Consider the following 41,778-nt stretch of genomic DNA (forward strand, 5'->3'; position numbering starts at 1 on the left):
TTTTTATTGTATTTAGTTATATTATCTAATATTTTAATTCTACTAGGGAGCCTAGTAAGTGCTCCCCCTGTACCCACTATATATCTTACTTCTGTTAAATCTTTTCCTTCTGCAATTTTGATTTTTCCAGTTGTTCCATAAATATTTCTTATTTTTCCTGAGTGTCTTAACATAGCTTTAATAACAGCTTCTTTTGTCAATCTCTCGACAAATAATATTTCTTCTTTTGATTTTGGTATTGGCGGATAATTATCTATTACTTTATCAATATCTATAGATAATTCATTTTGTAAGTTTTCTTTGCCTATAACTTCTACTATATTTTTCATATTTACATATACACCTAAATCCCCCTCAACACTTCTTTTAGCTACAGGTTCAGGATTAACTAATATTTTATTAATATAGTCACTTCCATCTGTAACAGAATGTACATCAGTAGTTGCTCCACCTACATCTAGAGTTAATAAATCTCCAATATTTTTATATAAGAGTTTAGAAGCTTCCATTACAGCCCCTGGAGTTGGAGTAATATTTTCATTAACCATTTCTTTAATATACTTCATTCCTGGTGCTGTAGTTATATGATCTTCAAACACACCTTGAATGATTTTTCTTGTAGGTTCTATATTCAATAAATCTATTTTAGGGTATACATTTTCTGTTATATAAAGCTTATAATTTGTATCTTCAAATATTAATCTTACTTCCTCTTGATTTTCAACATTACCAGCATATATAACTGGTATACCTAAATTCATAGAAGCTATCATTTCGGCATTATAAATAGCTGTATCTCTTTCTCCGTAATCAACTCCACCAGCTATTAAAATTATATTGGGATTTATTTCTTTTATTTTCTTTAAATCAGTTCTTTTAATTCTACCTGATGTTACTTGACGAATAACAGCTCCAGCTCCTAGAGCAGCTTCTTTAGCTGCTTTTACTGTCATATCATATACTAATCCATGAACAGTCATTTTTAATCCACCAGCTGCACTAGAAGTTGCAAACATATCATTATATTTTATATCATCTACAGATAATTTATTAGCTAAATCTTTAATAGCACCTGATAAGCCATTTCTTACATCGCCACCTTCAAACACTGTTGTTGGAGCCTGACCTTGACCTAAAAATACAGGATTATCAGTATCAATATCATGAAAAGCGTTTACCACAGTGGTAGTACTTCCTATTTCAGCTACCAACACATCTATTTTTAGAGAAACTTTTTTATTCTTCATTATTTATTATTCATTTCTCTTCTTTTTTCAACTAAGAAAGTGGCTACATGTATACCTTTACTATTTCTTCCAAATCCAGCATCTATTCCTTGTTCAACGGCTATTTCAGGTGTTACTTGTGTTCCTCCACAAGCAATCATTACTTTATCTCTTATACCTTTTTCTACACAATAATCGTGTAATTTCTTCATATTTTTATAATGAATATCATCATGGCTTATTATTGTAGATGCAAGTATTGCATCTGCATTTAGCTCTATTGCTGCATCTACTAATTTCTCTACAGGTACAGAAGTTCCCAAGTAATGGCATTCTATACCATATTTTTCAATACCACCATGTTTTATATCTATTATTTCCCTTAAACCAACTGAATGTTCATCTTCTCCAACTGTTGCTGAAACTATTTTCATAGGTTTTTCTTCTATATCTGCTCTTATTTCTTCATCAGTTAGTACTTTAGGCTCTTCTGGTATTACTAAATCATTTAAATCTATATCAAATGGAACTCTTCCCTTTACTTCTATCCTAGTACCTTCAGATTCATGCATAACTTCTCTACTTATAACCTCAACTTCTTGTAAATTCATTTTTTTGACAAATTCCAATGCTGCAAACTCAGCTGTTCTTTTGTCGGTAGGAAGCATCATTGTTATCATTACAATTCCATCTGCACACCATTCCATTTCAGGCTTGATTTTAGTTCCACTTCTGTATTCCTCTGATTCTTTTAGTCTATTTTCCACATTATCAAAATCATCCAGTTCATCGATGTATATTATTTTGTCTGGATTTTCAAATGTACATCCATCTATTAATATTGATGGATTATCTATAGCTTTTTCATCGTATTGAGCTACATTATTGTATCCAAAGTGAGCAGTTACAGGTGCTAAATAATCTTTATCTCTTTCATAAACAGTACCTTCTCCAACTCCTCCTTTTATTTTTCTAGATATTCCATCACCATTTCTTTCTGGATAATTTCCTGAGTCAACGAAGAATCCTTGTTCTACAGATTCAAAATATCCTCCAACTTCAAATATTTCTTCCATATATAATACAGCTCTTTCTTTAAGCTCTCTTGCTTTGTATCTTAATTCGCCAACATCTTTAAGTTCTATCATATCCATAAGACCATCCATACCAACTAAAGCTTGCTTTGCTGTATCACATGCTTCTATGTTGTATATATGCCAAGGTACATTTCTACCTTCGTCAGGTGTTATAGTTGATTGTATGTCAGCTCTAGTTAAAACTGATGTTAATAAATTTAATACATGAGTGACTGTAGCTTCTCTAGTTGATGATTCCATATATTTAGTATTCATTTGAGCTCTCATCTTATAATCACTAAATAACTCCCTAAGTGCAACAGCGTAAGGTAAGTCTATTCTTAAACATGGTGCTGGAGGTGCTGTTGGTGGAACTGTTGATAAACATATATTACTTTTATCTATTCCTATTTTTTCTGAGAATATAGAATTTAAAGCGTGTTGAACCATAAGTTCAGGCATTACCTTCCATGCTTCTCTAGCAGTAGCATTAGCATTATGTGCTCCATCTATTTGAGCTATATTGGCAAAAGCCATTATTTGTTTAGCTTCACAAGCATCTACAAAAGATCTTACCATGTTTATATTTCTATATAGAACATTATATTGTGGGTCTTGATGTGCTCCATTGACCCCTTCTTCAGCAAACATTACTGCTACTTCAGGACCCGCAACACCGCTTACATATGAATGGTAATTAATCGGTCTACCAACTTCTTCTTCTATAAAGTCAAGAGCTTTTCTTTGAGCTCTTACTTGTTTTCTTGTTATTGGAACACCACCTATACCTTGAGGAGTGCCTTCTATAAGTCCATCAAAATGCGATTGTCCAGCTGTTCTAATGACCATTAAGTGGTCAGCACCATGATGAGCTGCCATCCTCATTCTTCTTATATCATCTTCAAATCTTCCAGAAGCTATTTCAGTAGTAATAACTGGGCTTGGTTGAGGGTCTATATTATTGAAATATTTAGATGATGGTAACCCTATACTCTTCTTTAAAGGTTTTGTACAGTCTTTATATTCAAAAGGTCCCATTTCAAGATTTTCCAAGTGTTCTCTCCAAACCCAACCTCTTCTTTTTGGTTTATATTTATCCAAATCTTTTAATATATAGTCTATATCTAATTTTTTATTTTCCTTTAACATGATTCTACCCCTTCTCTAAATAAACATGTAACTTCATCCCAATATTCACCATTAACTAATAATAAACCAGCTTCTCTAACTGATATATTTTTAGATTTAGCAAACTTATAAACTACATGCCCTGCCCCCTTACCTATAAGACCTCTTTCCATAACACCTTCTAAAATAGGTTTTACCTCAAGAGAAGAAAATCCCATTCTTAACAAAACAGACCTTTCTATTGATGGTGTTGTGTTCTTTTTACCAAGGTCTATCATTGGTTCTACTATCTGGGTAGCTAAACTCCAAAATCTTTCTTTTAACTCATCATCACTCAATTTCTGAAGATGTTTTCTTCTAACCTCAAAATCATCCTCTCTTTTTTTCATGAACATTCCCCCATTCATATCAATTTAAGTGAATTTTCCAACTATTTATTTCATGTTAAATTAAAAAACAGTAACTATTATAAATTATTTAACGTATCAATAACAAAATCTCTTGAACTTTTTACTTCTTCCATTAAAAATTCTATATCTTGATTACTTATACTATCAACATCATGAATATCGTTGTGAGAGATACAATTTTTTATAAATGATTTTCTTATTTTATTCATATCAATATCAACACATTTTAATAATTCTGGTCTTTCTGGTAATATTAAGTTTACTCCTGCAATTTCTTCTTCTGGATTCCCAAATTTTATATCTATTCCATTTTCTCTTGCAAAAGTAAGTTGTGGACATATGTGTTTACCTGCACCTGTATACTCTGTCTCTTGTACTACTATAACTTTATCTTCATCTAATTCTTGTGCTAAAGAAAATGCTGCTGCTAAAGATGTATTACCAGCAGGACCTCTCTCTATACCTTCCAACTGTGCTAATAATTCAGTTGTATAGAAAACTTCTCCTTGTTTTACTAACACATATCTGTCCATATATCTAAGTGGCCTAGCTGCAGATCTAGGTACATCTGACCTATCAGGCCATGTACAGAATGGTATACCAAAACCTGTATGTCCTGTTGTGAATGATTTTTTATTAAATTGATTATCACTAGCCATGTGTAATCCTTTCAAATCAACACTTGCTCCTACTACTTTAGTATTAAGAGAACCAGCTTTTATTAGACCCCTTGCAGTTCCAGTAAGATTACCTCCACCTGCATTTGTACAAACAACTATATCTGGGTCTTTTTTATATTTTTCTCTAAATTGAATAGCTAACTCATACCCTAAAGTTTCTACACCTGCAATGCCAAATGGTGAATATAATGATGCATTAAAATAGCCTGTTTCTTCTAATAAAACTAAGAATGTATAAAATAATTCTGGTCCAACAGTTAATTGAACAACTTCTGCTCCATAAGCTTCACATTTTCTTGCTTTCTCTATAATTTCAGGTTGACCTACACCATTAGAATCATAGCATTCTTGGACTATTATACATTTTAACCCCTGCATTGCTGCTTGAGATGCTACAGCTGCCCCATAGTTACCACTAGTGGCTGCTATTACACCTTTATATCCCATTTTTTTGGCATGATATACTGCAGTAGCTGCTCTTCTCGCTTTAAAGCTACCAGATGCATTCATTGCTTCATCTTTTACAAATATTCTAGCACCTTTACCTTCTGGAGCGCATTTTCTAGCTAGCTTAGTCAAATTTTTAAGTTCTATTATAGGAGTATTTCCAACAGCATATTGTGATTGAATTGCTTCAATATCTTGTAATGTATATCCTGTTTCACCCATCATTTTTTCATAATCAAATCCTATTCCTTCTTGTTCAAAAGATGAGTAATCCAGTCCAATTGCATTTTTCATTATTTCATTATTTCTTCCCATGACAGCTTGATAGCTCATATCTTTCATTGATGCTGCATTATTCATTACATACACCTCCAAATAATATTTCTTTCGCCTGTATTCCTATTTGGAGTAACTCTGGTATACATTTACCATAATCATGAGTATAGTATGGATTTACTTTAAGTAAATTACCTTTTACAAGTCTACCTGTAATTGTTTTAACTTCTACTAAATCGCCTATAAAAGCATCTTTTTGTATAAATCCTTTAACCCACATTTCTAAGGATACTTTCTTAGTATCCTCTGGAACTTGTGGAGCTCTTTCTTCTGGAGTTAACACTATATTGTGTATAATAACCCAATCATTAATTTTAGCATCCATTTTTTCATCCCCTTATTAACTAACTGTTATTTTATTAATTTGCTTTTGATTCTTCTTCTAATTCAACTTCTATCTGATTTCTTATATCTCCCATTATTGCTCTAGGTACTGGTATATCCAACATAGTTTTAAGACCTGGTCTAGCATTTATTATTAATGGAATAGAGTTTACTATCATTGCGTAAGTACCTACCCCTCCAGGTATTTCAGGATTTATTTGTAAATCAATGTTTGGTATCCCTTTTATTGATACATAGTCTCCTGTTTTAATGCCTTCTGCTTCAGGTATTATCTGTTGTGGATGCTCCATTTCAATTAAAATGTCTCCATTTACATATCCATATCCACATTGTCTACAACCAGCAACATTTCCAGCTAATGCCTCACCGTACTTAGATTTTCTATCTACTGTAGTCATTATTGGTTCTTTTGTTTGTTCTATCTTATCTAGTTTCCATCCTAATCCATCAGCTATCATATTTATTGATTCTACAAATCCTACATGACCTGCTATAGTATTATTTTCTACACCTTTTATGAACTCTTCTTTTGTTACTCCAACACCTTGTTCTACCATAACAGATTTTCCAAATGGTGATAAATCATTTACCCTCTTAGCTTTTATACTATTAACTTCTTCACAAGTCCCTGAAAGTGCTAATACTAGTAAATCTAATACAAACCCTGGATTTATTCCTGTTCCAAGAATACTTACTCCATTCTCTTTTGCAACTTCATCCATTTGCTTAGCCAAATCTGCATCATCAGCTTGTGGATATGCCATTTGTTCTGCTGTTGATATAACATTTATTTTTCTATTTAATAAGAACATTATTTTATCAAAAGCCTTTTTGGTAAATGAATCAGTTGCTAATAAAACAACATCTGCACTTTTTTCTTTAAAAACTTCTTCATAATTTCCATTGATAATAACTTCTTCTCTTTCTCCTCTTTCAATTCCTAGGACATCATACATACTTTTACCTGAAGTACTTCTACTGCAAACAGATACTATTTCTATACCTTCTTTTTTTAAAATCATATTAGCCATTCCTATCCCCATAGCTCCAAATCCCCATATACCAACTCTTACTTTTCTCATATATACACCCTCCTAAAAATTTATATATTCTTAATTATTAGTTAAAGCATAAATCGTGCCAACTTCAAAACGAAGTCAAATATTTATGAGAACGTTGAAACTATAATTATCTTGTTATATATTTTCATAAATAAAAAATAATATTTTTTCTGAGAAATAAAAAAAGAGCAAAAAATTTTGCTCTTTCATAATAATTTTGCTCCTTTATTTTGCTCCTTTATAATATTTTGATATTATATTTTTTCATTTTATACTGTAAATTTTGCCTGTTCATACCTAAAATTGATGCAGCCTTAGTTATATTATATGAGGTCTTTTCTAATGATTCATATATATACTTCTCTTCTATCTCACCAATAATATTATTAAGTGTCTTATTCTCTAAATCATTTAAAGAATAATTGTTAACCTCTTTATTCTCTTTTAGATTGTAATAGTCATTTAGATTAATCATGCTTGTTTCTATTTGTATCTCGTCTTCCATCATACTCATAGTACAATAAATTATGTTTTCCAATTCTCTTATGTTACCTTGCCAGTCATAATTTTTTAAAATTCTGATAGCTTCATCTGAAATACCTACTACTTTTTTATTTAACTTTTTATTATACTTTGAAATAAATTTTTTGCATAATACAGATATATCCTCTTTTCTATCTCTAAGAGGAGGAATTTTTATATGTATTATGTTAAGCCTATAATATAAATCTTTTCTAATTTTATTCTCATTTAAAATAACTCTTGGACTTTCATTTGTTGTTGCAATAATTCTTACATCAACAGGTATGTCTTTGGTCCCTCCAACTCTTCTTACATAACCTTCTTGCAAAACCCTTAGTAATTTAGCCTGTAACATAATAGGCATGGAATTTATTTCATCTAATAATAATGTTCCTTTGTTAGCTTGTTCAAATAAACCTGGCCTGTCTATTGCACCTGTAAATCCTCCCTTAGCAGTTCCAAATAGTATTCCTTCGAATAATGATTCTGGTAAAGCTGCACAATTTTGTGCTATAAACGGATAATTTTTTCTATTACTTCCATAGTGAATGGACTGGCTAAATAACTCTTTGCCTGTCCCAGTTTCACCATATATAAATACTGAGGCATCAGACTTACAAGCTTTCTTAGATTTTGCTATTGCCTCTTTAATCAAATCACTTTCACCTAAAATATCATCAAATTCATAGCCATTTTTTTGTTTATTATTAACTTTATTAACTAAATTTTTTTTAGAGCTTCTATTTAATAAATTTTCTATAGTTGTCATATTCTTTGATATTTCAAGTGCCCCTACAAATTCTCCTTTAATATCAATTGGTATCGTAGTATTTATTGCTGTTATTTCTTTTCCATTTTTATCTAGATATTTTTGAATATTGTCTTTAATAATTTCCCTTTTTTCCAAAACTTCTACTAGTGTACTTCTATTTATTTTCATTTTGCTGACTATATCAAAAAATGAATTAGTTAAAATATCATGTCTATTCATTTTTTCCATTTTTTGTACAGAATCATTGTAGATTATAGTTTTCCCTTCTTTATTAACAAAATGTACCCCTTCATCAATATTTTCCAATATTTCATTCATTACTTTAAAAAATATTTCTTGGTTCAACTATATCACCCCAGTACCTAAATATATAACAACCCAAAAATAAGTAAAATATTTCTATATATTTATCTTATCACATATTTATGATATTTTTTATGTCCATTATATTTTTAATTAACGCTGGATGAACTATATAGTAGAGTATGAATAGCAAAAAGAAGCTATCACAGAATAAATTTAATTTACTCATGCGATAACTCCCTTCTGCAAACTAATATTTAATTTTTATGATATTTATTTCTAAAAAGCAGTCTCATGTCCAACATAACAGGCTATGCCATTATCTAAAAATATGTCCTGTAATTCTTCAAGATGTTCTTCATCAACATCTCCTTTATCAGAATACTCATATTCTTTACCTAATTGAATCCACTTTGATTCTCCTAGTCTATGAAATGGTAATAGGTTAATTTCTACTAAATTATTTTTATGCATAAAAGATATAATATCATTTATATTTTCCATACTATCATTAAACCCTGAAATAACTGGTACTCTAAGTACTAATCTTCCACCCCAGTCAGAGTTTACAAGATTTGATATGTTTTCTAATATTAAATCATTATACACACCTGTTTGTTCTTTGTGTTTTTCTCTATCCATATGCTTTATATCAATAAACGCAAAGTCTATATCCTTAAATATATTATTAAAAATTTCATTTGAAACACATGCACTCGTTTCAATAGCAGTGTGCACATTTGTTTCATGACATTTTAATAGCACTTCATGTAAAAATTCATGTTGAAGTAGTGGCTCTCCTCCACTAAATGTTACTCCTCCATTACTTCTCCAGTTATTAGAATCACGCTTAATCACCTTTACAAGTTCATCTACAGTATAGGGTTTTGCACATAATTTAAACGCATTATAATAACATGAGTTGACACATTCAAAACTCTCACAATTCTTACATATATCCCAATCTATGACTGGCTTATTGTCAAGGTCAAAACTCAATGCACCATTTTTACATTTACCATGACATACAGTACATCCATTTTCATATTGACAAGACAACTCACTAAACATCATATGTGGTCTAACAGTCCAACTTTCAGGATTTGCACACCACTTACAACTAAGTGGACATCCATTTAAAAATACAGTTGTTCTACAACCTGGCCCATCATGAACTGAAAAGCTTTGTATATCAAAAATCATTCCTTCTAATTGGCTTTGACTATTCATTAAACACATGCCCTTCGCAAGTAATTGAGTTTAATGTTGAGTATACCCAATCTTCATTTTCTAACCCAACACATTTACCTATACCTTCATCATTAGCGTCAACAAAATTTTTACAATTTTTACATTTTGGCATTACTTTTATTTCTGAACATGCTTCATCATCTAGATTAATCATTTGTTTTGATAATCTACAAATCCCTTTAGTGGCATCTACTGCGCAAAAATTCATACAATCACTATGTTTTCTCATATTTTACACCCCTTCATACTCTGTTCTAGCAATTACTTCATCTTGTATTGGTTTACCTAACTCACACCAATATTGAGTAAATCCAGCAACACGTACCATTAGTTGACGATAATTGTCAGGATTTTTTTGTGCATCTTTCAAAGTTTCTGAGTCCACAACATTGTATTGAATATGGAATCCACCTTTTCTTAAATAACTTCTTGTTAAATCTAACAGTTTTTTTGTTCCTTGTTGTCCTTTAATAGTTGTTGGGTGAAGTTTTAAATTCATTTGAGAATTTTGAACTACTGCTTGGTCCCAAATAGTTGCAGATTCAAATAATGCATACACACCATTTTTATCTGTTCCTGCATATGCAGAAACTGAACCATCTGAATATGTTGTTCCACTTAATCTACCATCTGGAGTAGCTAAAGTGGCAGCTCCTTGTGGCCCATGTGTAGATACAGAAATTTGACAAGGATACATTTTTTTAGCATATAAAGATTGTGCTTCTTCACACACTTTTGCTAACCATATTTCATAATTTTTAAGAATTGTATCTGCATACAAATCATTGTTTCCATATTTAGGTGCATCAAGACAGGCCTTATAAATAGCATCATATTTGCCAGTCTTATCTACTTTTACTTGGTCTGCCATAGAATAATTACCAACTTCTAATGCGTCTTTAAATCCAAAATTATTTAATACAGCATCCTTCATTTCTTCAACTGTAAAAGTTTTGTCATCATATACAAGTTTTTTAAGTGCAGCAAATGAATTAACCATAGTAACAGTTCCGCAAGTTTCTACATTTAATGTTGCATTATAACGATAGCCCATATTTCCTATATGTTGACCTTTATCTAAACAGTCTGGTTTTAATAGGGAATTTATTATAGAAGTATCAAACTTTCTCCATATATCTAACTCAATATTATTTGCTCTCTCAAGAACATTTATCGCTTGTTTATAATAATCTTTAAATACTTCTACAACTTCTTCATAAGTATCTAGTGGCTTATTATGAGGTTCAAATACTTGTATATTCATACGATGGTCTTTACCATTCATAAGAACAAGCTCTAAGATTTTGGGATTAGCAATAAAGTGAACTCCAGAACCAGCAGATTGTCCTGCTCCACCTGCAATAGAATATGTCTTTCCATTTAAAGTCAGTTGTTTCCAGCATCCTGGAGATGTTTCAAGACATCCACCTAATGCAAATGCTCTAGCTTCTTCAACAGTCATTCCTTCATCGGCAAATTGCTTCATCATAAATGTTGTCCCATTTGAATTGTTTACCCATGCTGGATAACCAGAACCAAGTTTTGTACATTCAACAGCTTTCATTAAAAAATCTTCTGGAAGTTTTTCATCATATAACATAGTCAAGCTAGGTTGAGGAGTTCTACATCTCATACTTGCCTCTAATAATAATTCTTCTAATTCATTAGCTCCTGTAGAACCATCTTCTCTTAACCCACCTATAGATAAGGTATTAAATGTATTTCCTGATAATACTCCTCCATTTACACCTGCTGAAGCAAAACAGTCAATACAAGTGATTTTTATTCTGTAAAGTTCTAATAATTCAATAACTTCTTCTCTTGTAATTAGTCCTTTTTCCATATCCTGTTCATACCAAGGATATAAAATTTGACCAAAGCGACCTATAGACATACCAGATATCGCATCTTCGTTCACTGATGCTATATGGATTGTATAAGTCAATTGAAGAGCTTCTCTAAATGTACGAGGTTGTTTATGTGCAATATGTTCTAATATCTCTACTAAATCTGAATATTCTTTTTTTGCTTCTAAATCTGTTTCTATACTCTCTAAGTATTTTGCATGTTTTGCATAGTTTAAAATCCAAGCTTGTAACCCTTCAATAACTTGAATAACAGCTTCATAAAAATATAGACGATCCATTCCGATAAGACCATCTCCAGATGCATTTCCTGCGACTGCTTTTTTACATTCTTTTGCCATTTCTATAATTCCATCTAATCCATAATTTAAAGGATAAAAATAGTTTATAACTTCTCTACCTTGAGGAAGTGTATATCCTGAATCAAACATGCATATAAGTGTACTCATTAAATTTTCTTTTAAATCATAATCTGGCATCATCTTTTCATAGTGAAATCCTAAATCTTCAACTGATTTTCCAACCCATTCTTTTGCCATTTTTACAAGAACAGGAACTTCTTCTTTTCTCATTCCAAATTTACCAGCTATTGAAACAACATTTCCAAAACTTTCAGTTACATTTCCTCCACCAGAACCAAATTTTGTAAGCTCATCTGCTGTATTGCTAGCTAACTTCTTTGCTTCTTCTTTCATTTGTTCTCCCTGAGCAACAAAGAAACTTTCACTTACCCAAGGCATTGGGAAAGAGCCTCTATAATTGCGTGTTTTTTGCATTACTATCTTCTCACCAGGTATTATATTTGGTGTCATATGAGAAAAAGCAGCTTTAAGAGCTTTAGCTCTTCTAACTACTGCTATATCACCATCTGATTTTCTATATTCTCTATTGTACCAATATGGAAATTCCATATCAGCTGTAGACAATGTATTGTAATATACATTCAATAAATCATCTGCTCTTTTACTTGCTTTTTTTTCACTAAGTTCATCTAAATTTTCTTGATTTTGAAAATTTGCTTTAATATTTTTTGCTTCTAAAATACTTCTTATTTTATCTTCTTTACTTTGACTCATTTCTTCCCCTCCTTAAACTTTCTACACTTAGTATAAAACTTTTTAAGAATGAAAAAAAAGAGTCTATTACCCACTTTCTAAAATAATCTTTCTACAAAAAAATAAAACTTAAAACAATTTAGACCATAAATTTACCTTATATCTAAATATCTAAAAAACCTCCTGATTTATTAGAATATAAAGATTATCCATGGTCTTGTTTTAAGCTTTAATAGACAACATATTTAATTTTATAAAAATACTTACTCAATATATTTTTAAACCTAGTTTATATTACTGGTTTATCTTAAGATTTGGAACTGCATTCAGACTCATATCATGTGTTTTATTGTTTATGAAATTATAATATCCTGCACAACCTATCATAGCAGCATTATCTGTACATAAAATTAAAGGAGGATATTTAACTATAATTCCACTTTCTTTTGCAAGTTCTGTTATTTTAGCTCTAAGACCAGAGTTAGAAGCAACTCCACCAGAAAGAGTTATAACATCATAACCTTTATCTTTTGTTGCTTTTAATGCTTTAGTAGCTAAAACTTCAACTACAGCTTCTTGAAAAGATGCAGCAACATCTTCAACTACTATTTCTTCGTTTTTCATCCTTTTTCCATTTAGATAATTTAATACAGAAGATTTTAGACCACTAAAACTAAAGTCATAGCTATCCTCTTCTAAATAAGCTCTTGGAAATTCTATAGCATGCTTATTTCCCTTCTTAGCTAAATTATCAATAATAGGACCTCCTGGATAACCCAAATTCATAGCTCTTGAAATCTTATCGAAGGCTTCTCCAGACGCATCATCTCTCGTCTTTCCTAAAATTTCATATTTACCATAATCTTTAACTTCTACTAAATGAGTATGACCTCCCGATACTATTAATGTTATAAAAGGAGGTTTTAAATCTTTATGTTCTATATAGTTTGCACTTAGATGTCCCTCAATATGATTTACTCCTACAAGAGGAATATCCAATGTATATGCAAGTGCTTTAGCATAAGATAATCCAACTAATAAAGCCCCTACTAGCCCTGGACCATATGTAACTGCAATGTGGTCTATATCATTAAATCCTATATTTGCCTTGTCTAAAGCTTCTTGAACAACTATATCAATATTTTCCACATGTTTTCTTGAAGCCACCTCTGGTACTACACCGCCAAACTTTTTATGTGTTTCTATTTGAGTAGAGATTATGTTTGAAAGTACTTCTCTACCATTTTTTAAAACTGATGCAGCTGTCTCATCACAGCTACTCTCTATAGCTAATGTTATTATATCACCCATAAACTCTACACCTCTTTTAATTGGTTCCACATTATAATTGCATCTTCTTTATTATCACTGTAGTATTCTTTTCTGATTCCACCCATTTTAAATCCATATTTTCTATATAGATTTTGTGCTATTTTATTTGATGCTCTAACTTCTAATGTCATAGACGCAATATTATTATCTTTACATAAATCAACTAATCTTTTGATTAACTTATCTCCTATTTTTTTGCCTCTATAGTCACTATGAACAGCTACATTATTTATATGCCCTTCATCAATTATAAGCCAAATTCCAACATATCCAACTACTTTTCCATCTAGTTTTGCTACTATATACTTTGCAACTTCATTAGATAACTCTTTTCTAAAAGATTCTTTTGACCAATAATCTTCAAAACAATTTTTTTCTACTTCAAACACTTCATCTATATCTTTAATAGTCATTTCTTCTATTTTTACATCATTTACTATTTGTTTTGTATTATCTTTCATTATTTATCCTCTTCATTTTTTCGTCATATTGTACTTCAGCCTGAGATTTTCTGATATACATAGGGTTTATTGTATAACAAGTATGTACATCTATATTTTTACTATATTTATTTAATGCTACAGAACATAAGCTTCCTGCTTTAGATACATTATGAGCTGGTGAAGGTATCTTTATATTTTTTATGTTTTCTAGCTCATCCTTATATTTATAAACAGCTTCTCCAACTATTATAAATTCTTCATCACTTGATTTAATTTCTTTTAGTAAAGTCTCAAATTCTACAACATCAACACTATCTAACTCTATTAACTCTCCATCTTCAAACTTATATTTAGCTGAATAAACCTGATTTTTTTGTGCATCTAATATAGAGCATATTTTTCTTTCGCATAAATTCATATTACCAGCTAAAGATTCTAAAGAATTTACTGCTATTATTGGTAGATTATTTACATGGGCTATAGCTTTTACTGTAGCCATACCTATTCTAAGACCTGTAAATGAACCAGGCCCTATACATATAGCTAACAAATCCATCTCTTTTATGTTTAAATCACTCATATCCAACATATTTTCTATCATTGGCATAAGCTTTTGTGAATGAGTTTTTTTGTTATTTACTGTAAACTCACAGATTAAATTATCATCTTCAACAACTGCTACACTTGCTGCCATAGAAGATGTATCTATACCTAATATCTTCATTATTTAATCAGCTCCTCAACTATACCTTTATAATAATCTCCTTTTGGAGTTAATATCATTTCTCTTCCTTCATCTTTGTATCTTAATTCTATGTTTAAATATTCTTTTGGAAGTATATCTTCTATTAAATTACCCCATTCAATTATACAGATTCCATTTGAATTTATATATTCATCATATCCAATATCATACATTTCATCACTACTACCAATTCTATAAACATCAAAATGATACAAAGGTATTTTTCCTTCATATTCGTTTATTATAGTAAAAGTTGGACTTGTTATATAATCATTTATTCCTAATGAGTCTGCTAAACTTTGTGTCATTGTGGTCTTTCCAGCTCCTAAATCCCCCACTAAACAAATTACACTACCTTCTTTTAATAATTTACCTAATTTATGTCCTATTTCTCTAGTTTTACTTTCATTTTCTAAATATATTTTTGCCATTAATTCATCTCCATCTTGATATAATCGTCGTGTGAATTTATATCACTGCTTAATTAATTATAGTATAAGCCCCAACTATTATAAAGTACTTCTATTTATCTTTTTTGTTTATCTTTCAATATTGATGATTCTATCAAAACTTATATATAATCATCAATAGCAATCTTTACATATTCTTTTGCCTTACAATTTTGTTTTAGGGCTTCTTTGCATATTTCCTCTGATTGCTCTTTTACGTACTTGAGAGATTTATAATTTTCTTTTACTGCTTCAATGCACATTTTTTCTGTTTGATTTTTTATATACATAAGCATCTTTCCATTTTGTCTTACAATCTCTGTACATATCTCTTCTGTATAGTTATCTATGTAATTTAGTACATCTTTAATATTGTACTTTTTATCCAAATATCTTATAGCTCTTATACATGTTTCTTCTGTCTTATTATTAACAAATTGTAGGCTCCTTCCATCTTGTTTAACTGCTTCTAAACATATTTTTTCTGTTTGCTGGTTTACATATTGTAATGCCATACCATTTTGACTTACAGCTTTTATACACATTTTTTCTGTTTGGTTTTGTACATATTGAAGTGCTTTATAGTTTCGTTTTATTGCTTCTATACATAATTCTTCACTTTGTTCTCTAACATATGCAAGACACCTGCCATCTTTTTTAATTGCTTCTAAACATATTTTTCTTGTTTGAACCTCTAAAGCTTTTAATATACTTACAACATCTATATTAGAAGAACATCTTATTGCTTTTATAATAAGTTCTTCTGTTTGATTTCTTACATACTTAAGTGCATTGCAATCCTTTTTTATTGCTTCAAGACATATATACTCAGTTTGTTCTTTTACATATTCAAGTGCTCTATAATTGTACCTTATAGCTTCTAAACATAATTCTTCTGTTTGCTCTTTTACATACTTCAAAGCTTTATAATTCTGCCTTACCGCTAAAATACACATACCATCTGTTTGGTTATTTATATTTTCTAATTCATGATAATCATACTTTACTCTTTCCATATTTTCAATATATTCATTTGTAATATGCTTTAAAGAATCTCCTAATATTTCACTATCAATGCCTATATGAATATTTTCCCAATCACTATTAAAATAATACCCTTTATCGTTTAAAAATACTTTTTTCATTTTTTTGCATACCTTCATAAATCTACTCTCCTATCATTATTAAATTAGCTATTATTAAGAATTACAGTTCAAAACATTATTTATTCTTAATAATAACTTTATTTTTTGTTTATTATGAATTCGCTCTGCATATTGTAGATACCTTTTTAGTATTTTAATAGTTAATCGTTTTAATTCTTCCTTTATTTTAAAAATTAAATCTGTCTAAATATTTCTTATTTTAAATACATTTTTTGATAAATTAATAAAGCCATAATGTATTTAATACATCAATCACAACATGAGACTGAAGTTATAAATAAATTATGGCTTTCCAATATATTTAATTTTAAAATTTTATATTTTCTTGTCTGATTATTTTTTTATTACATTTCCCATTTTTTTATAAAGTGGTAATGTTACTAAAGATATTATCACAGCTTTTAGTACATTAAATGGAGCTATCATCCAAATTACAAAAGTAAATAGGTCGTGAATTTTAGGATTTAGAGCTGAACCTAAGCCTATTATAGCATCTAGTCCCATCATTTGACCATAAAGTGGTAACATTACAAAATAATTCACTAATGAACCAATTATAGTCATTGCTATTGTTCCTAATACAAAACCAATTAATACACCTTTTAAATCTTTACTTCTCTTATATGAATAACAAAGTATCATTACATAAGAACCACCAATTAATATATTTGCAAACTCTCCTATTGTTCCAGTTGTTGTTGCTGTAATCGCTTGTAGTACATTTTTTACTACAACTATTCCAAATCCAACTAATGGTCCTAAAGACATTCCTCCAAATATTGCTGGAATATCTGATAAGTCGATTTTTAAGAAATCTGGAAATATACCTGGTATTGGTGCTTGAATAAACATTAGTAAATAAGATATTGCTGATAAAATTGACATTACTACTAAAGTTCTTGTTGAAATCATATTACCTCTTTTTGCTGTACTTTGCATAATTATTATCCTCCTAATAAATATATTTATATTTTTTAGGAAAAACAAAAAACTCGAAGACCCTATCTTCGAGTTTTTATGGATATAGTTTAAATAAACTAAAATAAACTTATTTATATTCCATAAATATCTTCTCTCATCCAGACTTTACTGTCGGCTTTGGAATTTCACCAAATCAACCACCTAAGTAGTTCGCGGGCTATACCGCCGGTAGGGAATCTCACCCTGCCCCGAAGATCTTCTTTGATTTTTTAATTTTCCTTACACTCTTATATTAGTTAATTTTTTAATAATTGTCAAGTTATTTTTTTTCGTACACTACTTTACCATTTATTATCGTGTAAAGCACCTTACTTTGAATCTCTAGTGGAGAATTATCCCAAATTACTATATCTGCATCTTTCCCAACTTCTATAGAACCTACTCTATCTTCAATCCCTAGAGTCTTAGCTGGATTTATTGTAATGGATTCTATTGCTTTTTCTTCTTTCATACCATGCTTAACTGCTATACCTGCACATATTGGAAGATATTGAACTGGTATTACTGGATGGTCTGTCATTATACACACATCAAGCCCTGCATTTGAAAGTATTCCAGCTGTATTAAACGTTAAATTTCTAAGTTCAAATTTAGACCTTTCTGATAAGGATGGTCCTACTATTACAGGAAATCTTTCTTCCAATAGCTCATCTACTATAAGATGACCTTCTGTACAATGGTCTAATGTAAGCTTTAAATTAAACTCTTTTGCAATCCTTATAGCTGTGAACATATCATCAGCTCTATGGGCATGTGCTTTAAAAGGAATTTCTCCTCTTAAAACAGGTATCAAACTTTCCATTTTTATATCATATTCAGGTTTTTCACAGTCTTCATCATCATGACTTTCATACAGGTCGACTTCCTCTAAATATTCTTCTGCTTTTTTAAGATTTTCTCTAAGTAATGAAGCTATTGCCATTCTAGTTTGTGGAGATTTATCATCTTGACCATAACAACTTTTTGGATTTTCTCCAAAGGCTATTTTAGATGCTACTGGATTTTTTATTACCATTTTATCAATTCTTTTTCCATATGTCTTTATAGCTATACATTGACCTCCCATAACATTTGCACTTCCAGGAGTTGTACATACAGAAGTTATACCACCTTCAAAAGCTTCTTTAAATGTTCTGTCCATTGGATTAATTCCATCTATAGGATTTAATTGTGGTGTTATTGGGTCAGTTTCTTCATTTCCATCTGCTCCTTCAAATCCTATACCATCTTCCCATAATCCTAAATGAGTATGGGCATCTATAAACCCTGGAAACACAAATTTACCACTTGCATCTATCACCTCTACATCTAAAGGTGCTATTAAATCTTTTCCTATTTCTATTATTTTTCCTTGGTCTATAAGTATATCTCCCTGAATTATTCCATTTGTTATGGTATTTATGTTACCATTTTTTACAAAAACCATTCATTTTCCTCCTGATTTTCAATACTATACTAATTATTTTAAATATTATTTTTTTACAATCTCATTTCATAATTTCTTAAATTTTTTATTATGCTACTTACATTTATAATTGTTACATGTAAGTAGCATAACTAAACATAAATTAGCCTATTTTTTCATTGACAATGCTACTCTTTTTTTATTTAAGTCAATTCCAATTACTTTTACATCTACTATATCACCTACTGTAACAATACTCATAGGGTCTTTTACAAAGCTATTACTCATTTCTGATTTATGAACTAATCCATCATTTTTTATTCCAATATCTACAAATGCTCCAAAATCTACAACATTTCTTATGGTACCTTTTAAAGACATTCCTTCTTGTATATCTTCAATTTTTAGGACATCAGTTCTAAGTATAGGCTTTATACCTTCTTCTCTTGGGTCTCTTCCTGGTTTTTTGATTTCAGCTATTATATCTCTTAAAGTAACTTGACCTACTTCCAATTTTTCACTTAATTCTCTCAAACCAATTTCCTTAACTTTTTCATCTATTTCTTCTATATTTTTATTTTTTATATCATCCAAAGAATATCCTATTATTTCAATCATTTTTTTGCATATATCATAACTTTCAGGATGTACACCTGTATTATCTAGAGGATTTTTTCCATCTAAAATTCTCATAAATCCAGCACATTGAGTAAATGCTTGAGGTCCAAGTCTTTTTACTTTTTTCAATTGGACTCTTGATGTAAAGTCTCCATTTTCTTCTCTATATGCTATTATATTTTTTGCGATAACCTTACTTATTCCTGCAATATGCTCTAAGAGAGAATATGATGCAGTATTTAAATCTACTCCAACACTATTTACAGAATCCTCAACAACTCCATTTAATACTTCTTCTAATCTCTTCTTGTTTAAGTCATGTTGATATTGACCTACACCTATACTCTTAGGGTCTATTTTTACAAGTTCTGCTAATGGGTCTTGTAGTCTTCTCGCTATAGATATAGCTCCTCTTATTGATACATTTATATCTGGATGTTCTTCATTTGCAAGTTCAGATGCTGAATAAACTGATGCACCAGCCTCACTGACTATAACATATTGAACTTCTCTATCTATCTCCTTTATCATTTCTGATACAAATGTTTCTGATTCTCTTGATGCTGTCCCATTTCCTATTGAAATTATATCTATATTATATTTCTCAATTAATTCTTTTAAAGTCTTCTTTGCCCCTTCTACATTATTTTGAGGGTCTGTTGGATATACTGTTGTATAGTCCAATAATTTACCATTTTTATCTACAACTGCTATTTTGCAACCAGTTCTAAATGCAGGGTCAAATCCCATAACTACTTTATCTTTAACTGGTGGTTGAAGTAATAAACTTTTAACATTTTTTCCAAATACACTTATAGCTCTTTCTTGAGCTATTTCTGTCAGATGATTTCTTATTTCTCTTTCTATAGATGGGAAAATTAATCTTTTATACGAATCTTCTATTGAATTTACAATTTCATCTTTATTCTTAAAGTTTTTATCCTTTACATATTCATTTACTATATAATTTAAAACTTTATCATTATTTATTTCTAATTTAACTTTTAAAAAATTCTCTTTTTCTCCTCTATTTATTGCTAAAACTCTATGTGGAGCCATACTTTTTACTGCTTCACTATAATCATAATACATATCATAAACTGATTTCTCATCAGTAGAACTTTTACTAACTATCATTCCTTCTCTTAAAGCAAGCTCTCTTATGTATTTTCTAATCTTAGCATCATCTGAAACTGTTTCTGCAATTATATCTCTTGCGCCTTTTAGGGCATCCTCAACAGAAATTACTTCTTTTTCTTCATTTATATAACTCTTTGCCTCTAAATCTATATTATCTAGATTCCTCTCTAGTATTGATACTGCTAGATTTTCTAGCCCTTTTTCTTTTGCTATTGTTGCTCTAGTCCTTTTCTTTTGTTTATATGGCGCATATATATCTTCTACTTCTTGTAGTGTTTTTGCTTTTTCTATATTTTGTGTTATCTCATCTGTTAATTTTCCTTGTTCATCTATTAACCTAACTACATCATCTTTTCTACTTTGAAGGTTTCTTAGATACATCAATTTTTCATAGAATTCTCTTAATGTGACATCACTCATCTCACCAGTCATTTCTTTTCTGTATCTAGCTATAAAGGGTATTGTATTTCCTTCATCAATAAGCTTTAGTGTATTATTTATTTGTTCGTCTCTGAGATTAAATTCATTTTTTAAGATTTGATTTATATCCAATTTTTTTCACTCCTAATGTTAGTTTTTTCATAAGTATAACAAACAGAACGAAGGCTGAGGGTTGTAGTCCTCAGCCTAAGTGCTGTAAAGTGCATAGTAAGCACTAACCTTCTTATATATCTATCTTAATTACTGTGCATTATTTATTAAACTGTCTTATTCATTTTTAAGTATTCATTGATAAACAAGTCTATATTTCCATTCATCACACTATCTACATTTCCAAACTCAGCATTTGTCCTATGGTCTTTGACTAACTTATATGGTTGGAAAACATATGACCTAATTTGGCTACCCCACGTTATTTGTGAGTATTTGCCTTGTATATCTTCTATTTTTTCCTTTTGCTCTAATTCTTTTAACTCTATCAATTTTGCCATCAAAAGTCTCATAGCTCTATCTTTATTTAAATGTTGAGACCTTTCATTTTGACACTGAACCACTACACCAGTAGGAATATGTGTTATTCTAACAGCTGAGTCAGTTGTATTTACATGCTGTCCTCCAGCACCAGACGCTCTATATGTGTCTATCTTTAAATCTGATGGATTAATTTCCACTTCTATATTTTCATCTAACTCTGGTGTTACATCTATAGAAGCAAATGAAGTATGTCTCTTTCCTGATGGGTCAAATGGAGATATTCTTACCAATCTATGAACCCCTTTTTCACTTTTTAAATATCCATAAGTATTGGTTCCCTCTACAAGAATTGTAGCTGTCTTTATTCCCGCTTCAGGGTCTGATATTATATCTAAAAGCTTAACTTTATAACCCTTACCTTCTGCCCATCTTATATACATTCTTAGAAGCATCTGAGCCCAATCTTGAGCGTCTAGACCTCCAGTTCCAGCATTTATAGATAATATAGCATTATTTTTATCATACTCACCATTTAGAAGAGTTTTTATTTTCATCTCAGATAATTTTTCTTCTATTGATTCTATAGACTTTTCTATATCCTTTTCAACAGAATCATCCTCTTCTTCTAGACCTATTTCAATTAATACTTCTACATCTTCTAATAAGCTGTTTAGACTTTCATATTCATCTAGAGTTTCTTTTAAAGCTTTATTTTCTTGAAGTACTTTTTGTGCTACTTCATTATCATTCCAAAAATCTTGTTTGTTTATCTTCTCTTCATTAATTTTTATCTTTTCCATCAATGAAGCTACGTCAAAGAGAAACCCTCAATTCTTCTAAATTTGAAGCTATTTGCTCCACACTATGTCTATACTCTTGTATCCTTAACATTTAATCCTCCAAGACTATCTTCCACAACAGTTTTTATATTTCTTGCCACTTCCACAAGGACATAAATCATTTCTTCCAACCTTTTCATCTTTTTTAATAGTTTTACTTGTTGGAAGAGTTCCATCTGATGGAGAAGTTAGATTTTCAACATCTACAACTGCTTTTCTTTCCACTGGAGCCTCTATTGTTATATTAAATAAATATCTTACAGTATCTTCTTTGATATGTTTATTCATCTCATCAAACATATCAAAACCTTCCATTTTATAAGCAATAACTGGGTCTTGTTGACCTACAGCACGAAGCCCTATACCTTGACGTAATTGATCCATTGCATCTATATGGTCTATCCAATGATTATCAACAGCTTGAAGTAAGATAACTCTCTCAACTTCTCTCATTCTTTCATAACCTATTTGTTCTTCTTTTGCAGTATATATCTTCATAGCTATTTCATAAACTTTTTCTGTTATTTCAACTGGATTAAGCTTTTCTATCTCTGGGATTTCTATACTACCTTTTGGTAAAAACAGATTATACATATGTTCCTTAAATCCGTCTTCATCAAATCCTTTATCTTTTGTATAAAGAGTCACTGATTCTTCTATTATAGAATGAGTCATTGACTGTACTTGCTCTTGTAAATCTTCACCTTCTAATACACGTTTTCTCTCTGCATATATTATTTCTCTTTGCTTATTCATAACATCATCATATTGAAGTACATGTTTTCTTATTCCAAAGTTTTTACCTTCGACTTTCTTTTGTGCACCTTCAATAGATTTAGATAATATTCTATGTTCTATAGGCATGTCTTCTTCAAGACCTATTTTATTTACGATTCCAGATATTCTATCACTTCCAAACAATCTCATAAGGTCATCATCAAGCCCTATATAAAATCTTGAGCTACCTGGGTCACCTTGACGACCAGCACGACCTCTTAACTGGTTATCTATTCTTCGAGATTCATGTCTTTCTGTACCAATTATAGCAAGTCCACCTGCTTCTATCACTTGTTTTTGTTCTTCTTCTGTTTGTTGCTTAAATTGTTTATATAATCTTTCGTACTCTGCTCTAGCTTCAAATAAAATTTCATTTCCTGCCACAGGTATTCCTTCTATTGGAGTATCAACTCTATTTACTACATCTTCTTTAAATCCATTTCTTCTCATTTCTCTCTTAGTTAAGAAATCTGGATTCCCACCTAAAACTATATCAGTACCACGACCAGCCATGTTAGTAGCTATTGTAACAGCTCCAAGTCTACCTGCTTGTGCTATTATTTCTGCTTCTTTATCATGGTGTTTAGCGTTTAACACTTCATGTTTAATACCTTTTTTCTTTAATATTTGTGATAGTAGTTCTGACTTTTCTATCGAAACTGTACCTACAAGTATTGGTTGATTAACTTTGTGTCTTTCAATTATTTCTTCAGCTACAGCGTTAAATTTACCTATCTCACTTTTATATACACAATCTGGTAAATCTTCTCTTACCATAAGCTTATTAGTAGGCACTTGAAAAACATCCATTTTATATATTGCTTTAAACTCTTCTTCTTCTGTTTTTGCTGTACCAGTCATACCTGAAAGTTTTTTATACATTCTAAAGTAATTTTGGAATGTTACAGTAGCTAGTGTTTTAGATTCTCTCTGTATTTTAAGACCTTCTTTTGCTTCTATTGCTTGATGTAAGCCTTCTGAATATCTTCTACCAAACATAAGTCTACCAGTAAACTCATCAACTATTACTATTTCTCCATCTTTAGCAACATAATCAACATCTTTTTTCATTATTACATGTGCTCTTAGAGCCTGATTTATATGGTGGTATAACTCTGTATGAGATATATCTGTTATATTATCAACATTAAAATATACCTCTGCTTTTTGTATACCTGATGCTGTTAGAGATACAGCCTTATCTTTTTCTTCTAATTCATAGTCATCTGGTTTTAAAGTTAACACAAATGTATTTGCATCTGAATATAAGTGAGTTGATTTATCTCCAGGACCAGATATAATAAGTGGTGTTCTAGCTTCATCTATAAGTATAGAGTCGACCTCATCCACTATCGCATAATTTAATCCTCTTTGAACTCTTTGCTCTTTGTGTATTACCATATTGTCTTTTAAGTAGTCAAATCCGTATTCATTATTTGTACCATAAGTTATATCACAATCATATTGTTCTTTTCTAACTTTTGGATTTTGACCATGTACAATAACACCTACACTCATTCCTAAAAACTCATAAACTTTTGCCATTTGGTCTCTATCACGTTTTGCAAGGTAGTCATTTACTGTTACAACATGTACACCTTTTCCAGTAAGAGCATTCAAATAAACAGGAGCAGTTGCAACCAAAGTTTTACCTTCACCTGTTTTCATCTCAGCTATTCTTCCTTGATGTAATACTATACCTCCAATCATTTGAACTCTGTAGTGTCTAAGACCTAATACTCTTTTAGAAGTCTCTCTGACTACTGCAAATGCTTCTGGAAGTATATCATCTATACTTTCTCCATTTTCTAATCTTTCTTTAAATGTATTTGTCATATTTTTAAGTTCCGAGTCTGCCATAGATTCAAATTTAGGTTCTAATGAATCTATTATATCAACAGTCTTACTGAACTTTTTCAATTCTTTTTTATCTGCCATGTTGAATAAACTATCCATAAAGCTCATATTTTACATCTCTCCTCGTTCTTTATTGTACTATTATTCATTTTACCATAAAAACTATACTTTTAATATTAATTTAAAAAGCTATCGATAAATAATTTATCGATAGCTAATATGATTAAATCTAAATTGCTTTATTCATGTTCTATTATACCATATCCGCCATTATGACGTTTATAAACTACGGCTATTTCATCTGAATCTATATTCTTGAACATATAGAAATCATGTCCTACTAATTCCATTTGTAATACAGCTTCTTCTTCGCTCATTGGCTTAACACTAAACTTCTTACGTCTTTGAATTACTATATCTTGATTTTCATCTTTGTAATCTTCTTGTTCATCTGCTAGATTTATCTCTGCATCTTGGAATCTTATACTCTTATTGTCTTGATGCTTATCTTGTAGTCTCTTTTTATATTTTTTTAATTGTCTACTTAATTTATCATATACAACATCTATAGCTGTGTATAAATTTTCCTGCATATCTTCTGCTCTAATTATAGGACCATTTACAGTAGCTATTGTTACTTCTATTTTTTGTCTTGTTTTTCTAGCACTTACTGTAACCTTTACATCAGTGTCTGGATGAATGTAATTATCTAACTTACTTAATTTGCTTTCGATTTTATTTTTTATTGCATCAGTCAATTCGATTTGTTTTCCAGATATAATTATGTTCATAAGTACATCTCCCTTCAATTATGCCAGTATAAGAAAATTTATACTTTAATAATATATTCTACACGAACTCTCATAATCCTTCTTTTATTATTAACTTTTGTGATTTTTTCTATTCAATTGATAGAATTATTTTTCATTTTTAATCACCTTAACGCTTATGTGGATTAATATTATAACAATACCCTGTGGATAATGTGGATAAAACTGTTAATAACTCTTGTTCCTGTGTATTTAAAGCTATTTTTATTGCCCTTTCTATCCACAAATATCTCCAATAATTGTTTATTAATATGTGAATTCATGTCATAAAGTGGTAATTTTAGGAAATTATATGTATTCTATGCCACTTAACTTTTATAAATTTTTCATAGTTATCCACCTTCTAAGACCTCCATATTTCATTTTTTCTTTCACTATTTAGTTTAGCTTCAAGATTACCTAAAAGTAGTAAAGCATCATAACAATAATTTCTTAATCAATATTCATATACCCAAACTACAATTGACTAACACTCTTTATTTAATCTAATAAGTTGTATAAATCATATATGTTTATATTATTTCGAAATTATATCTACTAATTGTTTAAGCTTTTGTCCGTCTATATCTTCAAATGGACTCTTATCTATTCTAACAGCTGTACCAAAATGAAAATTATTTGCCTTAGTTACTCCCTTTATTTCAACTATATTATTAAAATCAAGACCTCCACCTAAAAGAATTTTTATATTATTAGAGTTAAGCATCATATCTTTTATAATTTTTATATTATCTTTTATATTTCCCTTGCCCCCTGATGTTAGTATATTTGTAATTCTGTCATAATTCTTTAGAATATTAACACTTTCTATTGTATTTGATTCATCTATTGCTCTATGAAATGTAACATCAAGATTATCGCAGTATTGCAACAAAAAATCTAAATTTTCTTCGTCTATATTATCATTCTTATCTAGCATTCCAAATACAACGCCATTAGCTCCAATCTCTTTGACTGTATTTATATCTTTTAACATTATATTTATATCCTCTTTACTATACACAAAACTTTTGGCATGAGGTCTTATCATTACATTCACAGGTATCTTTACACTGTTAACAACACTTTCTATAAGGCCAAAGCTTGGTGTCAGTCCTCCTTCAGTTAAAGCACTAACTAATTCTATTCTATCTGCGCCACAATCTTCTATAATCTTAGCGTCTTCTACTGTCATTCCTATTATCTCTAACATAACTACTCCTTTGCTAATTCATATATTGCATTTGCAAATATCTTTGCATTTAAAATTATATCATCTATATCCATATATTCGTCGTGATTATGTGCTATTCCTTTTTGTCCTGGAAACGAAGGTCCAAATGGAACTATATTTGGCATTACTTTTGCATATGTACCTCCATTAGTTGTTACTGGAGTACCATCTAATGATGTTACTCTTTCATAAGCTATTTGAAGTTTTTTAACAAGCTTACTATCCTTATCAAAATATACAGGATTAAAATTACAAATTACTTCTATCTCTGTACCATTAGGAAAATTAGATTTTATTTCATGTAGTACATCTTCTAGTTTATAACTAAAGTCATATTTTACTTTTATCTCCAGCATTATGTAACTATTCTCTTTATGTAACTCTTGATTTGTAACAATCACTTTTTCAGACATATTTTCTATAAAGCTTAAAAATATATCTTCCTTATAGTTACAGTTATTTTTGATTATAATTTTCGCCATACCTTTTTCACCATATACAACAGGATATTTGCAATCTGGTGTGAACCCCATTATAGGAGGTTTTTCTTTTTTTAAATAATATGGTATATCTTTAAATCCACTTTCTTCATTTGTACCAAAAATTATCCTAACTTTTTTATCTAACTTTAAACTTAATTCTTTAATAACATATAGTCCATATAAAGCACACATTATAGGACCTTTATTATCTAATACCCCTCTACCATAGATTCTTCCATTATATATATCTCCTCCATAAGGTTGATATATCCAATTTTCACCTTCATGTACTACATCTACATGGCCAATTACACAGATATAATCTTTACTATCTCCATATTCTGCATAACCAATATAATTGTCTAAGTTTCTAACTTTAAATCCTAATTTTCTTGAAATTTCTAGTGCTTTATTAAGTGCTTTTCCTACCTTTTCGCCAAAAGGGAAGCCATTTTCTGGCTCCCCTTCAACGCTAGGTATTTTTACAATATCTACAATATCACTTAATAAATCTTCTTTTATCTCATCTACTTTATTGTTTATGATATTCATAAAAATCTCCTTTTAAATATTAAAGAACTCTACTTTACTGTATAAATACAAACTTTATTCACTCACTTCTATTGGTGCCTTTATTCTAGCTTCATATGCTTCCATCCACTCGTTTGAAACAACCTTATGTATAGTTTTACCATCTATTCTATTTGATATATACACTGTAGGAGTTTCTGCTTTAGTAGCTACTGAGAATGTAAAGTCAGCTATATTTGTAGCTACTCCCCACTCTCCTTTATTATTCATAGCAACTAATGATAAATCTCCAGCTTTTCCTCGTCTTTTGATAAGCTGTTCATCTAACTCATTTACTGCTATATCACATGCCTCTTGTGGATGTTTTCCTTCTTTCATAAGTCTAACTATCTCATATGATATACATCCTTTCATCAAATCTTCTCCAAGACCAGTAGCTGTAGCCCCTCCTATGCTACTATCAACGAAGAACCCCGAACCAGATAGTGCAGAATCTCCTATTCTACCTCTTTTCTTCATAAATAGACCACTTGTTGAGGTTGCTGCACACATCTTTCCATTTTTATCTAAAGATATCATCCCAACAGTATCATGACCAGCATATGGGCTTAATCCTTTATCTAAAGTTTCTTTTTTCCTTTTCTTATAATGGAGCTTAGCTCTATCTGTTAACATATTTTTTCTTTCAAATCCATTTTTATGAGCATACTCTTCAGCTCCTATTCCAACTAAGAAATTATTCACTTTCTCATAACTTAGTTTTCTAGCTATACTGACAGGATTAGAATAATCTCTTATACCTGCAACTGCTCCTATATCTAGTGTGTTTCCATCCATAAATGCAGCATCAAGTTCTACTTCACAGTTTTCATTTGGAAGTCCTCCATATCCAACCGATTTATAGAATGGATAATCTTCAACTTTTCTTACAGCAAGTTCTACAGCATCTCCTGCTTCCATTCCTTTTTCTAAATGTTCTGATGCTTCAGTGATTCCTTCTATGGCCATTCTCCATGTTGCTATCATTCCCCACATATCAGAAAATCCCTCCTTAATTATATAAACTCTATCCATATACTTTAATCATAATATAGTATGGTACTTAAACTTGACAATTGGTGGAGTATTAATTAATAACAAAATTCTTCTCTCATTGAAGTTATATCTTCTTTATTTGCTATTGATTTTGCTAATTTACATATATTGTTTAGTGAATCGTTAAGACCAATTCCACCTTTTTTAGGTGTCTTAACTATACATATATCATTTTTGTATTCGTTTATTATATCTGTATTTTCTTCTGACATAGCCGCAAAAGCTGGTATATCCGTTTTATTGTTTATACTTTTAGATAATATTGCTGACATCTTAGAAAAATTTTCATAGTTAAAACTTGGTCCGCAAATTACTACATCAGGATTTAACTTTTTAACCATAGCTATCATCTTATTTGTTACTTCTTCTTCATTGTTTATAAAAAATTCATCCCCACAAAAAAGTGTCGCTATCACTTTAGATTCTTTTAAAAATGGTTCCATCATTATACCTGGACCTAATGGGCTTGATTTTCCAGCAGGAGGTATATTGCTTTTTTCTTTCCCACCTGCACCTGCTTGTATTTGATCCAATATCATAACTATTTTCTTCATAATTTTCCTCCTATAATACTAAATCATCAAAAGATATATCATCATCTTCCTCTTCAACATTTGTTTTTTCTTCTTTTAAATATTGTTTATCTAACATTTTTATAAATGGCATGTACATAAATATTCCTAGTACAAGAAGTATTATTTGTAGTAAAGCACCTTGCCATCCTGTTGTTAGAAATCCAGAGAATATAATTGGAGTTGTCCATGGCAATTGAACTCCATTTGTAAGTGGTACTAATCCTGCTGACATACAGAAATAAGCTATTATTATGTTTATTGTTGGAACTATTGCAAATGGTATCAATAATATTGGGTTAAGCATTATTGGTAGACCAAATATTAATGGCTCATTTATTCCAAATATCCCTGGTAGAATTGATAATTTACCCATTGATTTTATACGTTTACTTTTGCATATAAGTAACATAGCTATAATTAAGGATAGTGTACTACCTGCTCCACCAAATGTTGCAAACATATCCTGGAATTGACCAGTTATTATGTTTGGTATTTTTGAACCAGCTTGAAAAGCCGCTAAATTTTCAGCTGATAAAATTTTTAATATTGGATTATAGACAGCTCCAACAACACTACTACCATTTATTCCAAAGAACCAGAATAAATGTAAGAATATATAAGCTATTGCCATAGCACCTAAACTATTTCCTAATTTTAATAATGGCATTTGTAAAAACTTAAATATAAATTCATGTATACTTCCATATGGTGTAGCTTCAAAAGCAATCTTAACTAAAAAGAAAACTATCATAACTATTGCACTTGGTATTAATGCAGCAAATGATTTTGAAACAGTTGGAGGAACTCCATCTGGCATCTTCAATGTCCACCCTTTTTTAACAACTACTGCAAATAATTTAACAGATGTTATTGCGGTTATCATTCCTACAAACATTCCCTTAGAACCCATCCAACCTAATGGGATACCTGTTACCATATAGACTGCCTTTGTTCCTTCTGGTGTATATGGTATTACAAATGGTGTCACTATAAAAAAAGCTACTATTGCAACTGCTGATGATGCAATTGGGTCTACATCTATTTGTTTAGCATAAGAGTAACCAATTCCTAAAACTGCAAGTAAAGTCATTACTTCAAAAGTCGCTATAGTTGGTTGTTGTAATTTTACTGCCCAATCTGGACCAAAAATTTGACCTACGAATTCGTCCCATCCTTTTATTGGGAAGTTCGCTACTAATAAAAATAACGACCCTATTATCAATAATGGTGATGATACTAAAAAACCATCTCTAATTGCAATTAATAATTTATTTTTACCTATTTTTTCAGCCAATGGCATAAGTATTCTTTCCAATTTATTCATCTATCCACCCTCATTTCTCAGTATCTTTTTACTATATTTTAAGACTTTAAGCTTGTTTAGATTTTATTAATTTTATAGCAAGCTTTAATACTTTTTCTCCATTCATAGTTCCATAATCAGTTTCGTTTATTATATCCACAGGTTTTCCTTGAGCTTCAAACTTTGGCTTTAACTCCTTTAGCATGTATTTAACTTGAGGCCCTAACAATATACAATCTGGATTCTTTTCTGCAACTATCTTATCAATTTCTGCTATTGGAAATGCTTCTACTTCTATTGGTAAATTGTGTTCATCTGCTACTTTCTGCATCTTTCCTGCAAGTAAGCTTGTTGACATCCCAAAACTACAAAATAAATATACTTTTCTCTTCATTATCTTAAATCCCCCTTAATTACTTTTTATTTTAGTTTTTGAATTTCTTTTCTTAGCACTATCATTTCTTTTATAAGGTTTCTTTCACTCATACAAGTCATTAAATGGTCTTGAGAGTGAATTAGTAAGATAGATATATCTGACTTATTTCCTCCTGCTTCCTTTTGTATAAGTTCTGTTTGTACTTTATGTGCTTTTAATATTTCTTCATTTGCACTTTCGATTAATTCATCAGCCTTTTCAAAATCGTTTTCCTTTGCACAATCAAGAGCTTCGTAAAGCATAGATTTTGCATTTCCAGCATGAATTATAATCTTTAATACTATTTCTTCCATTTCTTCCTCCTAAATTACTTGTCTACTTTTAACTGATTTCTATCTGATAGATATATAATATCTTATAAAAACAAAAAAACATGCACAACTTTTTCCATTGGATGGAAAATTTTGTGCTTATTCACATTTTGATATAAATTTATATAAGAATATTTTTTATATTTTTAATATCACATTTACTTAGCACATCAAGCATATTTTCATCTTCTGTCAATTTAGATATTTCTTTGAATAATTCTCTAAATACTTTTCTATCATCATCTTTTTTATAAGCTAACAAAAGTATAATCTTTATGTATTTTCCATTTCTAATTTTTATTGGTGTTTTCAATCTTGCAAAACATAAGACAGATTGTTTTATGTATTTCATATCTCCGTGAGGAAACAATATTCCTTTCCCAACATTAGTTGGATATGCCTTTTCTCTTTCTATAATAGAATTTAAATACTCCTTATCTGCATAATGCTTTTCGATTAATAAATTAGTTAAGTATGCTATAGCCTCATAAATATCATTATGTTCTAGCTCTCTTATTAAATAATCAGACATCATTAATCTATTCATAAGTTTATATGATGTATCTTTTTCTTTTATTTTGTTGGTAAATTCTTTAAGTTTATTTTCATCTTCATCAGTAAATAGTGGTGTTGTTATAAAAATTGGCTTTTGTACATTTTCATATTCTTGAAATGCAATTATAAAATCTATCATTTTATTGAAGTTATCTCTTCTTAAATCTTCTTCCCTTAGAGTTTCAACTATTTCTATATTATTAAATCTCTTTTCTATCTTTACTTTTAGCAACATACTTACTCCAAAGCTAAATGGGCATACGATACTTGCTTTTTTAGTTGATTCTCTCTTATTACTTTTTCTTTCTAAAGATGTTTGAAAGTGAAGAGTAAGATAACCTATTTCATCTTCAGTTATTTGTTTTTCTTTTTGCTCAATTCCTATTGAATTTGAAATTACTGTAAATAAAAAACAAAATTTATTTTTTATATTATCTAAAAGTGGATTTTCCAAATAAACATTACTTTGCATTTGGTACATTGTAACATTTAAGTGACATATTAATTGGTCATAAAGCAATATATCATTATTAAAGTTTATACCTGATTCTTCTGATACTAGATTTATAATTCTTTTTGTGTACTCTGATAATTCTTCATTAAGGTATAGTGATTTTTTAGTATCTTTACTATTTATTTGTTTATTCATACCAAGTATTAGTGACTCTATAAATAATTTTTCTTCATGGTTTAACACTATAGACAGACTGGATTTCAACTCATTTTCTATATCTAATATAAGAATTTCTAACTTTAGTTCTTTTTTAATATTTAATATTTCAAAAGAATTCCCTAACCTTATTCGTATGATATTTATAAGTAAAAATAACATCAATTGCCTGAATGAGACATCTGTAAGTCTTATATCCATTTTATCTTCTATCATAGACATTATATTTTTGACAACTATTATGTCTACCATATGGAAATATTCTATTTCATCCATGTTTAGTCTGTATTTATCTATATATTTAAATAAGAACGCCACTAACATTATCCTTATGTCTTTCTCATTTCCCTCAATACATATACCACTACCTGTTTTAGTTGAAATTTTTAAATTATAATTACTTAATTCTACTGATAATTTATTTATTTCTTCTCTAGCAATATTTTTATTTATATACAATTTATTGGATAAATCATTTAAGGTAACTTTCTTATTATTGCAAAGTAATAGATTCAATATCTCAACTTGTTTATGAAGTTCACTATTTACTCTTTTAACTTCACCTCTTAACTTCTGATTTACTACTATTTTATCCGTATCATCTCCACTAAACTTAATCCCTATGTTAGGCTTTCTTTTAATATAAGCACTACAAAAAGTAGATAACCATTCATCAATGTACTTACAATCATTTCTTATTGTTCTCTCTGAGCACTCAAAATCGTTAGCAATCTCATTGATATTTATAAATTCTTCTTTTAATAGCAATACTGTCAACAAATTCTCTTGTCTTTTGTTCATATATATCACCTCTTTATGACTCATTCTAAATTTATTATATATAAAAAAGAGCTACACATAAAAACATTATGTTAGCTCTCTTTTAATATGATATTTAGCTGACCTGGTCTTTGACCCCACACTCGCCTACTGGAGGGTTCGCTTGGGTTCGCCGCACTACTACTCTCTCTCGATTTTATTATCGGTAGGTCTTACTTCTAAGCCGCACCATGCTCATTAACTCAACTTTTAGTGTTAACTTACGTGGATCCTTTTGCCTGCGACTGGCTTGGACTTTCAACCACAGACCTAAATATCACTTATTCATTTTAATATTTTAAAGTGAAATTGTCAATATATAAGATTATTCCATAACATAGTTGTCATTTGCTCTTGTAAGCAAAGTCATTACAAAAACCTTATTAACACCAGATAACTTTAAAATCTTAGATATTTCATTTGTTGTCAAGCCAGTTGTAAATATATCATCTATCAAAAGTACATTTTTATTATTTATTAATTTAATATTTTCGTTAACAGCAAATACATTTTTTAATTCCTTTTTTCGCTCTTGTTTACTTAACTTATAGAGCATCCTTGTATTTTTTTCCCTAGATATACAATCTAATATTGGAACATTTGTTATTTTACTCAAACTCAAAGCTATTTTTAGTGCTTGATTAAATCCTCTTTTATTAAGTCTTTTCCTATGAAGTGGAACAAATAATATATAATCAAATTTCACATTTTCTAAATCCAACTTTTCTTTCATTATTTGAGCTATGTATTTAGCCATAAATGTTTTTTGATTGTACTTTAATCCTAATATTATTTTTTTAGTTATATCATTGTATTCAATACAGGAGATTGACTTATCAAAATAAAAACTTTTATCAAAACAATAGCTACATCCTTCAATAAATTCTTTTTCAAGCGAATGATGTATGATTGGCTTTCCACATTTTATGCACCCATTTAGTATAAAATTCATTTCATCAAAACAACTTTTACAGACTGAATAGGTATTAGTTTTTTTTATTGATTTATCACAAATTATGCAATTTATATTTTCAGGATAAATAAAATCCAGACATTTATTAATCAGATTTCTAAGACTCTTAATAAAATTATCATTGCATATTTTCATATTTACTCTATCAACAGCCCTTCTTGTTTGAATTTATTTAGCTTATATCCTAAGTTTGAATATCTTTGATTTACTCTATTATTTTTTATCATATATTCCAAATATTTCACATCTCCAACTAATACAACTAATTTTTTTGCTCTTGTCACTGCTGTATATAATAAATTACGGCTTAATAACATAGGAGGAGCCCAAGTTATTGGTATCACTACAACTGGAAATTCACTTCCTTGACTTTTATGTATAGTTGTACAAAAACTATGGTCAATCTCATCTAACTCATCATATAAATATGATACAATTTTAGTTTGGTCAAATAACACATAAATAGTTTTCTTATCTTTATCTATATGATATACATAGCCTATATCTCCATTATATATACCTTCCCCACTTTCCTTTTGGTCTTCTGTCTCCCATTTTTTTGTATAATTATTTTTTACTTGCATTACCTTGTCACCAACTCTAAACAACCTTTTAGAAAAACTTTCTTCTACTTTAAACTTCTCCTTTTTGTTAAGATACTTTTGTAACTCTATATTCAGATTGGTAACTCCTAGCTCTCCTTTTCTCATTGAAGATAAAACCTGTATATCTTTTAGTTTATCAACATTATAAAATTTAGGTAGTCTTTCATTTACCAAACCTATTATTTCATTCAATATCTCTTCATTCGTTGATTTTCTTATAAAAAAGAAGTCTTTTCCCTTTGTATTTAAATGAAGTGGTTCGCCATTATTTATCTTATGCGCATTCACAATTATCATACTTTCTTGAGCTTGTCTAAATATTTCATTTAATTTGACCACATTTATAATATTTGAGTCTATCATGTCCTTAAGTACATTACCCGCACCTACAGAAGGTAATTGGTCACTATCCCCAACTAATATTACTCTTGTTCCTAATTTTATTGCTCTAAGTAAATTATACATTAAGATAATATCTACCATTGATACTTCATCGACTATTATTACATCTGAGTTTATCGGGTCTTCTTCATCTTTAAAAAATGTTAAATCATCATCTGTTGAAAATCCCATTTCTAATAATCTATGTATAGTCTTTGCTTCTTTATTAGAAGTTTCACTCATTCTCTTAGCTGCTCTTCCCGTTGGAGCAGCTAAAGTTACGCTTTTACCATTATTTTCAAATATATCTATAATTGCATTAATAGTAGTAGTCTTTCCAGTACCTGGACCACCAGTTATAATTAATACTCCACTGTTCATAGATTCTTTAACTGCTAAAACTTGTTTCTCTGCTAACTTAATTTTCTTATCATCTTCTAAAATTTTAATTTCATTTTCTATATCTATATTCAAATCTTCAAATTCATACTGCGACAATTTTACTATTTGACTACATACTCCATTTTCAGATAGGTAGTATGGCATAAGATATATGAGATTTTCATTATTTACTTTTTCTATATGTATTTTTTGATTATATACCAACATCATTACACATTCTTTTACTATGTCTCCACTTAACTCCAACAATTTTTCCGAATCTTGTATTAGAATGTGTTCTGGTAAATATGTATGTCCATTACTTAGGGATTTATTTAAGGTATATAATATTCCTTGACATACTCTATCTTTAGAATTTTTATCTATGCCAATTTTATTAGCTATACTATCAGCTACTTTAAACCCTATTCCTCTTATGTCTTCAGCAAGCTGATATGGATTTTTATTTATAATTTCTATTGCACTACTTTTATATTTTTTATATATTTTTAGACAGTAATTGGGTGTTATTCCAAAAGGAGATAGTTCTATTATTATGTTTCTTAATTCTCTATCTTCTTCATAACTCTTTACTATTTGCTTTACCTTTTTACTGCCTATACCCTCTACTTCTTGTAATTTTTCTGGGTAATTTTGTATTACATCTAGTGTATCAACACCAAACTTATCAATTATTCTCTTAGCCATTTTTTCGCCAATTCCATGTATCATACCAGAAGATAAGTAAACATAAATTCCTTCTAAAGATGATGGTGTCACTGGCATAAAACTATTCACTTCAAATTGAGTTCCATAAATTTTGTGGTTTACCCATTTACCTTCAACTTCTATACTCTCTCCCATTGCTAAGGTAGGCATACATCCTACAACAACAATTTCATCATTTTCATTTACCAGATGAGCTATTGTATAGCCATTATCTTCATTTTTAAAGACTATTTCACTTATCATTCCTTCTAATTTTTCCATTTTTATCTCCTAAAAATACTAATAATTGTTCCGTTTGCATGTTAGTATACTTAAATATATTAAGTTCTATGATAGGATTCTATCAGAAAATTTTTCTATATTTTTATACTTAACTTAATTTCCAACTATTATACATTTTATCAGAAACAAAAAAAATCTGCATCCTTAAAATATGGTACCTTAAAATAAAGGCACCATATACAAATAATTATTTTATTTCAACCAGCTTGCTTCTAAAACATAGATTAAATTTCACAAATTTATTTTGATATTAATTTACTTCAGATTTATTTTCCTTATATCCTTCAGTTTTGGTAATTCTTCGATAAAGCATACATAGTAAAATTAAAATTCCCATATAACCTGTGTATGGATATAATGTCCCTACAAGTTTATCAAATGGTAATAATCCTCCTATACATGCTAATATGCTTACTACTACTGTTATTATTTTAAATTTAGGATGGTCATCTTCCACAAATCTATTAGTTACTGACCATAATAATGGTACAGCTGTAGTATATATTCCTAATAAAAGTACTACTGAGAATAAAATACCTATAATTGGAGATATCTTGTCAGCTAAATAAAGAGCTGGTATTTCTTTTGTGTATATATTTCCTACATCTGAAAGTAGTGCTAGATTCATCATTATAGCTGCTGCCATAAGTGCTACTCCACCTACTATACCTCCCCATACAGCATCTTTCTTATTTACTGCTGAAGCTCCCATTCCTGTCAAGAATGTTATTACTATTATTACATTATAGCAAGTATAAAGTACACCTGAGAAATATCCATTTGATGTAGCAGTTTTAACGTTTAGACTATCAACTATAGCTCCTGCATTTGATAAAGCACCAATATTACTAAATAAACTAATTGCTCCCACTAAAAGTGTAAATATTATTATTATAGGACCTATATTACCTAGTATCTTGGAAAGTCTTGTCAAACCTAGAGATACAGTTATTAGGGAAACTATTGCCATGCCAATTCTACCTACATATGGATTTAGCCCATAATACTCTGACAATGTAGCTCCTGCTCCTGCAATCATTATTACTAATGTACCAAACAAAAACAATGGTCCAAACCATTCAAAAAATGTACCAAGATATTTTCCACAATATACTTGATAAATCTTTATTGGCTCTTTAAGCTTTAGTTCTCTCCCTTTTTCTATAACTTCTGCTCCAAACCATGAGAATAATACCATAGATATTATTCCTCCTATAATACCAGCATACCCATAAAACGTAAAGAATTGTAATATCTCTTGACCAGTTGCAAATCCAGAACCTATTACAGTCGCTACATATGCTCCAGCAAAACTTATAACCATTTTGATGTTCATTTTACTCGACATACACACTACTCCCTCCTAAATAAAATAAATTTTTTAATAAGTAAAATTTAATGTAAGTTTATTAAGACTATATTAGTTGTATTATTGATGCTTTTCAATATTTTTTGAATTATTTAACATTACTTAACGAAATCTTAACCAGTTTTTAACATATGTCTCCTAATATGTATTAATTTAATGCAATATTATATAATGAAATATATTAATCTCACTAAATAATGTTTCTTTATTATATGATTGAAAATTAGTATTTATTAAATATATTTAATCATAAAATAAAAAACTGCTAAAACGTAATTATAAAATTACATTCTAGCAGTTCCTTGTCTAAGCACTATTCACCTAATGCGTCTTTTCTTAATTGTTCTACTTTATCAGTTTTTTCCCATGGTAAATCTATATCAGTTCTACCAAAGTGACCATAAGCAGCAACCTTTTTGTAAAGAGGCTTTCTTAAATCTAAATCTCTTATTATTGCTCCTGGTCTTAAATCAAAGTGTTTGTTTACTAGTTCAACAAGCTTTTCTTCTGAAACTTTGCCTGTCCCAAAAGTATCTATAAATATAGATAATGGTCTAGCTATACCTATGGCATATGCAAGTTCTATCTCACATTTATCTGCAAGTCCAGCTGCAACAATATTTTTAGCCACATATCTAGCGGCATAAGCAGCAGATCTATCAACTTTTGTAGGGTCTTTTCCTGAAAAAGCTCCTCCACCATGTCTAGAATATCCACCATAAGTGTCTATTATTATTTTTCTTCCTGTAAGACCTGTATCTCCTTGAGGTCCTCCTATAACGAATCTTCCTGTTGGGTTTATATAAATTTTAGTATCTTCATCAAGTAATTCAGCTGGTATAACTGATTTTATAACATGCTCAATTAAATCTTGTCTTATCTTATCATTTGATACTGTTTCACAATGTTGAGCTGATATAAGAACTGTATGTACTCTTATAGCTTTATTTCCTTCATATTCAACAGTAACTTGAGTTTTTCCATCTGGTCTTAAATAATCAACTAAACCTGTCTTTCTAACTTCTGTAAGTCTTCTTGATAATTTATGAGCTAATGATATTGGAAGTGGCATTAATTCTGGAGTTTCATTACATGCAAATCCAAACATTATACCTTGGTCTCCAGCTCCCACTTTTTCTATTTCTTGTTCTATTTCTTCTCCAGTCTTACTCTCTAGACCTTCATCAACTCCCATAGCTATATCTCCAGATTGTTCATCTATAGAAGTTATAACTGCACAAGTGTCACAGTCAAATCCATATTTTGCTCTTGTATATCCAATTTCTTTTACTGTTTCTCTTACTAATTTAGGTATATCTACATAAGCAGATGTACTTATTTCTCCAGCTACTAAAACTAAGCCTGTTGTTACTGTAGTTTCACAAGCTACTCTAGATTGTGGGTCTTTTTCTAACAATGCATCTAATATTGAATCTGATATTTGGTCACATATCTTATCAGGATGTCCTTCTGTAACTGATTCTGACGTAAATAAATGTCTTGCCATTTTTGTTCCTCCTTATTCATTCTTAATTTTTATTATAGGTTTTACCTTATCTTCAATTCTTAGAAATTTTACTCAAAATAAAAAACCTCTCCTTATAAGAAGAGGTTAATAATCGTAATCGCATACTAATTAACTGACCTCATCTCTCAAGACTTTTGTCTTGCAGGAATTAGCACCTTTTCCCATTTGGGTGGTTGCTGGGCTTCACAGGGCCTATCCCTCAGCCTCTCTTGATAAGGTAATCAAGATTTAAGTTTTATTTTACCTTATTAGCTTACTATTTTTTTAAAATTTTGTCAAGATTTTTAGTCATATTTTTGCCATTACTTTTTTTGTGAGACAAATAAAATATTATCTCTATCTGAAATTTAAAGTTAGGTCTTTTTAATGTTTTTTATTCATATATTTTTTTGAAGGGGGTGTTCCTATTGTATTTAGCTAAAGTAAATTACAGCGATGATGATGTTATACAGATGCTAAGTTCAGTTCTCAAAACCATAATTAATGAAAATACGATTGTTGTTTGCATAGGAACAGACAGGGCTATAGGTGATACTTTAGGCCCTTTAGTTGGAACAATACTTAAAAACAGTAAATTTAAATACCCCGTTTACGGTACACTAGATAACCCTATTCACGCCTTAAATATATATGAGTCTTTAGATACTATAAAAAATACACATATGCAAGGTAACTTCTTGGCTATAGATGCTTGCTTGGGGTCACAGAGTAACATAGGTAATATACAGATTAGAGAAGGACCTATCCTGCCTGGAAAAGGTGTGGGAAAAAAACTACCTCAAATAGGAAATTATTCTATAGTAGGAATTGTAGATAAAATTGATGAAAATAACAGACTTTCATTTAATAATATACGTCTTAGCTTTATACTAGACTTAGCTGAAACAATAGCCTTAGCACTATTGGTATCTACTTAAATCTTATATAAGGTAACTGATAAAATTTTTTGTATTAAAAGGGTAGATACTATAGAGTATTTAATTTAATAAATACTCCAAATTATCTACCTTTTTATTTTGATATTTATTCTTCTGTTTTCATTCTTAAAAATTTTATTTCTCTACTAGAGCAAACATTAACTCACCTTTACAGACAAGTTCTTCACCAACATAAGCTTTAGCATCTGCTTTTGCTATATTTCTTCTAAGCGTTGTCATTTCAACTTCCATAGTCAATGTATCTCCTGGTCTTACTTCTCTCTTGATTCTAACTTTATCAATACCAGCAAATACACCTAATTTACCTTTATTTTCTTCCAAAGACATCATTGCCACTCCACACACTTGTGCTAGAGCTTCTACTATCAACACGCCTGGCATCAATGGGTAATTTGGAAAATGACCTTGAAAAAATGGTTCATTAACTGTTACATTTTTTATACCAACAGCTCTTTTTCCAACTTCTAACTCTGTAATCTTGTCCACTAATAAAAATGGATATCTATGTGGTATTAGTTCTTTTATTTCATCTATATTTAACATTTTAAACTCTGCTACTCAAAATATGGTCAAATATATCCATATCGAGATTTTTCCTTCTTCACTGAACCTCGCCTTGCCTAAGCTA

General features: G+C 29.8%; 35 protein-coding genes and 2 riboswitches. Of the genes, 1 reads left to right on the top strand and 34 read right to left on the bottom strand.

The features are described 5' to 3' along the window. The 33 genes from KGF52_RS09435 to metK all read right to left on the bottom strand — a co-directional run. A partial coding sequence (locus tag KGF52_RS09435; RefSeq protein WP_227839987.1) for a GlmL-related ornithine degradation protein occupies positions 1 to 1,247 on the bottom strand: 1,247 nt, incomplete at its 3' end. Next, entirely contained in the window at positions 1,247 to 3,451 is a 2,205-nt protein-coding gene (gene oraE, locus KGF52_RS09440; protein WP_227839988.1) for a D-ornithine 4,5-aminomutase subunit OraE, read from the bottom strand. The genes oraE and KGF52_RS09435, both read right to left, overlap by 1 nt. After that, positions 3,445 to 3,819 (bottom strand): ornithine aminomutase subunit alpha, encoded by a 375-nt coding sequence (locus KGF52_RS09445; RefSeq protein WP_227827852.1) that lies wholly within the window; start codon positions 3,817 to 3,819, stop codon positions 3,445 to 3,447. The genes oraE and KGF52_RS09445 overlap by 7 nt, the downstream gene beginning before the upstream one ends. A 77-nt stretch (positions 3,820 to 3,896) precedes the next feature. Beyond that, positions 3,897 to 5,327, bottom strand: a complete 1,431-nt coding sequence (gene ortB, locus KGF52_RS09450; RefSeq protein ID WP_227839989.1) for a 2-amino-4-oxopentanoate thiolase subunit OrtB — start codon at positions 5,325 to 5,327, stop codon at positions 3,897 to 3,899. Then, entirely contained in the window at positions 5,320 to 5,628 is a 309-nt protein-coding gene (ortA, locus tag KGF52_RS09455; protein ID WP_227827854.1) for a 2-amino-4-oxopentanoate thiolase subunit OrtA, read from the bottom strand. Before ortA ends, ortB begins: the two co-directional genes overlap by 8 nt. 34 nt (positions 5,629 to 5,662) lie before the next feature. After that, positions 5,663 to 6,730 carry a 2,4-diaminopentanoate dehydrogenase gene (ord, locus tag KGF52_RS09460; protein WP_227839990.1) on the bottom strand — a complete coding sequence of 356 codons (1,068 nt, stop codon included), beginning with the start codon at positions 6,728 to 6,730 and terminating at the stop codon, positions 5,663 to 5,665. A gap of 217 nt (positions 6,731 to 6,947) precedes the next feature. After that, positions 6,948 to 8,348, bottom strand: a complete 1,401-nt coding sequence (locus KGF52_RS09465) for a sigma 54-interacting transcriptional regulator (RefSeq protein ID WP_285894676.1) — start codon at positions 8,346 to 8,348, stop codon at positions 6,948 to 6,950. Positions 8,349 to 8,585: 237 nt separating this feature from the next. Then, positions 8,586 to 9,536 carry a 4-hydroxyphenylacetate decarboxylase activase gene (gene hpdA / locus KGF52_RS09470; protein ID WP_227827857.1) on the bottom strand — a complete coding sequence of 317 codons (951 nt, stop codon included), beginning with the start codon at positions 9,534 to 9,536 and terminating at the stop codon, positions 8,586 to 8,588. Beyond that, positions 9,529 to 9,786 carry a 4-hydroxyphenylacetate decarboxylase small subunit gene (hpdC, locus tag KGF52_RS09475; RefSeq protein WP_227839991.1) on the bottom strand — a complete coding sequence of 86 codons (258 nt, stop codon included), beginning with the start codon at positions 9,784 to 9,786 and terminating at the stop codon, positions 9,529 to 9,531. The genes hpdA and hpdC overlap by 8 nt, the downstream gene beginning before the upstream one ends. A gap of 3 nt (positions 9,787 to 9,789) precedes the next feature. After that, on the bottom strand, positions 9,790 to 12,498 hold the full coding sequence (hpdB, locus tag KGF52_RS09480; protein ID WP_227839992.1) for a 4-hydroxyphenylacetate decarboxylase large subunit: 2,709 nt from the start codon (positions 12,496 to 12,498) through the stop codon (positions 9,790 to 9,792). Between the two features lie 273 nt (positions 12,499 to 12,771). After that, positions 12,772 to 13,788 carry a tRNA (adenosine(37)-N6)-threonylcarbamoyltransferase complex transferase subunit TsaD gene (gene tsaD / locus KGF52_RS09485; RefSeq protein ID WP_227839993.1) on the bottom strand — a complete coding sequence of 339 codons (1,017 nt, stop codon included), beginning with the start codon at positions 13,786 to 13,788 and terminating at the stop codon, positions 12,772 to 12,774. A 5-nt stretch (positions 13,789 to 13,793) separates the two neighbouring features. Then, positions 13,794 to 14,270 carry a ribosomal protein S18-alanine N-acetyltransferase gene (gene rimI / locus KGF52_RS09490; RefSeq protein ID WP_227839994.1) on the bottom strand — a complete coding sequence of 159 codons (477 nt, stop codon included), beginning with the start codon at positions 14,268 to 14,270 and terminating at the stop codon, positions 13,794 to 13,796. Next, the gene (tsaB, locus tag KGF52_RS09495) at positions 14,260 to 14,976 is read right to left on the bottom strand and encodes a tRNA (adenosine(37)-N6)-threonylcarbamoyltransferase complex dimerization subunit type 1 TsaB (RefSeq protein ID WP_227827862.1); all 717 of its coding nucleotides are present in this window, start codon (positions 14,974 to 14,976) and stop codon (positions 14,260 to 14,262) included. The genes rimI and tsaB overlap by 11 nt, the downstream gene beginning before the upstream one ends. Continuing rightward, positions 14,976 to 15,428 (bottom strand): tRNA (adenosine(37)-N6)-threonylcarbamoyltransferase complex ATPase subunit type 1 TsaE, encoded by a 453-nt coding sequence (gene tsaE, locus KGF52_RS09500; RefSeq protein ID WP_227827863.1) that lies wholly within the window; start codon positions 15,426 to 15,428, stop codon positions 14,976 to 14,978. Before tsaE ends, tsaB begins: the two co-directional genes overlap by 1 nt. Positions 15,429 to 15,568: 140 nt before the next feature. After that, complete coding sequence (locus KGF52_RS09505) at positions 15,569 to 16,609, bottom strand: DUF4116 domain-containing protein (RefSeq protein WP_227839995.1); 1,041 nt, start codon at positions 16,607 to 16,609, stop codon at positions 15,569 to 15,571. Between the two features lie 336 nt (positions 16,610 to 16,945). Then, on the bottom strand, positions 16,946 to 17,551 hold the full coding sequence (locus tag KGF52_RS09510) for an ECF transporter S component (RefSeq protein ID WP_227839996.1): 606 nt from the start codon (positions 17,549 to 17,551) through the stop codon (positions 16,946 to 16,948). Between the two features lie 124 nt (positions 17,552 to 17,675). After that, a riboswitch (FMN riboswitch) is annotated at positions 17,676 to 17,793 on the bottom strand. A gap of 59 nt (positions 17,794 to 17,852) precedes the next feature. After that, complete coding sequence (locus KGF52_RS09515) at positions 17,853 to 19,019, bottom strand: amidohydrolase (protein WP_227839998.1); 1,167 nt, start codon at positions 19,017 to 19,019, stop codon at positions 17,853 to 17,855. Positions 19,020 to 19,166: 147 nt separating this feature from the next. Next, positions 19,167 to 21,308, bottom strand: coding sequence for a Tex family protein (locus KGF52_RS09520; protein WP_227840000.1), 2,142 nt, complete (start codon positions 21,306 to 21,308; stop codon positions 19,167 to 19,169). Positions 21,309 to 21,454: 146 nt separating this feature from the next. Next, a protein-coding gene (gene prfB / locus KGF52_RS09525) for a peptide chain release factor 2 (protein ID WP_227840001.1) occupies positions 21,455 to 22,562 on the bottom strand; the annotation gives its coding sequence in 2 pieces (ribosomal slippage) (positions 21,455 to 22,486 and positions 22,488 to 22,562; 1,107 coding nt in all). Positions 22,563 to 22,576: 14 nt separating this feature from the next. Next, positions 22,577 to 25,252, bottom strand: a complete 2,676-nt coding sequence (gene secA, locus KGF52_RS09530) for a preprotein translocase subunit SecA (protein ID WP_227827869.1) — start codon at positions 25,250 to 25,252, stop codon at positions 22,577 to 22,579. 131 nt (positions 25,253 to 25,383) lie between these two features. Then, entirely contained in the window at positions 25,384 to 25,935 is a 552-nt protein-coding gene (gene hpf, locus KGF52_RS09535; protein ID WP_227840003.1) for a ribosome hibernation-promoting factor, HPF/YfiA family, read from the bottom strand. Between the two features lie 556 nt (positions 25,936 to 26,491). Then, positions 26,492 to 27,166: a copper homeostasis protein CutC gene (locus KGF52_RS09540; RefSeq protein ID WP_227840004.1), complete on the bottom strand. Its 675-nt coding sequence runs from the start codon at positions 27,164 to 27,166 to the stop codon at positions 26,492 to 26,494. A gap of 2 nt (positions 27,167 to 27,168) precedes the next feature. Beyond that, positions 27,169 to 28,221 carry a Sapep family Mn(2+)-dependent dipeptidase gene (locus KGF52_RS09545; protein ID WP_227840006.1) on the bottom strand — a complete coding sequence of 351 codons (1,053 nt, stop codon included), beginning with the start codon at positions 28,219 to 28,221 and terminating at the stop codon, positions 27,169 to 27,171. A gap of 54 nt (positions 28,222 to 28,275) precedes the next feature. Continuing rightward, on the bottom strand, positions 28,276 to 29,235 hold the full coding sequence (locus KGF52_RS09550; protein WP_227840007.1) for a N(4)-(beta-N-acetylglucosaminyl)-L-asparaginase: 960 nt from the start codon (positions 29,233 to 29,235) through the stop codon (positions 28,276 to 28,278). A gap of 95 nt (positions 29,236 to 29,330) precedes the next feature. Beyond that, the gene (locus tag KGF52_RS09555; RefSeq protein ID WP_227827874.1) at positions 29,331 to 29,849 is read right to left on the bottom strand and encodes a GrdB-related putative oxidoreductase; all 519 of its coding nucleotides are present in this window, start codon (positions 29,847 to 29,849) and stop codon (positions 29,331 to 29,333) included. Positions 29,850 to 29,859: 10 nt separating this feature from the next. After that, complete coding sequence (gene celB, locus KGF52_RS09560; protein WP_227840010.1) at positions 29,860 to 31,194, bottom strand: PTS cellobiose transporter subunit IIC; 1,335 nt, start codon at positions 31,192 to 31,194, stop codon at positions 29,860 to 29,862. A 46-nt stretch (positions 31,195 to 31,240) separates the two neighbouring features. Further along, on the bottom strand, positions 31,241 to 31,567 hold the full coding sequence (locus KGF52_RS09565; protein WP_227434553.1) for a PTS sugar transporter subunit IIB: 327 nt from the start codon (positions 31,565 to 31,567) through the stop codon (positions 31,241 to 31,243). A 26-nt stretch (positions 31,568 to 31,593) separates the two neighbouring features. Then, positions 31,594 to 31,902, bottom strand: a complete 309-nt coding sequence (locus KGF52_RS09570; protein ID WP_227483559.1) for a PTS lactose/cellobiose transporter subunit IIA — start codon at positions 31,900 to 31,902, stop codon at positions 31,594 to 31,596. Positions 31,903 to 32,041: 139 nt separating this feature from the next. Further along, entirely contained in the window at positions 32,042 to 33,946 is a 1,905-nt protein-coding gene (locus KGF52_RS09575) for a BglG family transcription antiterminator (protein WP_227840011.1), read from the bottom strand. 343 nt (positions 33,947 to 34,289) lie between these two features. After that, entirely contained in the window at positions 34,290 to 35,072 is a 783-nt protein-coding gene (locus KGF52_RS09580; protein ID WP_227840012.1) for a ComF family protein, read from the bottom strand. 2 nt (positions 35,073 to 35,074) lie between these two features. After that, positions 35,075 to 37,294, bottom strand: a complete 2,220-nt coding sequence (locus tag KGF52_RS09585; RefSeq protein WP_227840013.1) for an ATP-dependent RecD-like DNA helicase — start codon at positions 37,292 to 37,294, stop codon at positions 35,075 to 35,077. 271 nt (positions 37,295 to 37,565) lie between these two features. Continuing rightward, positions 37,566 to 38,663, bottom strand: a complete 1,098-nt coding sequence (locus KGF52_RS09590; protein ID WP_227840014.1) for a hypothetical protein — start codon at positions 38,661 to 38,663, stop codon at positions 37,566 to 37,568. Between the two features lie 334 nt (positions 38,664 to 38,997). Then, complete coding sequence (metK, locus tag KGF52_RS09595; RefSeq protein ID WP_227840015.1) at positions 38,998 to 40,191, bottom strand: methionine adenosyltransferase; 1,194 nt, start codon at positions 40,189 to 40,191, stop codon at positions 38,998 to 39,000. Between the two features lie 136 nt (positions 40,192 to 40,327). Continuing rightward, a riboswitch (SAM riboswitch) is annotated at positions 40,328 to 40,431 on the bottom strand. 188 nt (positions 40,432 to 40,619) lie between these two features. On the opposite strand from metK, the gene yyaC reads away from it, so the two are divergent. Continuing rightward, the gene (gene yyaC / locus KGF52_RS09600) at positions 40,620 to 41,129 is read left to right on the top strand and encodes a spore protease YyaC (RefSeq protein ID WP_021382545.1); all 510 of its coding nucleotides are present in this window, start codon (positions 40,620 to 40,622) and stop codon (positions 41,127 to 41,129) included. A 135-nt stretch (positions 41,130 to 41,264) separates the two neighbouring features. On the opposite strand, the gene fabZ is transcribed toward yyaC, so the two are convergent. Further along, positions 41,265 to 41,693 carry a 3-hydroxyacyl-ACP dehydratase FabZ gene (gene fabZ, locus KGF52_RS09605; protein ID WP_227483562.1) on the bottom strand — a complete coding sequence of 143 codons (429 nt, stop codon included), beginning with the start codon at positions 41,691 to 41,693 and terminating at the stop codon, positions 41,265 to 41,267. Between the last annotated feature and the right edge of the window lie 85 nt (positions 41,694 to 41,778).

This window comes from Clostridioides sp. ZZV15-6597, from assembly GCF_020657815.1.
In the GTDB taxonomy this organism is placed as follows: domain Bacteria; phylum Bacillota; class Clostridia; order Peptostreptococcales; family Peptostreptococcaceae; genus Clostridioides.

Coding starts and splice junctions, on each gene's coding strand:
- oraE (WP_227839988.1), bottom strand. CDS start 3,451: ATGTTAAAGGAAAATAAAAAATTAGATATAGACTATATATTAAAAGAT.
- KGF52_RS09445 (WP_227827852.1), bottom strand. CDS start 3,819: ATGAAAAAAAGAGAGGATGATTTTGAGGTTAGAAGAAAACATCTTCAG.
- ortB (WP_227839989.1), bottom strand. CDS start 5,327: ATGAATAATGCAGCATCAATGAAAGATATGAGCTATCAAGCTGTCATG.
- ortA (WP_227827854.1), bottom strand. CDS start 5,628: ATGGATGCTAAAATTAATGATTGGGTTATTATACACAATATAGTGTTA.
- ord (WP_227839990.1), bottom strand. CDS start 6,730: ATGAGAAAAGTAAGAGTTGGTATATGGGGATTTGGAGCTATGGGGATA.
- hpdA (WP_227827857.1), bottom strand. CDS start 9,536: ATGAATAGTCAAAGCCAATTAGAAGGAATGATTTTTGATATACAAAGC.
- hpdC (WP_227839991.1), bottom strand. CDS start 9,786: ATGAGAAAACATAGTGATTGTATGAATTTTTGCGCAGTAGATGCCACT.
- hpdB (WP_227839992.1), bottom strand. CDS start 12,498: ATGAGTCAAAGTAAAGAAGATAAAATAAGAAGTATTTTAGAAGCAAAA.
- tsaD (WP_227839993.1), bottom strand. CDS start 13,788: ATGGGTGATATAATAACATTAGCTATAGAGAGTAGCTGTGATGAGACA.
- rimI (WP_227839994.1), bottom strand. CDS start 14,270: ATGAAAGATAATACAAAACAAATAGTAAATGATGTAAAAATAGAAGAA.
- tsaB (WP_227827862.1), bottom strand. CDS start 14,976: ATGAAGATATTAGGTATAGATACATCTTCTATGGCAGCAAGTGTAGCA.
- tsaE (WP_227827863.1), bottom strand. CDS start 15,428: ATGGCAAAAATATATTTAGAAAATGAAAGTAAAACTAGAGAAATAGGA.
- KGF52_RS09505 (WP_227839995.1), bottom strand. CDS start 16,609: ATGAAGGTATGCAAAAAAATGAAAAAAGTATTTTTAAACGATAAAGGG.
- KGF52_RS09510 (WP_227839996.1), bottom strand. CDS start 17,551: ATGCAAAGTACAGCAAAAAGAGGTAATATGATTTCAACAAGAACTTTA.
- KGF52_RS09515 (WP_227839998.1), bottom strand. CDS start 19,019: ATGGTTTTTGTAAAAAATGGTAACATAAATACCATAACAAATGGAATA.
- secA (WP_227827869.1), bottom strand. CDS start 25,252: ATGAGCTTTATGGATAGTTTATTCAACATGGCAGATAAAAAAGAATTG.
- hpf (WP_227840003.1), bottom strand. CDS start 25,935: ATGAACATAATTATATCTGGAAAACAAATCGAATTGACTGATGCAATA.
- KGF52_RS09540 (WP_227840004.1), bottom strand. CDS start 27,166: ATGTTAGAGATAATAGGAATGACAGTAGAAGACGCTAAGATTATAGAA.
- KGF52_RS09545 (WP_227840006.1), bottom strand. CDS start 28,221: ATGAATATCATAAACAATAAAGTAGATGAGATAAAAGAAGATTTATTA.
- KGF52_RS09550 (WP_227840007.1), bottom strand. CDS start 29,235: ATGTGGGGAATGATAGCAACATGGAGAATGGCCATAGAAGGAATCACT.
- KGF52_RS09555 (WP_227827874.1), bottom strand. CDS start 29,849: ATGAAGAAAATAGTTATGATATTGGATCAAATACAAGCAGGTGCAGGT.
- celB (WP_227840010.1), bottom strand. CDS start 31,194: ATGAATAAATTGGAAAGAATACTTATGCCATTGGCTGAAAAAATAGGT.
- KGF52_RS09565 (WP_227434553.1), bottom strand. CDS start 31,567: ATGAAGAGAAAAGTATATTTATTTTGTAGTTTTGGGATGTCAACAAGC.
- KGF52_RS09570 (WP_227483559.1), bottom strand. CDS start 31,902: ATGGAAGAAATAGTATTAAAGATTATAATTCATGCTGGAAATGCAAAA.
- KGF52_RS09575 (WP_227840011.1), bottom strand. CDS start 33,946: ATGAACAAAAGACAAGAGAATTTGTTGACAGTATTGCTATTAAAAGAA.
- KGF52_RS09580 (WP_227840012.1), bottom strand. CDS start 35,072: ATGAAAATATGCAATGATAATTTTATTAAGAGTCTTAGAAATCTGATT.
- KGF52_RS09585 (WP_227840013.1), bottom strand. CDS start 37,294: ATGGAAAAATTAGAAGGAATGATAAGTGAAATAGTCTTTAAAAATGAA.
- KGF52_RS09590 (WP_227840014.1), bottom strand. CDS start 38,663: ATGTCGAGTAAAATGAACATCAAAATGGTTATAAGTTTTGCTGGAGCA.
- metK (WP_227840015.1), bottom strand. CDS start 40,191: ATGGCAAGACATTTATTTACGTCAGAATCAGTTACAGAAGGACATCCT.
- fabZ (WP_227483562.1), bottom strand. CDS start 41,693: ATGTTAAATATAGATGAAATAAAAGAACTAATACCACATAGATATCCA.